The organism is Kribbella sp. NPDC020701 (genome assembly GCF_055562215.1).
In genome coordinates, this window is the sequence record NZ_JBVHFT010000012.1 from 187,283 (window position 1) to 242,174 (window position 54,892).

Genomic DNA, 54,892 nt, shown 5'->3' on the forward strand with positions numbered 1-54,892 from the left:
CCGGCAGGGCCTCGATCAGCGACGCACACCAATCGGGATCATCGACGGCGACCAACGCCCGGCCGGTGACCGCGGGCGCGTGCCGGGCGGGATCGAAGTACGCAATCGTATTGTCAACAATCTCCGGGGAGGAACCGGCGCGCAGGTAGTCGTTGAGCTCCTCGAGCGGGTAGTGACTGGACCTCAACCGCGCCTCCATCGCCCGGTAGAACAGCAACTCCGTCACCCGGACCGAGCTGAACCCAGGCCGCTGCGCCGCGGTCAGCACCGCCAGGTCGTCCCCACTCACGGCCACGCGCGCAGGATCCACCTCCGACAGGCTCATCAAGAACTCGGCCGCCCGCAAGCAGTCCGCCGCGATCCCGCGATAGATGTACGACGCCGGATCATCGATGCCCATCGTCAACAATCCCGGATACGCCGCCGAGAACCCTTCGTCGGCCAGCCGCTGACCACGGTGCATCAGGCCGAGTACGACGTACCGGCTGCGGTCGTTCGGATGAGGGACGTGGTTGACGCTCCCGTAGCGCGGCGTCTGCAGCAGCGCGGGAAACGGGCCGTCACCGGTGGGAATGCTGAGATGCCCGAACACCCGGTACGGCCCGGTGCTGGTGAGCCGGACGGTGTAGCTCGTCGCCTCGGCCGTGACCCGTTGCGGCACCAGGTCGAGCACGGGCCGACCAGGAATCGCGGCCAGCTCCTCGTCGACCGCCGCCCAGTAGTCAGCGAAGTTCATCGGCACCGTCCCGGCTTGAGGTGTTCGGCAAGGAAGTCCTCCACGATCCGCATCACTCCGGGCAGTCCGGCGTGATGTGCGCAGTTCGGGTACGTGTGCAACGTCTTCTCACACGTCAGCACCCGATGCAGCGCGAACCCGGTCTCCGGTGGACACACGTCGTCCTCGAGCCCGAGATACAGCAACGTCGGCGCCTGCACCTTCGGCGCGAAGTTGAGCCCGTCGTAGTACGCGACCGACTCCCGAACCCGGTCGGGCGGTTCGGGGCCGGTCGTGGTTCTTCGGTTCAGCGGATGGTGGAGGCCAGCTGTTGGTAGGTGGTGACGAGTTCGGACCAGCGGGACTCGGTGTTGGTGGATTCCTGGTGGGTGAGGTAGGCGGCGAGGTTCTCGGCGTGGATCTGCCAGCCGGCGCCGTAGTACTCGATCTTGTCGAGGGGCAGGCCGTGGATCTCGATGGTCAGGACGGTGTGCGGGCCGGCGGCGGTGAGTGTGGCTTCGATGGTTTGCTCGAAGGGTTGCGGGCCGTTGCCTCGTTGGGCGGACTCGTCCGACTCCCTAGTGGTGACCTGGAGTTGCCGCGGTGGTTCGCAGGTTTCGACGCGCCCGACGCTCTCCAGGTCGGCGGACTCGAGGTACACGGTGAAAGCCCCACCGGGGCGCAGGTCACCTTCGACCTTGCCGTACCACCGGGCCAGTCGCTCGGGGTCGGTGATCGACGACCACAGATCGTCGATGTCGGTGTCGTACCGGTCCTGGACGCGTACGACACCCGTACCGTCGGCCACTCCCAGGCGCCCCAGGACGCGACTGCCCGGACCCGCATTGCTCGTCATCTGTTACTCCCTCGCTTGCCTCTGGCGATCTCGGTGTGGAGGGCGTCCAGCCGCTGCTCCCAGAGACTGCGATAACGCCCCAGCCATTCGTCGAGCTCGGCGAACGGCTCGGACCGCAAGCTGTACACCCGCCGCTGCGCCTCCTGCCGACTCTCCACCAGCCCCGCCTCCCGCAACACCCGCAGATGCCGCGAAACCCCGGGCCGCGCAATCGGCAACAGCGCCGCCAACTCCCCCGCCGTGGCCGGCCCCGAAGCCAAGGCCTCTACCAAGGTCCGTCGCCCGTCATCAGCCAACGCCCGCAAAACAGCTTCCACCCCTCGAAGGTAACCACTGGTGTACGTAACCGTCAAGGTACATAAGCCGCAAACGGGGGCCTCGTCCGCGTGGTGGGGGCCTTGAACAGGGCATAACTTGTTCACGGCCCCGCCAAGACGTACGAGCCCCCGACTTCCGGACCATGCGGGCCAGGGCCAAGAGAACTGCCGCCACCGAAGGCGGGTGCTCAGCCGCCGGAGACGCCGATTTCTGCTTCGGCCAGGTCGGCGGTCAGGCCGTCGGTGTCGTCCAGCCAGCCTTGCGGGAGGACGATGTGGTCTCGGGGGCTGCCCTGGCGGCCTCGGGGGGCGCCGAGTTCGGCGACGGGGAAGGGGACGGTGGGGTCCAGTTGGGCCAGCAGTTCGTCGAGCTGGGCCAACGACTCGACCATGCCGAGGGCGGCGCGGAGTTCGCCGCCGGCTGGGAAACCCTTGAGGTACCAGGGGACGTGTTTGCGGAAGTCGCGGAGGCCGCGCGGCTCCCCCATCAGATCCGCCAGCAACTCCCCGTGGCGGCGCATGACGGTGGCTACCTCGCCGAGCGTCGGGAGGTTCAGGGTCTCACCGCCGGCGAAGGCGGCGGCCAGGTCGCGGAAGAGCCACGGGCGGCCGAGGCAGCCGCGGCCGACGATGACGCCGGCGCACCCTGTCTCGGCGACCATCCGGAGTGCGTCGCCGGCTTCCCAGATATCGCCGTTGCCGAGCACCGGGATGTCCACATGCTCCACGAGCGCGGCGATCGCGGACCAGTCCGCCTGACCCGAGTACGCCTGCGCCGCCGTACGCCCATGAAGCCCGATCGCCGCGGCGCCGGAGTCCGAAGCGATCCGGCCGGCGTCGAGATACGTCTGGTGATCCTGGTCGATCCCGATCCGCGTCTTCATCGTGACGGGTACGCCGTACGGCGTCGCCGAGTGCACCGCCGACCGCAGGATCGCGCCGAGCAGGTTGCGCTTCCACGGCAGGGCCGCGCCACCGCCCTTGCGCGTCACCTTCGGCACCGGGCACCCGAAGTTCAGATCGATATGTGCGACGCCGTACTCGTCGCAGAGAATCTGCACCGCACGCCCGATATACAGGGGATCCACGCCGTACAACTGCACCGAGCGGACCGTCTCACGCGAGTCGAACGTCAGCATGTCGAGCGACTTCTGGTCACCCTCGACGATCCCGCGCGACGTGATCATCTCGCACACGTACAGCCCGGCGCCCTGCTCGGCACACAGCCGCCGGTACGCCGCATTCGTGATACCGGCCATCGGCGCCAGCACCACGGGTGTGTCGATCGTGAGGTTGCCCAACTTCAGCATGCGACCGGGGTGGTGGGGTGGGGGAAGCATCTCAACCAGCCTTTGCCACCAGGACCTGGCCGTTGCCCGAAACCTGTGCCTTGTAAGGCTGTACGGCGTTCGCCGTCGTCGTCACGTCGCAGGCGATACCGGCGTCGGAATGCTTGACCACGGCAACATCATCCATCGTGCAGGTGACCTTCGCCGCGTCCGTCACCGTCCGCAGGACCGCATCGACCACCTTCGCCCGAACGATGGCGACCGATTCGGAGGTGAACTTGTACGACGCGCTGTACTGCTTCGCGTCGATCGTCAGCGTCCCGCCGTACGGCTTCCCGGCGTACGTGACCGTGCAAGTGAGCTCGTGCTTCCCGGGTGTCTCGGCGGTCTCGATGCCGGGGCACTTCACCGTCGTGGTGGCGGCCTTGCCGGCTGCGATCTGCGCCTGCTTGGCGATCGCGAACCGGATCCGGTCGGCCAGCGGCGCGTCGTTCTCCGGCGCGCCGGTCACCTTCGGCGTCGGCCACGGCTTCGACGGCGTCGGCAGTGGAGTCAAGGCGGGCGTCGAGGCGGTCGGGATCGGCGCACTCGAAGATGACGACGACCCGGTCGAAGGCGTGGAACCAGCCTCCGGCTTGCTGTCCGAGCAAGCAGACAGCAGGAACACCGCGAGTGCGGAGAGACCGAAAACGGCCAGCCCGAAGCGCAACCGCTGCCCCGACAGCACCATCGTCAGCAACCCACCAGGTGCTGGGCGAGGTAGCCGGTAACCTCGGTCAGCGCGACCCGCTCCTGCTTCATCGAGTCGCGCTCCCGGATCGTCACCGCCTGGTCGTCGAGGGTGTCGAAGTCGACGGTGATGCAGTACGGCGTACCGATCTCGTCCTGCCGACGGTACCGGCGGCCGATCGCGCCGGCGTCGTCGAAGTCGACGTTCCAGTTTTTCCGCAACTCGGTGGCCAGATCGCGAGCCTTCGGCGACAGGTCGGCGTTACGGGACAACGGCAGTACGGCGGCCTTGACCGGCGCGAGCCGCGGGTCGAAGCGCAGCACCGTCCGCTTGTCCACGCCGCCCTTGGCGTTCGGCGCCTCGTCCTCGGTGTAGGCGTCGAGCAGGAACGCGAGCACGTTGCGGGTCAGGCCGGCCGCCGGCTCGATCACGTACGGCGTCCAGCGCTCGCCCTTCTCCTGGTCGAAGTACGACAGGTCGGCGCCGGAGTGCTTGGAGTGCGTGGACAGGTCGAAGTCGGTCCGGTTCGCGATGCCCTCGAGCTCGTCGAACTCCTTGCCGCCGAAGTTGAACTTGTACTCGATGTCGACGGTGCGCTTCGAGTAGTGGCTCAGCTTCTCCTGCGGGTGCTCGTAGAAGCGCATGTTGTCCGGGTTCAGACCGAGGCCCGTGTACCAGTCCCAGCGAGTCTTCAGCCAGTACTCGTGCCACTCCTCGTCGCTGCCCGGCACGACGAAGAACTCCATCTCCATCTGCTCGAACTCGCGGGTCCGGAAGATGAAGTTGCCCGGGGTGATCTCGTTGCGGAAGCTCTTGCCGACCTGGGCGATGCCGAACGGCGGCTTCTTCCGGGCGGTCCCCATCACGTTCGCGAAGTTGATGAAGATGCCCTGCGCGGTCTCCGGGCGCAGATAGTGCAGGCCTTCCTCGGACTCGACCGGGCCGAGGTAGGTCTTCAGCAGGCCGTTGAACATCCGCGGCTCGGTGAAGGTGTTCTTGTTCCCGCAGTTCGGGCAGGCGATCTCGGCGAGTTTGACCTCGTCGGCGTCCTTGTTCTTCCGGCGGGCGTAGTCCTCGCGCAGGTGGTCGTCGCGGAACCGCTTGTGGCACGACTGGCACTCGGTCAGCGGGTCGACGAACTCGGACAGGTGGCCGGAGGCCTCCCAGACCTTGGTCGGCAGGATCACCGACGAGTCCAGGCCGACGATGTCGTCACGGCTTGTCACCATCGCCCGCCACCACTGGTTCCGGATGTTGTTCTTCAGCTCGACGCCGAGCGGCCCGTAGTCCCAGGCCGACTTGGTACCGCCGTAGATCTCGCCGCACGGGTAGACGAAGCCTCTCCGCTTACTGAGGCTGACGACGGCATCGACGGTTTCCACGGGCACTTTTAGACTCCAGAACAGGCAGTTGCAATACGGAAGGGTCCAGGCTATCGGTCCAGGGCGCTCGCCGCCGCATCAGTGCTACGGAAGCATCGCGGCGAGGTCTTCGTAGGCAGTCGGCTCGTCGATCGCCTGGGACAGCAGCGGCACGGCGGTCAGCTTCACGTCGTACGGCGACAACGCCCGACGGTAACTGCCGACGTTCTCCCACTCCAGGTTCAGCGCCAGCAACTCCGGGTCATCGACATTGCGCCCGACTTGCGCTGCGACGAACCCTTTCTGCTGCGCCAGGACGTCGACCGCGGCCTGCGCCCGGACGGCGAACTCCGCCTGCTCGGCCTCTGTCACCCGGAACCTGATCACCACGAACACGCGGCTCACCTTACGTGACGCACACGGACGCCGATCAGCACTTCCGCTCCGGCCGCCGCCGCCGCACAGTGGCGGTATGCCCGAGCCTGTGGTCGGCCGGACGTGGGAGCTCGCGGCCCTCGCCGGTCTGCTGGACGAGGTCGAGCGCGGACGTGGTCAGGGCGCGCTCCTGCTGGGTGACGCGGGCATCGGCAAGTCGACCACAGCGGCGTCCTTCGCGGACACGGCGCGCGACCGCGGTGTCCGAGTGGTGTGGGGGCGCTGCCCGGAGACCGAGACGATGCCGTACTGGCCGTGGCGGCAGGCATTCCGCGCTCTCGGCATCCCCACCGCTCTGCCGGCGGCCGCGGCGACCGGCCGCGTGGCCGTCTTCGCCGAAGTCGCCGACCAACTGGCGGCAGCCACCGCGCAACAACCGGCAGTGATCGTCCTCGAGGACGTTCACATCGCCGACGGGCCGACGCTGGCCCTGCTGCAGTTCGTGGTCGGCGTCCTGCCGGAGCTGAGCTGTCTGCTCCTGCTCAGTAGTCGCGACAACGCTGTGGACCTCACCGAGCCCGCTGCGGACGTACTGCGAGGCTTGCCGGTCTCCTTCGTCCGCCTTGCTCTGAGCGGATTGGACCGGGAGGCGACCGGCCAACTCGTCGAGCAGGTCCTCGGCAGCCGATCCGATGCCGGCTATGCCGACGCGGTGTACGCACGGACGGGCGGGAACCCGTTCTTCGTCCAGGAACTGACCCGGCTGCACGCGGCCCGCGGGACGGCGTCCCTGGAGACGCCGACCGGCGTGCGCCAGGTGCTCGAACGACGGCTGGCGCGCCTGAACCAGCACGCGTACGACGTCCTCGCGACGGCCTCGGTACTGGGTGAGGAGGCGGACATCCGCCTGATCGCCGCAGTCCGGGGCACGCCGACCGCGGACGTTCTCGCCCTGCTCGGTGAGGCTGTGGCGGCCCGGCTCGCCGAGGTCGACGGGGACCGGGTCCGGTTCGCGCATTCGCTCGTTCGTGAGGTCGTGTACTCCGGTCTCGGCGCGCTGCAACGGTCGAAACTGCACCTGCTGGCGGGACAGGCGCTCACCGGGCGCTGCTGCCCGACCGGGGTGCACAACGTGACGACCGGACTGCCACTGATCGACTCGTGTTGCCGCCCGGCGCTGGTCGAGGCGAACGCGGGCCAGGTCGCAGCGCACTACCGAGCCGCGATCGGTCATCCGGAGGCGGAGGAGCGTTCCCGGGAGTTCGCGCTGATCGCCGCGCGCGCCGCGATGCGCCGATCCGGATACGAACAGGCGGTGCGCTTCTACCGCTGGGCCGATGACACCGACCCCGCGGCGCGCCTCGAGCTCGGTGAGGCCCAGGTGTTGGCCGGGGCGCTGGCCGCCGGCCGGGACACGTTGCGCGCGGTGGCTCGGCAGGCCGTCGCGAGCGCGGATGCCGAGACCGTCGCGCGGGCCGTGCTGGCAATGGGTGGAGGACTCGGCGGGTTCGAGGTCGATCTGGCCGACACCGAGCAGATCCGGCTGCTGGAACAGGCGGCGCCGATGCTGGCGGATGGCGCGCTCAAGGCAGCTGCCTTCGCACGGCTCGCGCTCGGTCGCACCCGGACCGACCACGGCGACGGGCCGCGCGCGCTGGCGCAGGACGCGGTCGCGCTGGCGCGCGATGCGGGCGATCCACGCGCGGAGGTCGCGGCCCTGGCGGCCTGGTGCGATGTCTTCGCCGGACCCGACCAGGTCGCCGAACGCGTCGCGGCCGCCGAGCGGATGCTGGCGACGGCCGTCGCGACCGCCGACGTGGCGCTCGTCCTGCTGGCGCGCCGATCGCTGGTGGTGGCCCTTCTCGAACAGGGCCGGTTCGCCGATGCCGACGTACAAATAGCCGCGTTCGCACGAGCGGTGTCGCCGCTCCGGCTGCCGTTCTACAGCTGGCTGGTGCCGATCTGGCAGGGGATGCGGGCGCTGATGGCCGGTGCTCTCGACGACGCCTCTACCTGCATCGCGCGGGCCAGGGAACTCGCCGACGATGCCGACAGCGTCAACGCCGGACTGATGGTGTTCGCACTGCGGGCAGCGTATGCGCACGCGACTGGCACCGTCCCCCGCCTGCGCGAGTACATCGAGCAGGTGATGGCGCCGTACGCCGACCACCCGATGATCGACGGACCGGCCGCCTGCTATCTGGCCCGGGCCGGTGCCGTCGAACGAGCGCGTGGCATCGTTCGACGCCGCGTCCGCGGTGGCCTGGCGGCGATTCCGAAAGATGCCGAGTGGCTGGAGTCGGTCGCTCTGTTCGGCGAGGCGGGCCGCCTGCTCGGCGATGACGAAGCGGTGACCATCGCGTCCGAGGCACTGGCGCCGTACGCCGGGCTGTGGGTGATCGACGGCGTCGGCGGGGCGTGTCTGGGGCAGGTCGAGCTGTTCCTCGGCCGGTTCGCGGCGCGGCTCGGACGATCTGATGCGCGCAAGCTGCTCGAGACCGCGCTCGACGCACACCGTGCCGCCGGCGCCGAGACGCTGGTCGCCGAGACCGAGGAGGCGCTGGCCGAACTCGGCGCCGCCCGGGTCCGCAGGGTCGTGGACACCGGCGAACTGCGCCGCGACGGCGCTACCTGGGAAGTGAGCTGGCGCGGTGTCAGCGTGCACATCCCGGATTCCAAGGGCATCCGCGACATCGCGGTCCTGCTGGCGCAACCGAGTGTCCCGGTCAGTGTCCTGGATCTGTCCGGTCCTGGGCGGGTCGGCGGCGGCCTCGGCCCGGTGCTCGACGATCAGGCGCGCGCCGCGTATCGCGAGCGATTGCGTGGGCTGGAGGACGATCTCGCCGAGGCGGAGGCCGACCACGACCTGATCCGCGCCGAGAAGGCCCGGGCCGAACGGGACTTCCTGGCGCGCGAACTGGCGAGCGCGCTCGGACTCGGCGGCCGGGCCCGCACCGCCGGCGACCCGGTGGAGCGCAGCCGGAAGGCCGTCTCGATGCGCATCGGCACCGCGGTCAAGGCGATCGAACAGGTGCACCCGGCACTTGGGCGGCACTTGCGCGTATCGGTCCGGACCGGCCGCCAGTGCGTCTACGAGCCCGAGGACGAGGTCACCTGGCATTGCCAGACCACACCTGGCGCCTGAGTGGGTGAAAGCAAACCCACGAGAAAGGGCACTGCCATGACCACCATCGACACTGCACCTGCGGAAACCGTTCTCGGCCGCCTGTTCGGCGCGGCACTGGGTGCGGCCGAGCTGTTCACGATCTACCTCGGCGACGTGCACGGGCTGTACCGCGCGATCGGAGATGCCGGTCCACTCACGGCGACCGAGCTGTCCGACCAGACCGGCGTCGACCTGCGCTACCTGGTCGAATGGCTGCAGTCGCAGGCGATCAGCGGATTGCTCACCATCGACGGGACCGACGTGTGGAGCGACCGGTACGACCTGGCGCCGGGTGTTCGGGAGGCACTGCTGGAGCCGGCGAATCCGTTCTTCGCCGGCGGTCTCGCCGCGATCGCACCGGCTGTCGGCCGGGCGTTCCCAGTGCTGGTCGATGCCTTCAGGACCGGTTCGGGCGTGCCGTACGGCGCGTACGGCCCGGAGGCGGTCGAAGCCCAGGAGGCGCTGAACCGGCCGGCGTACGTCAACTCTCTGGTCGCCGAATGGGTGCCCGCCATCCCGGGCCTGCACGACCTGCTGACCCGAGGCGCACGGGTCGCGGACGTGGGCACCGGCGCCGGCTGGTCGGCGATCGAGCTGGCCAAGGCCTACCCGGCCGTGCGGGTGGACGGGTTCGACAACGACGAGGACTCGATCTCGCGAGCCCGTCGCAATGCGACCGAGCAGGGCGTCGCCGGCCAGGTGGACTTCGAGGTCCGCGACGGTACCGCGGTGTCCGCCAACGGCCCGTGCTACGACGTGGTGACGTTCTTCGAGTGCCTGCACGACCTCGCCCACCCGGTCGAGGCGCTGGCCGCCGCGCGGGACGGACTCGCGCCGGGCGGCTCGGTGATCGTCATGGACGAACGCGCCGACGACGCGCTGACCACGCCGGGCGACGAGGTGCAGCGCTTCCTGGCGGCGGCGAGCGTCATCTGGTGTACGCCGCAGGGCCGGGTCGAGGCCGACTCCGACGTCGTCGGCACGATGCTGCGGACCGGCCACCTGCGCCACCTCGCCGAGCACGCCGGGTTCTCGCGGGTCGACGTACTGCCGATCGAGCACCCGTTCTGGCGGTTCTACCAGCTCATCCCGTAAGGAGATGTCCGCGGAACTCATTGCACCTGGAACAATGGAGCAATGAGTTCCCAGGGCAGTCAGCCGGTGAGTCCGCTCCGGCAGCGGATCACGAAGTTCAGCTACCCGTACGTGGCGCGGCTGCACGGCATGCCGAAGCTCACCCTGCCCGGGATCACCCTGGTGCTCGCGCTGGCCGGCGTGTTCGCGCCCGTACCCGTCGCCATCCCCGCCCTGATCCTGCTGGCGTTGCTGCTGTCCTGGCTGGGCTTCCTGTCCTGGCCGGTCGTCACCACCGGACCCCGGCTGCTCCGGATCTTCTCGATCCTCGTCATCCTGTTGTTCGCAGTGTCCCGTATCGCAAACGGTTGATCACGAACGACCCAGGCTGTCGTACGCCGCGTCGACGGCGGCCGTCCGTAGCTCGGTGACCGGGACGTGGTCGATCATCACCGCACAGTCGGACAGGCCACCGATGGCCACCATGGCCCGGACCTGGTCGGACAGGGATGGGGACGCCCCGATCAGGAGCTCGGTCAGCTGCTGCCGCCACTCGATGAAGCGGACCGCGAGCTTGAGCTCCTGCAGCACGGACAGATCGCGGATCGCGAGCTGGATCAGAATCCGGTGCTTGTAGGCGAGATCGAAGTACGACCCGAGGAGCTCACGGGTCTCGACGGGCGCGGCTTCCTGCTGCTCGGCGGCGTACGCCTCGAAGTCCTCGATCATCGGCTGGACCAGGCTGTTCAGCAGGTCCTCGCGCGAAGCAAAGTGGTAGTAGAGCGCCGGCTTGGTCACGCCGAGGCGGTCGGCGATGTCGCGCAGGCTCGTCTGCTGCAGCCCTTGCTCGGTGAACAACTCGAGCGCGACCTGCTGGATCCGCGCCCGGGTGTCTCCGGTCCGTTGTCTCGGCATACCCGAAAGGTTAGCTGACCTTCCGGTAAGTAAGCCATTGACAACGTCGCGCCGGATTGCTTACCTTCCGTTAAGTAAGCGAATCGAAGGGGGTCGTCATGAAGGTCCTGATCTCGGGCGCGAGCGTGGCCGGTCCGGTGCTCGCCTACTGGTTGCACCGCTACGGTTTCGAGCCGACGATCGTCGAGCGCACGCCGGCGATGCGGCACGGTCTCGGCGGGCACGCCGTCGACCTGTTCGGCCCGGCCTCCGAGGTCGCGCGCCGGATGGGCCGCTGGGACGCGATCGAGGCGGCCCGGACCCGGATCGAGTCGATGACGATCGAGCGCTTCGGCAAGCGTCCGGTGCACATCGACCTGAGCCGCCTGTACGCCGGGATCGCCAGCAGCCACGTGGAGATCCTCCGCGGCGAGCTGACCACGATCCTGTACGACGCCACCCGCGACAGCACCGAGTACCTCTTCGGCGACTCGATCGCGAGCCTGAACGACGACGGTGCCGGTGTGGACGTGTCGTTCGAGTCCGGCGAGGAACGCCGGTTCGACCTGGTGATCGGTGCCGACGGCATGCATTCGAACGTCCGCCGGCTCGTCTTCGGCCCCGAGGAGTCGATGCGCCGGCCACTCGGCGGCTACCTCGCGGTGTACTCGATGCCGGCCGTCCTCGGTCTCGGCGACCGGATGCTCGGTCACCTGAGCGTCGACCGGCTGTGCGGCGCGTACGGCGTACACCAAACCGGCCAGGAGCGAGCGACCTTCCTGTTCCGGACGCCACACGAACTGCGCTACGACTACCGCGACAAGGATGAGCAGAAAGCCCTGCTGCGCAAGGAGTTCCGCGACTACGGCTGGAAGGTGCCACAGCTCCTCGAGCACCTGGACGCGGCCGATGATTTCTACTTCGACTCGATCTCGCAGATCACGCTCGACACCTGGCAGCGCGGCCGGATCGCACTCGTCGGCGACGCCGGCTTCTGCCCAGCTCCGGCTGTGGGTGGCGGCACCAGCCTGGCGGTGGTGACGGCGTACATCCTGGCCGGTGAACTCGCCGCGGCTCGCAGCGATCCGCCGTCCGGCCTGCGGAACTACGAGAGGGCGATACGCCGGCTGGTCGATCTGAGCCGGGGCATCGGACCGCAGGTGATGCGCTCGATCATCCCCAGTGGTCCCGGCGCAGTGCGGCTCATGCCGATCGCGGCTGCGGCCGTGCCGAAGCTGCCGATCCCGGTCCAGCGGTTCATCTGGTCGCAGAACGCCGCCGGCAAGGCGCTGACCTCAGTGCCACTCCCCGACTACTCAGACCTGACCAGAGCGCCCCGAGCGGTCTAGTCGATCCACTCCAGAGTCAGCGCGGTCTAGTCGACGGGCTCCAGCCCCAGAGCGGTCAGGCGATCTCCAAGCCAGCGCAGCTCTTTGGCGATTCGCTTGGCAGGCTGTGCGGAAGGGGTGATTTTCGGTTAGGCGTTGTGGATGTGTTCCGGTTCGGCGGTGACCAGGTCCCGTGAGCGGTCCGCGACGGCCATCGCGGCCAGGGCGGTGGTGAGCGGGACGGCCGCGATGATGCCGAGGCTGCCGACCAGGCCGCGGACGACTTCCATGGCGACCGTCTCGGTGGAGAGGACGATCCGGCCGGGAAGATCCTGGATCGCGAAGACGAGCAGGGTCGGCAACGCGGCGCCGGCGTACGCGAGGACGAGCGTGTTGACCACCGAAGCGACGTGGGTACGGCCGATCCGCAGACCTGCGCCCATCAGCTCACGCCGAGTCGCGGCCGGGTTCGCCGCGGACAACTCCCAGACGGCTGCCGCTTGCGTGACGGTGACATCGTCGAGCACACCCAGCGCACCGATCACCATGCCGGCCACCAGCAACCCGGTCAGGTCGATGGTCGGCGCGAGTTGCTTGGCCGCCGAGGCGCCCTCGGAGGCCAAGCCGCTCAGCTGACAGAACTTGGTGAAGAACCATCCGAGTACCACGGTCAGCCCGAGCGCCGCGATCGTTCCGGACAGCGCTATCGAACTCTCCGCATTGATCCCGTGCGTCAGGAACAGCGCTATCGCCATGATCACCGTGCCGCCGACCACCGCGACCACCAGTGCGTTCTCGCCGGTGAGGATCGCCGGCAGGATGAACTGCGTCAGCATCACCGCGGTCACCGCGAGCGCGATCAGCGCCGCGAAACCACGCCAGCGCGACAGCGCCACGACCGCGATCGCGAAGATCAGGGCCAGCACCAGCAACGGCTTGCTCCGGTCGTGATCGACGTACGAGTACCGGTCGGCGATGGTCGGCGCGTCCTGCACCCCGAGCATGACCGACTGACCGACCTTCACCGGGAGCGGGGTCGCGCCGGCCTGCGGGACCTCGATCGGCACCAGCTTTCCCTTGTCCGGGCCGCTGGTGAGCCTGACCGTCGCCTCGTCGCATTTGTTCTTCGGATCCGGGCACGCCTTGAGCGCGGTGACCTCGCCGCGGGCGGTGGCGGTCTGGTACGACGCGACCTTCAGATCACCGCCCGGCCACAGCACGATCATCGACACCACGGCGGCCGTGATCAGCGGGATCAGGATCGCGGCGACCACTATCCGGACGCGGCGGGCGACGATCGCATCCGAGTTCACCACCGAGGTGTCGACCACGTGGTCGCCGTGCCCGTGACCATGACCGTGCCCATGACCGCGCGGAATTTCCAGCCGGCGTCTGCGGTTGCTCCGGTGGTCGGCGCGGCGGTGCCCGGCAGAACGGCTGGCCATCGGTCAACTCCCTGTTTTGACAATCACTTCCAGTTAAATGAAAATGATTGTCATGAGATCTAGTGCTCGTGCTGTCGTCGCCGGCGCCACCGCCCTGGCCGCCCTCACCCTGGCTGGATGTAGCGGCTCGGCCGCCGGCGGCTCCGGTAGCGGCAAGCTCGACGTCGTGACTTCGTTCTACCCGCTCGAGTTCATCGCCCGCACAGTGGGGGGCGATGCCGTGAACGTCACCACCCTGACCGCCCCGGGCGTCGAGCCGCACGACCTCGAACTCACTCCCAAGCAGGTCGGTACGGTCGCCAGCGCGAAGCTGGTCGTCTATGAGAAGGGCCTGCAGCCGGCCGTCGACGAGGCCGTCGACCAGAACGCCAAGGACGCCGGCTTCGACGTCGCCCCGGCCGCCAAGCTCGAAGCCACCGGCGCCGACTTCGAGGAGCACGAGGAGCCCGGCGGTGCGGCCCCGGCCGCGCACACCGAGGACGCGCTCGACCCGCACTTCTGGCTCGACCCGGTCCGGTACGCCGACGTCGTGAAGGCGGTCGAGGAGAAGTTGGCTGCCACCGACAGCGCGAACGCCGAGGGCTACCACACCCGGGCCAACGCTCTCCTGGCCCAGGTCGGCAAGCTCGACACCGACTACAAGACCGGTCTGGCCGACTGCAAGCTGAAGACCTTCGTGACGAGTCATCAGGCCTTCGCGTACCTCGCGAAGCGATACGGTCTGACGATGGTCGGCATCGCCGGGTTCACCCCGGACGCCGAGCCGACCCCGGCCCGGATCAAGGAGGTCCAGGACATCGTGAAGGCCCAGCACGTGACCACGATCTTCTACGAGGAGCTGGTCAGCCCGAAGGTGGCCGAGACGATCGCGCGGGACGTCGGCGTGCAGACCGCCGTACTGAGCCCGATCGAAGGGCTGTCCGACGCCAACTCTCACGAGACCTACCTGACCCTGATGCAGGAGAACCTCCAGGAGCTCCGGAAGGCGAACAGCTGCTCGTGACAGCACAAGAAAGCACCGCGAAGGCCGTCCAGGTCGCCGATCTCTCGGTCGACCTGGGCGGTCGTCTCGTGCTCCGGGGCGTCGACCTGCAGATCCGCCAGGGTGAGGTGGTCGCCGTCCTCGGCACCAACGGCTCCGGCAAGTCCACGCTGATCCGGACCATCGTCGGTCTGCTGCCGGCCGCGCGCGGGCAGGTCCGCCTCTTCGGTACGCCGGTCCCCCGCTTCCGCGAGTGGCGCCGGGTGGGCTACGTACCGCAACGCATCACCGCGGCCGGCGGCGTACCCGCGACCGTGTACGAGGTGGTCTCGTCCGGGCTGCTGTCGAAGCGGCGGATGTTCACCCCGCTGGGAGTGGCCGGGAAGCAGGCAATCGAGCAGGCGCTCGAGATCGTCGACATGGCCGACCGGCGCAAGGACGGGGTGGCCGAGCTGTCCGGCGGGCAGCAGCAGCGGGTCCTGATCGCCCGGGCACTGGTGTCCGATCCGGAGCTGCTGATCCTCGACGAGCCGACCGCCGGCGTGGACCTGGCCAGCCAGCAGATCTTCGCCGACGCGATCCGCGAGCGGGTCGCCCGCGGCACCACAGTGGTGATGGTCAGCCACGACCTCGGCCCGATGGACGCGCTGATCGACCGCTCGGTCGTCCTCCGCCGCGGCCGCATCGTGTACGACGGCCCGCCGCACGCATCCCAGACCCACGCTCATGTCCACCACTCACACACTGGTGACGAACCCGGGTGGCTGACCTCATGACCATGTTCCAGTTGGAGTTCATGCAGCGGGCGTTGATCGCCGGCCTGCTGACCGGGCTGTCGGCTCCGGCTATCGGGACCTACCTGGTGCAGCGGCGGTTGTCGTTGATGGGTGATGGCATCGGGCACATCGCGATCACTGGTGTCGCATTGGGCCTGCTCACCGGGAGCGCGCCGGTGCTGACCGCGGTGCTCGTGTCCATCGCCGGTGCGACCGCGATCGAGCTGGTCCGTGCCCGCGGCAAGGCCAGTGGCGACGTAGCGCTAGCACTGCTCTTCTACGGCGGTATCGCGGGCGGTGTGCTGCTGATCGGCCTGGCCGGGCAAGGCGCAGCCACTCTGAACACCTATCTGTTCGGCTCACTGACCACGGTGTCGCCCAGCGACCTGTACGTCGTCGTCGGGCTGGCCGTCACGGTCCTGGTCGTGGCGATCGGGTTGGGACCGCAGTTGTTCGCGGTCTGCCAGGACGAGGAGTTCGCTCGTACGACGGGACTCCGGGTCCAGCTGCTCAACCTGGTGATCGCGGTGATGGCTGCCGTGACTGTGACTGTGGCGATGCGGACTGTCGGACTGCTGCTGGTCAGTGCACTCATGGTTGTCCCGGTGGCGACCGCACAGCAGTTGACGCGGTCCTTCCGCAGTACGTTCGTGACCGCATGCGTGATCGGTGTGCTCGCGTGCCTGGCCGGGATCGTCACGTCGTACAACGCCAATGTGGCTCCGGGCGCGACCATCGTCGTACTGGCGCTGGCCGGGTTCGTGGTGGCGGCGACGATCGGGACGCTGCTGCGGCGGCGGTCCGGGCGGGCGCTGCCGCTGGAGGACGAGGAGCCGGAGATCGGCGTACCGGCGCCGGAGCCGCATGTGGTGAGCGCCGGGCACCCGCACGCACACAATCAGCAGTGCGGTCACAAGAAGGTAGAGCACGGCGACCACGTCGACTATGTGCACGACGGTCACCTGCACGCGGCGCACGGTGATCACTGGGATGAGCATTGATTTGCTGACTTCTGAGACAATCGGTGTGACTTGAGGACAGGAGGAACGGTGGCCATCGGAACACGCTCGACCCGTCAGCGCGCGGCGGTCGCGTCCGCGCTCGACAACCTCGACGACTTCCGGACCGCCCAGGAGATCCACCAGGAGCTCCGAGGCGCGGGTGAGGCAGTCGGCCTGACCACCGTCTACCGGACCCTGCAGGCCCTCGCCGACTCCCGCGAGGTCGACGTCCTGCGCACCACCGACGGCGAGACGGCGTACCGGCGTTGCTCGAAGGGTCACCACCACCACCTGGTCTGCCGCAACTGCGGCCGCACCGTCGAGGTCGAGGGTCCGGCGGTCGAGCGCTGGGCCGACAAGGTCGCGGCCGAGCACGGGTACGCCGACGTCAGCCACACCCTGGAGATCTTCGGCACCTGCGGGGACTGCCAGCAGACCGCCTAGGTCAGGAGCCGCGGACCGCCACCATCAAGTGCTGGTACCGCCGGCGTCCGACCAGCCACCAGATGAACCGCACCGGAGCCGGCAGATCGGCCAGCATCCGGGCGGACTCGTCAGGGTCAGCGGTCGCGAGCAATTCACCCATCGCGGTGAACCGCTGATCCGGCTTGAACTTGCTGAAGGCAACCTTCCCGAGACGGTCCCACTCGGCCTGCGTGATGTGCGCCGCGATCAGCGGCACCACGTCACGCTCCTCCTCTCCCAGATGCTCGGCGAGCCGGGTGGAGATCGTCTCGAGGGCCGCGGCCAGCGACTCGGCCGCGTGGTCGAACGCACCGAGTACGCCACCTGGCCGGCCGGCACCCTCACCCGGGATCTCCTCGCCTGACTGTGGCCCAGGTCACCTTTGCCTTTGAGTGCGCTCGAAGGCGTACGGTCGAAGACATGAACACCACGGAGCTGCTCAAGCCGCCGGTCGATGTGCGGTTGCTGGGGCTGCTCGAGCTTCCGGACGACCTGCCGGAGCAGTTGTCGATCGCGGAGGCCGCCGCGATCACCGGGCTCACCGCCCACACCCTGCGGTACTACGAACGGATCGGGCTGGTCCAGGTCGGCCGGGACGACGCCGGTTACCGCAGCTACGACCGGCAGGCGATGGGCCGGATCATGTTCGTCACCCGGCTCCGCGCGTCCGACATGCCGATCGGCACGATCAGTCACTACCTGGACCTGGTTGCGCAAGGCGATCACACCGCCCCGCAGCGGCTCGCTCTGATGGAAGAGCACCGGGCCGGCATCCAGCGCCGGATGCGCGATCTGCAGGTCGCGCTTGCGGTGACCGACTACAAGATCAGCACGTACGGCGGCACTGCCGCTCCGTAAATCGGGTTCTGCTCGGCCCACGACCACTCATGGTCCGTCGGCGGCGGAGCCATGCCAAAACCCTCTGAGGAGATAGTCATGAAACTAGGTAGCGAAGGCGCCGAGGTCAGCCGACTCGGACTGGGCTGTATGGGAATGAGCTACGCGTACGGCGAGACCGACGACGCCGAGTCGGTCGCGACGCTGCACCGGGCGCTCGACCTCGGCATCACCTTCCTCGACACCGCCGACATGTACGGCTTCGGCGCCAACGAGGAACTCGTCGGCCGGGCGATCGCGGACCGCCGCGACGAGGTGTTCCTCGCCACCAAGTTCGGCATCATCAACGATCCGCGTGACGCCGCGGCGCGGAGCGTGAACGGATCGCCGTCGTACGTCCGGTCGGCGATCGACGGATCGCTGAACCGGCTCGGTCTCGACCACGTCGACCTGTACTACCAGCACCGAGCGGATCCCGCCGTACCGATCGAGGAGACCGTCGGCGCGATGGCCGAGCTGGTGGATGCCGGCAAGGTCCGGTACCTCGGGCTGTCGGAGTCGTCGGCGGACACCATCCGGCGGGCGCACGCGGTTCACCCGATCACGGCGGTGCAGACCGAGTGGTCGCTGTTCAGCCGGGACATCGAGGAGTCGGTGCTGCCGACGTGCCGGGAGCTCGGCATCGGGATCGTGCCGTACTCGCCGCTCGGCCGCGGCATGCTGACCGGCGCCCTGCCGCAGGACCTGGCCGCCGACGACTACCGCCGTACGCTCCCCCGCTTCGCCGACGAGAACCTCGATGCGAACCTGGCGCTGGTGGAGGAGATCCGCGCGGTCGCCGCACGGTACGACGCGACGCCCGGGCAGATCGCACTCGCCTGGGTGCTTGCTCAGGGCAACGACGTGGCGCCGATCCCAGGGACCAAGCGGCGTCGCTACCTCGAGGAGAACGCTCGCGCCCTATCAGTGGAGCTGTCGGAGGACGACATCCTTTCGCTGTCCAAGCTCACGCCGGTGGGCACGCGGTACCCGGACATGAACTGGGTCGCCGGGACCACCGCGGCGCAGGACTGATAAACTGACCGTAGTAAGCCTTCCGTACCGGATCTTCTTCCGGCGGGAGGCTTTTCTGCGTTCTCAGACCGTCTAAGGAGACCTATGTTCGTACGGCGAGCCGCTGCGGAGGATCGAGTCGTGCTGGAGCGGTTGTGGCTGATGTTCCGTCACGACATGTCCGAGTTCCAGGGGCAACTGCCGCGGCCGGACGGGAGCTACCGGACCGAGTGGCTGGAGAAGGTGCTCACCGGGGACCCGGACTGGGCCGGGTACCTGTTCTACAGCGGTGATAGCCCGGTCGGCTTCTGTTTCATGCGCGCGCTCACGCAACCGGTGCGGGTGCTGAACGCCTTCTTCATGGTGCGGCCGGTCCGGCGCAATGGGCTTGGATTGCGGGCGGTGCTGGAAGTGCTGGCCCATCACCCCGGACCGTGCGAGGTCGCGTTCCAGGAGAACAACCCGAAGGCCGTCCGGTTCTGGCACCGGGTCGCGACCGAGGTCTCCGGGGACGCCTGGACCTCGGAACGCCGTCCGATCGCCGGGAAGCCGGACGCGACCCCCGATGTGTGGATCTCCTTCAGAACACCACAACCGACCGCAGCACGTCTCCGTGATGCATCTTCGTGAACGCGGCCTCCACCTCGTCCAGGGCGATCGTCTCGGAGACGAAGCGGTCCAGCGGTAGCCGGCCCTGCAGGTGGAGGTCGATCAGGAGCGGGAAATCCCGGGTCGGCAGGCAATCGCCGTACCAGCTCGACTTCAGCGAACCGCCGCGGCCGAAGAAGTCCAGCAACGGCATCTCGAGCGTCATGTCCGGCGTCGGTACGCCGACCAGGACCACGGTGCCGGCCAGGTCCCGCGCGTAGAACGCCTGCTTCCACGTCTCCGGACGGCCGACCGCATCGATCACCACGTCCGCGCCGAACCCACCGGTCAGCTCCTGGACAGCGCTCACGACCCCGTCGTGGTCGAGGCCCTTGGAGTTGATCGTGTGGGTGGCGCCGAGCTCCTGCGCGGTCCGCAGTTTGCGCTCATCGATGTCGATGGCAATGACCTTGGCCGCCCCGGCGAGCCGCGCGCCGACGACTGCCGCCGTACCGACGCCGCCGGAGCCGATCACCGCGACGCTGTCACCGCGACCGACATTGCCGGTGTTGATGGCCGCGCCGAGGCCGGCCATCACGCCACAGCCGAGCAGACCGGCGACCTCGGCCTTCGCGGCCGGATCCACCTTGGTGCACTGGCCGGCCGCGACCAGCGTCTTGTCGGCGAACGCGCCGATGCCGAGGGCCGGGCTGAGCTCGGTGCCGTCGGCCAGCGTCATCTTCTGCTTGGCGTTGTGGGTGTTGAAGCAGTACCAGGGGCGGCCGCGCAGGCAGGCACGGCAGTTGCCGCAGACGGCCCGCCAGTTCAGGACGACGAAGTCGCCGGGCTCGATGTCGGTGACACCGGCTCCGACGCTCTCCACGATGCCGGCCGCCTCGTGGCCGAGCAGGAAGGGGAAGTCGTCGTTGATGCCGCCCTCGCGGTAATGCAGGTCCGTGTGGCAGACGCCGCACGCCTGGACCTTCACCACCGCTTCCCCCGGCCCGGGATCGGGGATGGTGATCTCCTCGATCGACACCGGTAGGCCTTTGCCCTTCGCCACCACACCACGCACCGTCTGAGCCATTCCCCGACGCTATCTGGCCTGGCCTTGACTCGCCACCGCCGTACCGAAGAACAGGACGTAGTCGTCTACGTACATCCCACCGCCCGCCTGAACACCCCCGGCCGAGACGTCCCCGAGCCGACCACCTCCTGTTCTTCGGTACACCTCTGTCCACCGGTCGGGGGACAGCGAGTCCACCGGGCGGTGCTCCCGGGGGACGCGGTCCGGACGGGAAAGTTGAGGCATGCAGACAGACGCAGTGAGGGTTCGGGGCCTGGTGAAGCGGTACCCGGACAAGGTCGCGGTCGACGGGGTCGACCTGGACATCCATCGGGGTGAGGTGTTCGCCCTGCTCGGGCCGAACGGGGCCGGCAAGACGACGACCACGGAGATCCTGGAGGGGTATCGCCGGGCCGACGCCGGAGAGGTCAGCGTGCTCGGCACCGACCCGGGTCAGGGCGACCGGGTGTGGCGCAGCCGGCTCGGGATCGTGCTGCAGACCTCGCGCGACGAGGCCGAGTCGACGGTGGCCGAGTTGGTCAACCACTACGCCGCCTACTACCCCGACCCGCGCGACCCGGACGAGGTGATCGCCGCCGTCGGACTGCAGGACAAGCGCAAGACCCGCCCGCGGAAGCTGTCCGGCGGTCAGCGCCGCCGGCTCGACGTGGCGCTCGGCGTCATCGGCAACCCGGAGCTTCTCTTCCTGGACGAGCCGACGACCGGGTTCGACCCCGAGGCGCGACGGCAGTTCTGGACGCTGATCGAGGACCTGCGCACCGAAGGCACCACGATCCTGCTCACCACCCACTACCTCGACGAGGCCGAGCACCTGGCCGACCGGGTCGGGGTGATCGCGGACGGGCGGATGATCGAGATCGGTACGCCGGAGACGCTCGGCGGGCGCGGAGCCCGGACCGCCCGGGTCACCTGGAGCGACGCCGACGGCCCGCACGAGCTGCGCACCGACCAGCCGACCACCGAGGTCGCCGCGCTGATGCAGCGCTTCGGCGGCGAAGTACCCGAGCTCGAAGTACGGCGTCCGAGCCTGGAAGACATCTACCTGGACCTGATCGGCAAGGCCACCGCCGCCGCCGACACCGAGACCGTCTCTGTTGCGATCGAAGCTGGAGCACTCTGATGGCCGACACCCTGACCACCAAGCCGTTGCCCTCGACGCTCTCGGTCGGCCTGGCGCGGACCAAGCTCGAGGTCCGCGAGTTCTTCCGGGAGCGGGAGGCGTTGATCTTCACCTTCTTCTTCCCGATCATCTTCCTCGGCATCTTCTCCGCCGTCTTCGGCAGTACCGACTTCAACGGCGTCAACGCCGCGACCTACTTCACGCCCGGGATGATCGCCTCCGGCATCTTCCTGAGCAGCTTCCAGTCGCTCGCGATCAGCATCTCGCTCGAGCGCGACGAAGGCCTGCTGAAGCGGCTGCGCGGTACGCCGATGCCACAACAGGCCTACTTCATCGGCAAGATCGGCCAGGTCCTGATCACCTCGATCCTGCAGATCGCGTTGCTGCTCGCGATCTCCGGACTGCTGCTCGGCGTCGACCTCCCGTCCGAGCCGGCCAAATGGGTCAACTTCGCCTGGATCTTCGTCCTCGGAACCGCGTCGGGAACGGTGCTCGGGATCGCGTTCAGCGTCGTACCGAAGTCCGGCAAGGCCGCGTCCGCGGTGATCACGCCGATCGTCCTGCTGCTGCAGTTCATGTCCGGTGTGTACTTCGTCTACAGCAGCCTGCCGGCCTGGATGCAGACGGTGGCGGAGTTCTTCCCGCTGAAGTGGCTGGCGCAGGGGATGCGGTCGGTGTTCCTGCCGGCCGCGCTCGAGGCGAACGAGCCGGGTGGCTCGTGGCAGCTCGGCCTCGGCGCGGTCGTCCTCACGGTCTGGCTGGTGGTCGGCCTGATCGTCGCCCAGCGCGTGTTCCGCTGGACCCGCCGGGACGCGGGCTGATGAACAACCCCTGCGGTACGACGCCGGCGCCGGTGGCCCGGCGTCGTACCCCTGCCCGGACCGGACCTCGGGTCTGGATCCTGGTGTGGAGGAAGATGGTTGCCGTGGAGACCTCTTCCGGAGCCGGCCAGCCGGTGTGGACCCGGACCCTCGTCGGGTGGCACATCGTGTTCTGGGTGCTACTGGCGATGACGCTCGTACTGTCGTTCTTCGGTGATCTCGACCGGACCCGGCAGGTCGCGTTTGTCGGGGCGGTCGTGGTGCTCGGGGCGGCGTACCAGTTCATCGGTCTGCCGGCGATCGCGTCGCGGCGGGCGCTTCCGGCGTACGCGTACCGGCTGGTGCTGATCGCGTGCCTGATGGTGATGGTCGGGCTGTATCCGCAGGCGGTGTTCCTGATGTTCATCGCGTCCGCGCAGATCTGGCTGCTGTGCGAGAGCGTGCGCGAGAGCGCGTGGCTCAGTCTGCTGCTGGTGATCGGTGTCGGCTCGGCTCAATTGTGGAGCGCCGGCTGGGGCTGGGACGGGCTCTGGGAGATCCTCCCGTGGATGCTGGTCAGCCTCGTGGTGAGCCTGCTGTTCGGGATCTGGATCGAGAAGGTGATCACGCAGAGCCAGCAACGGGCGGTGCTGATCGAGCAGTTGGAGTCGGCCCGGGACGAGCTCGCCGAGGCCCACCATAGCGCCGGCGTGATGGCCGAGCGGGAGCGGATGGCGCGGGAGATCCACGACACGCTCGCGCAGGGGATGACGAGCATCGTGATGCTGGCGCAGACCGCCGCGGTGGAGCTACGGCGCGGCGGGACGGACGGAGCCTCGGCCCGGCTGGCCGCGATCGAGGACACCGCCCGGGAGAACCTGGCCGAGGCCCGCGCACTGGTTGCCGCGTTCACCCCGGTTGCGTTGTCAGAGGCAACGTTGACGGAGGTGCTGCGGCGGCAGGGCGAGCGCTTCGCGGCCGAGACTGGCGTCAATGTGCAGGTGTCGTTGGACCTTCCGGATGAGGAGGTCGCCGCGCTGCCGCAGGCGCAGCAGGTGGTGTTGCTGCGGTCGGCGCAGGAGGCGCTGGCGAACGTACGGAAGCACGCTCGGGCGACTCAGGTGCGGATCACGCTGGGGCTGTCTGACGGTGGGGTGTGGATCGAGATCCGCGACGACGGGTCCGGGTTCACGCCGGCCGCGGTGTCGAGTGGGTTCGGGCTGAACGCGATGCGCGGGCGGGTCGAGGAGTCGGGTGGGTCGGTGCAGGTGGAGAGCTCGCCTGGTCACGGCACCCGGATTCAGGTGTTGGTTCCTGCTGGGGAGGATGTGTGATTCGGGTTCTGGTGGTCGACGACCATCCAGTGGTGCGGTCCGGGCTGATCGGGATGCTGGCGGTGACCGACGACATCTCGGTCGTCGGCGAGGCGGGCGACGGCGCGGAGGCTTTGGCGCAGGTCGAGTCGACGAAGCCTGACGTCGTACTGATGGACCTGCGGATGCCGGGGCGGGACGGGGTGTGGGCGACCGGATCGATCGTGGCCGGCTATCCGTCGACGCGCGTACTCGTGCTGACGACGTACGACACCGACACCGACATCCTGCACGCCGTCGAGGCGGGCGCGGCGGGGTATCTGCTGAAGGACACGCCTCATGCCGACTTGCTGGACGGGATCCGTTCGGCGGCCCGTGGCGAGACGGTCCTGGCTCCGCCTGTCGCGGCTCGGCTGATGTCGCGGTTGCGGACACCTTCGGCGCCGCCGGCTGCGCAGCCGTCACCGCGCGAACTGGAGGTCCTGGCCGCCGTGGCGCGGGGACTCAGCAACGCGGAGATCGGGCGGGAGCTGTACATCGGCGAGGCGACCGTGAAGACGCATCTCCAGCGTCTCTTCGCCAAGCTGGACGTCGACGACCGCACCCACGCGGTCACCGTCGCGATCGAACGCGGCCTGCTCCCGTCCCCCGGCCGCTGATCACCGATTGAGGCTGGCGTCCTGGGACGCCGGCTGATCACCGATTGAGGCTGGCGTCCTGGGACGGGCCGTCCAGGCGGTGACGAAGGTCCTGCTCCGCGGGACCACGGCCGACCTGCTGAGCCGCTTGCGGCGTGGGATTCGAGCCTGCCCGTAGCGCGTCGGCCAGCTCGGGATCCCGCTGCGTCGCCTGACTCTCGTTGGCCTGGTTGATGGCGTACTGGGCCGCCTCGCCCACCTGGGTCCGCTCGTCGTAGATCGTGTTCCCCGTGTCGCGCAGGCGGGTGCGGGCCTGTGTCACCGTGAACCTCAGCGACTCGCTGGTCTGCTCGACGGCCTTCGAGTGCCGGGACTCGCCGATCTGCACCTGACTGTTCTCGAACGCCGCCGCCGACCGCCGGGCCCCTCCGAGCCCCTCCACCGTCTCCCTGACTCCGGCGTCGGCGCGAGCGGTGACGACCTTGAGCTGGTCCAGCCGGGCACGCAGGCCGGTCGACTGCTGCGAACCGGCGTACTCGGGAAGCTGGTCGAGCGCGTCGAGGTGCTTCATGGCCTGATCGAGCCGGCCCCTGCTCTGGGCCAGCCTGTTGCGGATCTCCTCGAGTCCGCGCTGACTGTTGCCGATCCGCGACGACAGCTCACCCGCGGCGACCTGCGACGTCCCGAACGTCCGGCGAACCCGCATGTCGGCGTCGCTCCACTGGTCCATGGTCTGAGGGTCCCGGGTCCGCTGGGCGACCGCCCCGACCTGCTCCGCTGCGTGCTCCGCGGCACGGACGTTGCCGGCGCTCCCGGCGAGTCTCTGGACGTCCTCCAGGTGCCGACCGATGCCCTTGTCGACCTCTCCCAGGTCGTTGAGCACGTCGCGCATCGTCCTGTTCGTCTCGATCATCGCCTTCGCGATCAGATCGGTCCGTCCGGCGATCTCCGCCTCGTTCGCCATCAGTAGTCGTCCTTCGTCGTTCGCCCGGCTGCTGCATTGTCCGTGGCGGATCTTCCGATCAGGGTAGACGCGGGTGAGTCCAACGGCCGTTCCCGCGCCTAGCCTTCGGCAACAACCTCGTTCGGGATCGCGCCGCCGTACCGCCGGTCGCGCTGGGCGTAGAGCTCGATCGCGCGCCAGAGATCGCGGCGGTCGAAGTCGGGCCAGAGGGTGTCGAGGAAGACCATTTCGGCGTACGCGAGCTGCCAGACCAGGAAGTTCGACGTACGCTGCTCGCCCGACGACCGGACGAACAGGTCCACCTCGGGGATGTCCGGCGCATAGAGGTGCCGCGCGATCGTCTGCTCGTTGATGCGGTCCGGCTTTTGCTTGCCCGCGGCAACATCCCGCGCGATCGACTTCATCGCGTCGGCGATCTCCGCGCGACCGCCGTAGTTCACGCAGAACTGCAGGGTGATCGTGTCGTTGTCCTTGGTCCGCTCCTGCGCGTTCTCCAGCTCGTCGATCACGCTCTTCCACAACCGCGGCCGCCGCCCGGACCACACCACCCGGACCCCCATCGCATCCAGCTCGTCGCGCCGGCGGTGGATCACCTCGCGGTTGAACCCCATCAGGAACCGCACCTCTTCCGGCGAGCGCGCCCAGTTCTCCGTCGAGAACGCGTACGCCGAGATGTACTTCACCCCGATCTCGATCCCGCCCTTGATCACATCCAGCAGGCTCGCCTCACCCGCCTTGTGACCCTCGGTCCGGGCCAGCCCCCGCTGCTTGGCCCACCGCCCGTTCCCATCCATCACGATCGCCACATGCTTCGGAACCAATTCACCCGGGATAGCAGGCGGCCGAGCCCCGGACGGATGCGGCTCCGGCGCAACCACGACCTTCTCCCCCGACCGAACCAACCCACGATCTCGACGACGACCAAGAGGCGACATACCCAAATCCTCTCCCGACTACCCACCGTCACGACAACCCCACCCATGCAACTACCTGAAACCTGTGGATAACACCCCTGCCGAACACCCTCCGTATGACACCCTTACACCATCCGCACTCACGAAGGAGCCCTCACCGCATGACCCGCCGTCCGCTCACCACAGCCGTTGCCCTGCTAAGCGCCGTCACCGCGCTAACCGCATGCACCGGCTCCCCCGAAGCCGGCCGGCCCAACACCACCCCCACCTCCCCCACAGCCACTCCAATCCCCACCGCGCCCGCCACCCCCACCTGGACCCCCGAACAACAAGCCGCAATCACCGCCGCCAAAGCCCGCTACAGCGCCGCCAAGGCCGCAGTGGACAAAGCGATGTCGGCCCCTGCTCAGATTGATCGCCCCGCGTTGGAGAAGGCCGGGAATGGCGGCACCTGGATCCTGGCCGCACTCGAAGGCCTCCTCAACCTGCAGCATGACGGTTGGTACCAGACCGGGAACGTCAAGGTCACGAACACGGTGGTCTCTTCGGTCAAGCTGACGCTCGAACAGCCTGAGGTACGACTGGTGAGCTGCCTCGACAGTTCCGCCATCGTGATCCGGTTCCAGAAAGACGGGAAACCAGTGCCTCTGGGCCCGGGTAACGGCCGTCGGCACAAGTTCGCGTCTCGCCTCGTCTACGCACCGCCAGCCGCCGGTGGCACCAAGATGTGGTGGCTCATCGAGGACAAGGGCGTCGGCCCATGCTGAGGCACATCAGGTCGGCGACAATCGTCGCGATCTGCGCCCTCGCCTTCTCAGGTACGCACACCGCGTTCGCGGCTGACGGTGACCGACCACCCAAGCCGGGTCCGAACTACGTCTGGAAATGCATCACAGCGGACTACTGCGTTTGGGTGCTGAGCTCGTACACGGGTGATCCGCCGAAGACTCCTGCCAAAGGAAAGAAGCCGACGAAGACAGTCAAGCGGGTCTGCCAGCACCATGGCGCAGCGCAGGCCTGCATATCTGCTCTCGGCAACTGGTCGAACAGCCAGCAGTGCTACATGACCCGCGAGGATCCCCAGCCGCCGTTCACTGATCCTCGTTGGGAAGGGCACACCGACGGATCCATCTGGGCCTGCGTGCTGGAGCAGGGCTATGACGAGGGGACGCATCTCGTGAGCAAGTGGGTTTGGCTGCCAGGAGAGCCGGACACCGTGGTGACGGATCCGGTAACCCTGGCCCATCAAGCGATCGCGGAGATGCAACTTGCTGCACCGCTGGTGAAAACGGCACCTGGGGTTGGGCAGCTCGGACTCGTGAACATGCCTGTGTGGTTGTGGGTGGATAAGACGGAGAACACGTGGGGGCCGATCGTGCGGAGTGCGGAGGTGCCGGGGTTGTCGGTGACTGCGACCGCTCAGGTGAAGGCGGTCAACTGGTCTCTCGGCGACGGCACCACGATCAGGTGTGAGGGCGCTGGTACGCCGTACGACAAGTCGATGGGGATCAAGGACTCGCCTGACTGTGGGCATCGGTACAAGAAGACATCCAAGGCATTGCCGAAGTGCCTGTATCCGGTGACCGCGACCGCGCAATGGGACATCACGTGGCAGAGCACTCTGGGTGACACCGGGCAGATCTCGATGACGCAGCAGGCGGCCACCCAGTTGCGGATCGGGGAAGCTGTGCCGGTGCTGGTTGACCCGGACGGCGGCACGCAGCCCGCCGCGCCCGCCAAGGCGGCATGTTGATGCGGGTGGAGCGCGCGGAGCCGTGGGATGAGATTTCAGGCGATTACAATCCGAACGTGCCAGGGCCGACTTAGACACGGATCTACTTGCTGGACGCGGATGAGCGGCAGGTCTCGCCGGGTGGGCCGGCTGTAGTCGGACCTGACGGGACGCGCGAGGAGCTCCCGCCGCTGGTGTTCAAGGCGGTTCAGCACGTGATCGAGGCGATGCGGGCGGGAATGGCAGTCAAGATCTCACCGCTGCGGCCCGAACTACCGATCGACGAGGCAGCCGACGCGATCGCAATGGGCCGAGACGACTTCCGTTCGTACGTTGCCGATGGGGCCGTTCATTCCGGTCGACGGAGTACGTCGACTGGGTCCGCCTGGACGAAGTGATCGCGTGGGACAACAAGCGCCGTGAGGAGCTGCAGTCCAGTACTCGATCATGCTGTCAGTGGACTGCAGCAATCGCTCAATTCAGGCGAAGACATCGCGCAGGCCAGCCGGGTCGCCAATGGCGTGGGGCATCACATCGTGGCGGAACACCCAGTCGACGCGCCCCGCGGGATCTGCGCCGGCGTCGGCCTCAAGAGCGGCGGCTGCCTGCGGAAGGTCCTCAGGAGCTCCTCTTGGATGTTGTCGTTTGTGAGGAGCACGTCGGCACGCTAGCTCAGGTCGGAGTCCACTCATCGTGAGTGCACCGGACAGCGGGAGGATCGGTGCCTTGACCTTGCCGGCGCCAGCGATGCGCGGATGGCTCCTGTCGGGCGTGGCTTGGGGTAGATCTTTCTCAGCCCGTTGACAACGTTCAGCAATACTGCTGCGTGGTGATTAGTGTGAGCATGCACAGCGAACCGTCTGCCGTGGACCCCGCTTCCGTGGTGCCCACGGTGGTTGATGTGCTTGGCGATGCCCCCGTCCGCGTCGGGGCAGCGGGGCACGCGTGATCAGGAGTTCGTCGAGTTCGTGGTCGCGTCCGGTCGATATTTGTTACGCACTGCTGTGCTGCTGTGTGGTGACCCGGTCCGTGCGGAGGAGTTGGTCCAGGCCACTTACGAGCGCATGTATCGATCCTGGCGACGCGTGGCGCGCGACGGCGACCCGCAGGCGTACGCGCGTCGGGTGCTGGTCAACCTGCGGGTGGATGGGTGGCGGCGCACGCGTCGCGAGGTCGTCGTCGACCCGGGCGCGCTGCCCGAACAGGCCCGGCCTGACAACACGGGTGCCGTCGTCGCCCGTAACGCCGTGGTGCAGGCTCTGGCCCGGCTGCCGCTGGCGCAGCGGCGGGTCGTGGTGCTGCGACACCTGCTCGACCTCACCGAGACCGAGGTTGCCCACGAACTGGAGATCTCGGTCGGCACGGTTAAGTCCCACCACGCGCGCGGGATCGCCCGGCTGCGCGAGATCTTCGCGGAAGGGGATCTGCGATGAGCGTCCAGCTTCATGATGACGACGTCGTCGCCCGGCTGAGGACGGGCGCCCCGGGCTACCCGGATGCCGGTCCCGACGCCGCGCGTACCCTCGCCGCCGCCCGGCGAGCGCTGCGCCGCAGCCGGGGCCGGCGGGCACTTGGCAGCGTGGCCGCGGTCGTGGCCGCGGCCGTCGGTCTCACAGCGGCAGGCCCAATCGAGCTGCCCGGCGGCGGCACGTTCGTCATGCCTGGCGGGTACGACGTCCATTCGCTCATCAACCACGGCGAGCCGCCGGTGTTCCCGCGCCAAAGGCAACTTGACGACGTGGCGGACCTGGAGCGTCAGGTTCTGCCGGTGGCAGACGACTTGGGGCTCACCAGGTATATCGACGAGAAAGCGGCGTGGGGTCGTCCGGGGTGCCGCGTGTTCACCTGGTCGCACGGAGCGTTCTTGGACCGCGACTCGGGTTGTGCGAATCCCGACGACCCCGGGCTGCCGTTCGACCCTGAGAGCGAGGGTGCGTTCACACGGGTGTCCGACGCGATCGAGCACTCTGGCGTGAATGTGCACCGGATTGAGAAGGGCGGCTGGGGCCCCGGCACGTCGTTCCACCTCCGCGACAGCTCCTGGAGGTGGAACTGGTACTACTCCTACGTTCCCGGCACCCCAGCCGACGCCCCAGAAGAGGTGCGGACGGAGACAGGACTTGGCGTCAGGCTGCAGGTCCACGTCAGCGGTGACTGGTGGTTCACCGTGGAGCCCGACGACTGACATGGCGACGTAAGCCCGGCGGTCGTTGCGTCCATGGCCATTGGACAGAACGCGCAGTCAGACTGCGCGTTCTGTCGGATGATCGCGCATGAAGCCGTGGCCGGCAGGATCAGGCGCACCTCATCTCGACTGCTTGTTGTATTGCCTATAGGACCGATCCTGGCGAGGCTCGGTCCACGCGCTCGGCTCGTCGCCCTCTCAATGCCCTGCGGCCGGCCATCGACAACCCCGAGGATCACCCAACAGCGGTAGAACTTCGTACCCGCCGGATAGCCACTGACCGGATTCACCAACGACGACGGCGCCTCCTGCGGCGTCAGATAACACCCCGAAGCCGCATCAAAGAACCCATCCGCCGTCCGACACGGCACGGCCTGCCCCTCGAAAACACACTTGGCACCACCAGGCTTCTTCGCTCCGGGCGTCGTCTTTCCAGAGTTCGACGGCGGATCGCCTTCATCGCTCACTGAGATGCGGCACCGTCCCGTGACGCGGTCGCGATCGCAGTCAGGCGTCGTGATGGTGGGCGTCGGGGAGCCAGTGGCAACCTCACCCGACGCCGGCAATCCAGCGAGCATGCTGACGATCGCGATTCCGGCGGTCAGCATTGAGCGCCCTGATTCTTGCCGTTGATCACTTTCCAGGCACCGTCGATCAACTGGAGATCACGGTTGTCCAGCCAACGGGTTGGTGTGCCGGGCAACTTGACGTTTTTTGCCGCTGGAGTCAACCGCCTGCGTCTCTGACGTGTCGTAGCAGGCCTGAACAGAAGCCGAAGAGATCGTTCCCGCGGTCGGAGCGCCGAGCTTGACCGCCTTGGCCCAGATGAGCTTCGTGGTCCCGATCGTCTTGATCTTCCGGCCGCGATAGGTAGCCGCCTGATTCTGTGATGCCCCGAGCTCGACGCCTGCTGTCACCGCGGGAATCGCATTGACCTCGGTTCCTCCGCTCGCCGTCATCGCATCGATCACCTCGATGTAGCGCCGATAGGCGGCGACGGCAGCCGGGCCGGCTTGCTCAGGCTCGCTGGGTGGCGTGCTCGTGCTGCTTGTCGGCGCAGTCGACGGGGTGAATGGGGTTGGCGTTGGGGATGAATTGGTGCCGCAGGCCGAGAGGGAGGCGGCGGTCAGGGTGAGGACCGCTGCCGCGACGGCTCGGCTGGGCTTGGGTTCCTCCGCGTCGGACCGGTTACTGAGTGTGTAACTCTGCCATACCGGCGGTTCGCGGCGCGGGGGTTATCCACAGGTTGCACCTTCCTGCGGGTTTGTGTTGCCGAGTGCGTCGTTCCGGTTGTCGGAGTACGTCGGCTGGGCGCCGCGACGGGACCGGTTTGCACAGCGGGTGAGTTGGTCAGGCAATAGGTTGACGGCATGGATGTGTTGCCGAGCCAGTCTGAGATCCTTCTGCTGTCCGAGGAGGATCGGAAGCTGGTGCCTGCAGGCCCGGGACTTGTCGGCCCGGATGGAGTCAGGAACGACATCCCGCCGAAAGTGTTTGCGGCAATGCGGTTGTCGAGGATGCGATGCGTCAGGGGTTCGAGGTGCAGGTCGTTGCCCTGCGGTATGAGTTGCCGATCGACGAGGCAGCCGCGGCGGTGGGGATCGGCTCGGACGAACTGCGGTCCTATGCGGCCGAGGGTGCGATCCCGTTCCGGTCCAGCGAATACACCGACTGGGTGCGGCTGGCCGACGTACTCGCTCTTGATGAGCGGCTACGTGCGCAGCGCCGGGAGGCCCTCGATGCCATGCTCAGCGAGGCCGTGTACGACGATGACGACGACGCTCCGGCGGCCGTGAAGAGCATGCCGGACCACGAGCGCGGGAAGAGCGCCGAACAGGAGCAGTAGCCGGGCTTATCGGGTGCCCGAGTCCGTGGTGAGGTCTAGGTGGGGTAGGGAGCGGAGTTGGTGGTCTTGGTGGTAGGTGAAGAAGGCGGCTATTAGGCCGGTGGCTTCTCGGCGGGTTCTGGGGTCGGCGCGGAGGGCGGTGGGCCAGTCGCCGGTGAGGAGGGCGGCCAGGTGGGCGACTGTGGTGGGGGCGGGCATGGCTGAGGCGGGTGGGCGGCAGGTGGCGCAGACCATGCCGCCGGAGGCGGGGTTGAAGGCTCGATGGGGGCCTGGTTCGCCGCAGCGAGCGCAGTCGGCGAAGGAGGGGGCGTAGCCGGAGATCGCCAGGGAGCGGAGGAGGAAGGAGTCCAGGACCAGGGCGGGTTCGCGTTCGCCGGTGGACAGGACTCGGAGGGCGCCGGCCAGCAGGAGGTGCTGCTGGGTGGCGGGTTCCTTCTCCTCGACGACGAGGCGGTCGGCGGTTTCGAGCAGGACCGTACCGGCCGTGTACCGGGCGTAGTCGCCGACGATGCCCTCGCCGTACGCCGCGATCGACTCGGCCTGCGTGACGACGTCGAGGGTGCGGCCGGTGGCGAGCTGCAGGTCGACGTGGCTGAACGGCTCCAGCCGCGCGCCGAAGCGGGACGACGTACGGCGGACGCCCTTGGCGACGGCGCGGATCTTGCCGCGGCCGCGGGTCAGCAGGGTGGCGATCCGGTCGGCCTCACCCAGCTTCTGGGTGCGCAACACGATCGCCTGATCCCGGTAGAGCGGCACGAGGTCAGTGTCTCACCCGCGACCGACATACTCCTCGAGGCTGATCGGACGGCTGCCCGTGATGTCCTCGACCGCGGTCGACACGTGACTGAGCTCGCCGCTCGCGATCGCGGCGTACGACGTGACCCAGCCGGCGACCTCCCACGCGGGAGCGCCGTAGCACTCGCGGGAGCGGTACGCCTCGTCGAGGGTCTCGGGCTCGTAGCGGATCTTCCGCCCCCACGCCTCCGTGAGTACGGCGGCCGCCTCGGCCAGCGTGAAGGCGGCCGGACCGGTGAGGTCGTACGTCGCCCCGCTGTGCCCCGGGTCCACCAGCACCCGGGCCGCCACCGCCGCCACGTCGTCGCGCGCGACCGAGGCCGTACGCCCGTCGCCGGCCGGACCCCGGATCACGCCGTCCGCACCGGCGAACCCGGGCACGAAGTCGAGATAGAGGTTGTCCCGCAGGAAGGTGAAATCGACACCGGTGGACCGGATGTGCTGCTCGGTGTGCCAGTGGTCCCGGGCGAACGTGAACGTCGCCCCCGGCGCGGCACTCGCGAACGACGTGTACACGATCCGCGAGACCCCGGCCGCCACCGCCGCATCGACCGTTGCCTTGTGCAACGCGACCCGATCGGCCGATTCCGTTGCACTGAGCAACATCAACACCTCGACCCCGTCCAGGGCGTCCAGCAGCGCGTCATCTTCGCCGTACGACGCCTGCACCACCGAAGCACCGGGGAGCGACGGAGCCCGCCCGGGGTCCCGGACGACCAGCCGCTGCGGTACGCCGGATTCCGCCAGCCGGCGAGCGATCCGGGAACCGAGCTGACCAGTCGAACCGGTGACGCCGATCACTTCCCCACCAGGTCCATCCCACCCTGGGCGTATCGCTGCCCCGAGACCGCGTCGGCCGGGAACGCCTCGTCCAGCGCGGCCAGCTCCGCAGGTGTCAGCGATACGTCGGCCGCACCGAGGTTCTCGGCCAGATACTTGCGCCGCTTCGTCCCCGGGATCGGCGCAACATCATTGCCCTGCGCAAGCAACCACGCCAGCGCCAGCTGGCCGGGCGTGACACCCTTCGCGGCAGCCAACGACTGGACCTGGGCGACCAGGTCCAGGTTGCGCTGGAAGTTCTCCCCGGTGAACCGCGGCAGCCCGCGCCGCATGTCGTCCGGCTCGAAGTCGTCGGGCGACTTGAGCTGCCCAGTGAGGAATCCGCGGCCCAGCGGGCTGAACGGCACGAACCCGATCCCGAGCTCCCGCAGCGTCGGCAGTACGACGGTCTCCGGGTCGCGCGTCCACAGCGACCATTCACTCTGCACGGCGCTGATCGGATGCACCGCGTGCGCGACCCGGACCGTGTCGCCGTTCACCTCGGACAGACCCAGGTACCGCACCTTGCCTGCCTCGACCATAGAAGCCATCGCGCCGACGGTCTCCTCGATCGGCACCTGCGGGTCCCGGCGATGCAGGTACCACAGGTCGATGTGGTCCACGCCCAGCCGGCGCAGCGCGGCATCGATGGCCTCCCGCGCATACGAAGGCGATCCGTCGACGACCGACGGCACCGCAGTGGCACTCGCCGGCCGTTTGAAACCGAACTTGGTCGCGAGCACCACCTGGTCGCGGCGGCCGGCCAGGGCGCGGCCCACGAGTTCCTCGTTCGCGCCGTCGCCGTACACGTCGGCGGTGTCGATGAAGGTGCAGCCCGCGTCGATGGCCGCATGCAGGGTGGCGACGGACTCGGTCTCGTCCGAGGTCACGCCGTAGGACTGGGACATCCCCATGCAGCCGAGGCCGAGGCAGGAAACGGTCAGGTCACCGAGCTGGGATTCACGCATGCCCCGAACCTACCGCCGGGACCCGTTGCGCTGGGCAACACCCTCCGGATGATCACCGTCCGTGACACCGGCATTGCTGCCTAGACAACAACTCTGTGACATTTCGCCACGGCTCGCCACCGTGACCACACCATTCCGTATGTTCAGGCGGGGCGGCGACACACTGGGGGTGGCTGGACGGATGTTCGTACGACAGGCGCTGCGGTACCGGTGGTCCCAGGCGCTGGTGCTGGCCGGCATCAGCCTGCTGATCGGGACCTGCGCGGTGTTCGGGCCGTGGTTCGCCCGCGCCGTCCAGCAGACCGTGATGACCGAGACCCTGTCCGGGCAGCGCCTGTCGGCCGCGTGGCAGCTCGAGACCAGTCCGGCGCGGAGCTCCTCGACGAACCCCCAGCCCGAGGATCTGACGAAGTTGGTCCCCGCCGACATCGGGCCGCTCTTCACCAAGCCCGTGCTGGGCATTCACAGCGACGTCAACTGGCGCGACGCGCCGGAGCCGATCGTCAGCCGGCTGCTGTGGCGGGACGGGTACTGCGCCGAGATCGTCGTGGTCGCGGGCCGGTGCCCGAGCGGACCGAACGAAGTGATCGTCTCGACCGTCGACGAGAAGACCTGGGGTCTCGAGCCCGGCAAGACCCTCCCGGTGGTCCCGGAGACCTCGGACGTCGGCGGCACCCTCAAGGTCGTCGGCCTGTACCGCCCGAAGGACGGCGAGGCGGACTACTGGTTCGGTCGCCCACCCGTCGGTCACTCCCATCCCCCGATCGACAAGCAGCCGGGTGAGTCCGACTACCTGCTGACCGACCGTACGACGTTCGCCGGCAACACCTGGAGTCAGCACACGACCCTGGACACCAGGCCGGCGCCGGGAGTGGCAAGGCTCGACGACCTGGACCGCCTCGAAGCGGCATCGTCCGCGGTCAAGCTCAAAGCCACCGAACTCGGTGCGGAGAACACCTCAGGCCTGCAGGGCGTGCTCGAGCGGATCCGGAACGAGCGCGCACAGGCCGCCACGATCATCCCGCTGGTGATGGTGCAGGTCGCTCTGTTCGGACTGGTCGTCCTCGCCCTGGCCCTCGCTGTGGTGGTCGACCAGCGGCGGCCGGAGATCGCGGTCGCCCGCCTTCGCGGATCCACTGCCCGCCGGACCGGCCGATCGTTGTCCGTGGAGCTCGGCCCGCCAGTGCTCGTGGGAACACTCGCCGGCGCACCGGTCGGCTTCGCGCTCCTACTGATCGTCCGGGCGACTTGGCTGCACCATGGCTCCCCTATCGAGCTCCCTTGGACCGTCCCGGTTGCGCTGCTCGCGGTTGCGGTCGTCGCCCTCGGTGTCGTGGTGCTCCAGGTGCGCGGCGTCGTACGGCAGCAGATCTCCGCGCTGCTGCGACGGGTGGCGCCACACCGTCGTGGCCGGACGCTCGGCATGGTCGACCTGGCGATCATCGTGCTCGCTATCGCGGGGCTCGTCTCCGGGTTGACCGGTTCGGGCCGGGGTCCGCTGCCTGTGCTCGCGCCGGCGCTGCTGGCCCTCGCCGTCGGGCTCACCTTCGCCCACCTGCTCCTCCCGATCGCGGGCCTCATCAGCCGGCGAGCCTTGCGCCGGGGACGCCTGGGCCTGGCATTAGGAGCGCTGCAGATCTCCCGCAGGCCCGCCGTCACGCGCATCGTCGCAGCGGTCGCGGTGGCCGCCGCGTTGGTCGTGTTGGCCGGCCAGGCCGCATCGGTCGGCGAACACAACCGAGAGTCCCGGGCCGGCTACGAGACCGGCGCCGAGGGGGTGCTGCGGGTGAATGCCGGCTACCTGAGCAAGTTCACCCAGGCGATCGACAAGATCGACCCGGACCGCCACTGGCTCACGCCGGTCGTAGTCACGCGCCCACCGTCGCCCGACTCGCTGCAGACGATGATGATCGAGCCAGACAGCTTCCAGCGGATCGCGTACCGCGGCGACCGGCTCACCGACGCCGAAGGGTTCCGCAGGCTGGCGGCGCCGAACGTCCCGCCGATCGAGTTCCGCAGTACGCAGCTGACGATCACCGCCTCGACCGGAACGATGACGCCGGTACAGCCGAAAACAGTCAACAACGGCCAGCAGTCGGTGCCGCAACCCGCCGCGAAATCCGTCCGCGTGGTCGCGAACGTCATCAACCTGAGCACCGGCGCACGCAACCTCCTCACCTTCCCGCGACTGCCGCTGGGTCGGCAGGCTGAGTTGCAGGCCAAGATCGACTGCCGGGACGGATGCCAACTCCTCCGGCTCGGGATCAGCCGCGACCTCGACGACCAGGCGGGCATCCGCGGCGACGTACAGATCGAGAAGCTGTCCAGCGACGACCATCCGTCCGTCGCGCTCGGTCAGCCCGAGGACTGGCAGCCCGTCAAGCAACCCGACTCCAGCCAGGACTCGATCGAACCGGTGTCCGGCGGTGCACTCACGCTGGCGGTGACGAACCTGGGCGGCGACCAACTCCTGCAGTACGCGTCCGTGCCGCCGGTGACCCCCGCGCTGGTGACGCCGGACTACCGGTACGACGCCTCGGCAACGACGCCCGGCTTCGACGGCGCACCGATCGCGCTGACCAAGCTCGACCGGCTCGACGGACCGGTCAACCGGTTCCCGCTCCGCACCGCGGTCGTCGACCTCGAGACGGTACGGCGCCTCGCCGGGACCGTGGACGAAGCCTCGACGGAGTTCGAGCTGTGGCTGAACGCCGACGGTTTGGCGAAGGTCGACACGATCGTCGATCAGCTCCGCGCGGACGGGTTCGCACCAGAGCTGATCGATCGCCGGACCGACCGGATCGCGTCGTACGGGCGGTCGGCGAGTGCGCTCGCGTTGCAGCTGACCCCTGTGGTCGGGATAGCCGGGTGGGCGCTGGCGATCGTCGTACTGCTGCTCACAGTGGTGACATCGTGGCGGTCGCGGGCTCAGGACTACGCGAGCCTGCGGATCACCGGCGTATCGGCCAGCACCACTGGGCGAGCCGCTCGGTGGGAGCAGACCGGTCCGGTGGCACTGGCTGTGCTGCTGGGCTCGGTGTGTGGTGTGGTCGGGGCGCAGATCGCGTTACCACTGATACCGCTGTTCGCTGACACCGGTGGGCCGATACCGCTGGAGCTCAATACCAACTGGCCGGTCGCACTGCTGCTCTGGCTCGCAGGTACGGCGGTACTCACGACAGTGACGCTCTTGCTGGGGACCGGGGTCAACAGGCGCGCCGGGTTCGCCCGCATCCGGGAGGACCTCACATGACAGGACTGGCCATCAGTACGACGGGACTCGTGAACATCTACCGTGCGCACGGCCATGACGTCGCCGCGCTGTCCGGCATCGGGATCACAGTCCGCCCCGGCGAGTTGGTCGGGCTGCTCGGCCCATCTGGTGCCGGGAAGTCGACACTGCTGCAGTTGTGCGGCGGTCTACTGACTCCGAGCGCGGGGCGGTTGCAGATCGGTGAGCACAACGTCGCCACCATGACCGAGGCCGAGCTCGACCGTATGCGAGCCGGTGACGTCGGCATCGTGCTGCAGGGCGCCGGACGGAACCTGATCCCTTACCTGACGCCAGTGGACAACATCCGCTACGCACAACAAGCCGCACCGCGTGGCCGCGAGCTTCCTACGCCCGCAGCGATCCTCGAGCTCGTCGGCCTCCCCCAGCACGCGAACACCCCGCTGACGTTGCTGACACCTGGACAGGTGCAGCTGTGTGCGGTGGCGGTCGGGATCGCGACGTTCCCGGGGTTGCTGCTGGCCGATGAGCCGACCAGTCAGTTGGATCACCACGCAAGGGACGAAGTACTCGCGGCGATCCGCACGATCAACGCCGAGACCGGGATGACCGTGCTGCTGATCACCCACGACCCCGAGGTGGCGGCGACGTTGCCGCGGACGATCACGATCCGGGACGGACGGATCGCCTCGGAAGGACGGTCGGGTGAGGAGTACGCCGTAGTCGCGACCGACGGCTCGTTGCCGCTGCCGCCCCACGTGGCCGAACTGCTGCCGGCCGGCACACTCGTCCAGGTCACCACGGAAGACGGCGAGATCCGGCTCACCCCGGTCGACCAGGAGGGAACGCGGTGATCGACGTCAGCCAAGTCACTGTCACGTACGGCGAGACGACTGCCGTGGCGGATGTGTCGTTCAGGGTGCCGCCGGGGTTCGTACTCGCGGTCAGCGGGCCATCCGGCGCCGGGAAGAGTTCGTTGCTGTGGGCAATCGCCGGCGCCGTGCCGCTGACGACCGGCCAGGTCGAGGTCGACGGACTCGTCATCACCGATCGGCCGTCGGCGGCCGCGCACGGCGTCGTACTGATCCCGCAAGGCAACGGACTCGCGCGCGTACTCACTGCCCGGGAGAACCTCTCGATCCCGCTGCTCGCCGAGCGCAAGCCGGCGGATGAGCTCGACCGGGCGGTCGAAGCGGCACTCACCCAGGTCGGCCTGGAGGAGAGCGGAGACCATCTCGTCGAGGAACTCTCCGGTGGTGAACAGCAACGCGTGGCCGTTGCCCGCGGCATCGCCCAGCAGGGCCGGGTGATCCTGGCCGACGAGTCCACCAGCGAACTCGACAGCACCAACCGCGAGCGCGTCCTGGAACTGCTCCGCGCCGAGGCCGACCGCGGCGCCGCCGTCGTCATCGCCACCCACGACCCCAACGTCGCGGACAGCGCCGACGGCCACGCGCTAATGGACGAAGGCCGGCTCAGCTGGGTACGACGACTGTAGCGCCACGTCGGGACCGACCAGCACCGGATCGAGCTGGATCCTGGTCACGCCGAGCGGTGCGAGCATCTCCCGCAGCGTCTCCTCGGTGAGTCGCATCCACTCCTGCCGAGGACCCGTTGCCGCCCGCAACTGTGCCAAAGTGCTGAACGCGATGCCGACCCGTCGTCCGTCGGGCAGTCGCCCAGTCTGCAGCGCCGCCGCCGCACCAGTCGATCGAACGGGAACCAACCAGTCAGCGCAATGTCGAGGCTTCACACTTCGACGTTAAGCCGCCGGATCCCCGCAATCCTCTGTCCTCACAGAACTCCCACATCTTTCTCACAGGCCCAACTGGGTGGGTGTGGTGGGCGGCCCGCTCACCAGCAACCGCTGCACCAGCTCGGGCAGGGCGCGCGGAGCGAAGTCGCCTTCGTGGGCCTGGAGCTCCTCGAGCGTCCACCAGGCGTGGCCGTGGACGTTCTCGGCCTGGAGCTCGGCCTCGGTGAGCTCGGCGGCGGGTGTGAAGGCGTCGACCCGGACCAGGAAGTAGTCGTTGAGTACGCCGTCGTACCCGGTGGCGTGGCCCTCGGCAACGACCTCCTGGTGCCACAGGTGCGGTGGGTCGTCCGGGGTGTCGAGACCGATCTCCTCGCGGAGCTCACGGCGAAGGCCCTCGACAACCGACTCCCCTGCCTCGATGCCGCCGCCGGGCGTCGCCCACAGGGGGCCGGAGGAGAACTCGAACCGGACCAGCAAGATGCGGTCGTCGGCGTCGAGGACGACGCCGCGAGCGGCTGGGCGCAAGTGCGGGAAGGTCAGCTCCAGCTCGCGATGCTCCTCGATGGCGCGGAAGCCGAAGCGGGCGTTGACCTTGCGCATCGGCGCGTTCGACAGCGCGGTCCACGTGTGCAGGAAGCGCTGGGTGGTCCGGTGCTTGGCCAACTGGGCGAGGTTGGCGAGCTTCAGGTGCGTGCCCAGGTGGTGACCGCGATGCTCACGCAGCACCAGCGTGTCGTCCTGCTGGGCGTGCTCGGCGTCAGCGCGCGGCAGGTACAGCAACGTGTACCCGGCCGGCTCTCCCGACAGCGTGTGCACCATCGTCACGAGGGCCAGGTAGTTCCGGTCGATCCGCTGCTCACTCGCCTGCAGCTTCTCGACCGTCCACGGCACGACCTCCCGCGTCATGCCGCCCGTCGGTACGTCGTGGTCCATCGCCGTGTGCAGGTCGGCGTACGCCTGCTGATATTCCGGCGGGCACACCCCCGCCCACGACGTGAGCACGTAGCCGTCGAGTGACCCGGCGGACTCCTGCAACTCGGACAGCCGGAACTCGTCGTACGGCAGCGGTACGACGAGATGCTCCTCGACATGCTCGACGGTGAAACCGAGGTGCTCCGCGAAGGCGGCGCCCGGCCACGGATCCGACGGGACCCCGAGTTCGGTCTGGAAGATGGTCCGCCCGAGCTGCGCCGCCCGGGTGACTGCCCACTGCCACAGCGCCGTACCGATCCCCCGCCGCCGATGCTGGGGAGGTACGTCGATCTCGACCTCGACCGTGTCCAGGTTGTCGGTCAGGCGGTACGCGAACAGCATCGTGCCGAGCACGCGATCGTCCTCGAACGCGCCGACCGCGAGCCGTTGCTTCAACGGTCCCGGATGGCGCAGCGAATACCCCAGGGCCCCCCGGCCGACCACGAGGGCGGCCTCCCGCCCCGCGACCGCACCGGCCCGGAGGGCGTCGTACCACTCGTCGAACAGGGCCAGGTCGGCCGGGTCGATCTCGCGAACGCTGATCACCCGGCCGACCCAACCAAACAAACGGGTCAGACCGCCAGTCAATAACTCAGACCGGCGCGACCTTGCCCTGGTACATGTACATGATCACGAAGTTGTCCGCGTACGGAGCGTTCTTCAGGATCGGGTCGTCGTCGGCCGGGAACTTGGCCACCCGGGTGCCCTCGAGCGCCGGGTTGTTACCGTAGCGCTCCCAGAGCGGCATGATCGGGAGCAGCTCGTTGAAGGCCAGCGCCGCGGCGGTGACGTTCTTCTTCTGCTCGTCGAGGTTCAGGCCCTGCGCGGACTTGTCGACGATGGCCTGCAGGTCGATCGGACCCGCGGAGGTCGTCTGCTTGAGCGGGAAGTTCATTCCCTTGCCGCCGGAGTTCGCCGCCGTCACGTAGTTGAACGTGTAGAGGTCCTGGACGAACGAGAAGTACGGGTGCGGGTGCGACGACGCGCCCCAGCTCTGGATCGCCATGTCGAACTTGCCGGCCAGGACGTCCGGGCTCAGCTGGGTGAAGGTGATGCCGCGCTTGGTGATGTTGAACCCGAACTTGTTCAGCTGGTCGGCCGCGTTGGTGGCGGCCGGGTTCCAGTCGGCGAACTCGGTCGGGAACTTGAGGTCGTACGCCGCCGGCTTGCCGTTCGGCAACGTCCACTTCCCGCCGGAGTTCTTCCAGCCCGCCGCCTGCAGCAGCTGGGTGGCCTTGGCCTCGTCCTTCTCGTAGGCCTGCAGCTTCTTCTGGTCGGCGTCGGAGATCCAGTCCGGTACGGCGATGTCGGAGAAACCGGCCATGAACTTGCAGGCCTTGCCGGAGTCGCCGAGCGCGACGGTGCCGTTCTCGTTGCGGTCGATGATGTAGGCGATCGCCTGCCGCACCCGGACGTCGGAGAACTCCGGGTGGGTGGTGAAGTTGTACACCAGGGCCGGACCCGAGTACACCGGCGGACGGAGGATCCGGAAGCCGGTGTTCAGGAACGTCTTCTCGCTGGCCACCGCGAAGCCGTGGGTGGCGTAGTCGACGTCCTTGTTCATCACCGTCGGGGTGATGTCGGAGGTCTCACCGTTGTACAGCAGGACCTTGCTGAAGCCGATCTTGTCGGCGAACAGGCCCTTGTCGTTCTTGACCAGGCTCATCTGGGAGTTGGTCATGGTCTTCGAGTCGTAGTTGAACGGACCAGACACGACCGGGTTCTCCGGGCGGAACTTCTGGAAGTCGCCGTTCAGCGCCTTGCCTTCGGCACTGTCCAGGCTGGTCTTGGCCTTGCGCATCGTCTCGGCCTTGGTGGCCCACTCACCGTAGACCGAGTCCGGCAGGATCGGCGCCCGGAGGATGTAACGCTCGAGCACCGTCGACGGCGTGCCGATGGTGAACAGGACAGTGGTGTCGTCCTGGGCCTTCACGTCGGACAGGAACGTCCACGACTGCTGGCGCATCAGCCAGTGCAGGTTGAACGTGGACACGACGTCCTTGGCGGTGATCGGCGAACCGTCGCTCCAGGTCAGGCCGGACCGGAGCTTCATCGTGTAGGTGTTCGCCGCCTCGTCCAGCTTGCTGGACTCGGCCATCATGTATTCCCACTTCTTGTCCGCCCAGTAGTACAGACCGCCGCTCGGGTAGATCAGATCGAGGTACGGGCTCTGCTGCTGGATGCCGTCGGTGACGCCGGCGGCCAGGTTGAAGTGACCCTTGGGCGGCAACTGATAGGGGTACGCGCCGTGGAACTCCTTGTTGGCGGACTTGCTCGCGTTGTTGCCCGCTTCGTCCGGATTGCTCGGCGAACACGCCTCCAGCGACCCGATGCCGGCGATGCCGACGCCGGCGATGCCGAACAGCTGGAGCACGTGCCGGCGAGAGACCGCGTTGGTCCGGTCGCTCGCGCCGGATTCGTTGGTGCCGGTGGGACTCATCCTTCGTCCTTTCCTGAACTGACCGCACGCCCGCGTGGTCAGGCACTACTACCACTGGTTGTTACTAACCGTCCTCGCGTTTCTCCCGGCGCCTGGTCAGGACGACCCCGGCGACGACGATCAGGCCCAAGAGCAGGCCCAAACACAAGGTGAACAGGGTGATCACGAACTCCGGCGTCCCCGGCGTCAGCGTGAGGAGCAGAACCCCGCTGGCCAGGATCAGGAACACCGCCCAACCGAGAGCCACTCGGCCCATCTCGGGTGGCATCAGCCGGCGGCCGGTTCATCCAGCCGGACCTGGTCGGCGCCGTCGCGGGCCACCACGTGGCACGCGGCCGACTGACCAGGACGTACTTCGAGCAGACCGGGCACCTCGCCGTCACAAAGGCCGCCCTCGAACCGGCCGCAGCGCGGATGGAACGCACACCCGGGTGGCAGATGCGCCAGACTCGGGATCTCCAGGCTGCGCAGCGATCCGGCGCCCTTGGTCTTGGTCAGGTCGGGATCGGGCTCCGGGATCGCCTCGATCAGCGCCCGGGTATAGGGATGCGTGGGCGCGTTGATGATCTGCCGGGTCGGCCCGAACTCGACGATCCGGCCCAGGTACATCACCGCGGTCTTCCCGTTCCAGCCGAAGTACTTCGCGATCGCCAGGTCGTGGGTGATGAACAGGAACCCGACGCCGAGGTCGTCGCGCAGCCGTCCGAGCATCGCCAGGACGCTGATCCGGATCGACACGTCGAGCATCGAGGTCGACTCGTCGGCGATGATCAGCTTCGGGTCCAGCGTCAGTGCCCGGGCGACCGACGCCCGCTGCCGCTGACCGCCGGACAACTGGTGCGGGTACTTCTGCAGGTAGTTCTCCGGTGGTGTCAGGTCGACCTTCGTCAGCAGCTCGGCCGCTCGCGCGACGGCGGCCTTCGTGCCTTTGACCACCCCGTGCTTGAGCAGCGGCGCGGTCAGCGTCTGCTGAATGGTCCGGGTCGGGTTCAGCGAGGCGTACGGATCCTGGTGGACGTACTGGACGCTGCGCCGGAAGGTGCCGAACTCCTGCCGCTTCAACGACCAGATGTCGGTGCCTTCGAAGGCCACCTTGCCGTCGGTCGGCCGGGTCAGACCGGCCGCCATCCGCGCGGCCGTGGTCTTGCCCGAGCCGCTCTCGCCGACCAGGCAGAGCACCTCGCCGGAATTGACGGACAGATCGACATCGTTGACGGCCCGGATCGGACCGGCCTTGGTGTCGAACACCTGGCTGACCCCCGCAAGCGTCATCAGCGGCTTGCGCCCCTCGGCCGTACCCGCCGGAACCGTCTCTGTCGTGGTCATCGGGCCTCCCGGCCTGGACTGAGGAGCGCAGGGAGCGCAGCGACTGGAGCGACGAGGGAAGGCCGGGAGCCGAGGCCCGATGACCCCGCCGGCGCCGAAGGCCCGGCCAAAAGCACAGTCATGAGGCCGTCCCAAGGTCGTCGCCGCGCACCCGTCGTTCGAGGTGCACGTCTTTGGAATGGATGCAGGCGACTTCGTGGGCGTCGCCGGGCTGGTCGGTCACCGGGATGAGCGGGGGATCCTCCGCCTTGCACTCGTCGGTGGCGAACTTGCAGCGCGGGTGGAACGTGCAGCCCTTCGGCAACGCGGCCAGACTCGGCGGACCGCCCGGGATCGACTCGAGGTCCGGCAGGTCGCCGACGATCGGCGGCACGGCGTTGATCAGGGCGAGCGTGTACGGATGCCGCGGCCGGTAGAACAGGTCCCGGACACCACCGGTCTCGACGAGCCGACCGGCGTACATGGTGGCGACCCGGTCGGCCAGCTCCGCGGCCAGCGACAGGTCGTGGGAGATGAAGATCATCGAGAAGCCGAGCCGTTCGCGGATCTCGTGCAGCACGTCGACGATCGAGCGCTGGGTGAGGATGTCCAGGGCCGTGGTCGGCTCGTCCAGGATCAGGACCTCCGGGTCGAGCAGCAGGCTCATCGCGATCAGCACCCGCTGCCGCATGCCGCCGGACAGTTCGTGCGGGTAGCTGTCCATCACCCGGGCCGGCTCCAGCCGGACCAGGCGGAGCAGCTCCCCGGCCCGGTCCTCGACCTCCTGCCTGGTGGCCTTGGTGTGGGCCCGCATCGTGTCGTACATGTGCCCGCGGATCTTCAGCAACGGGTTGAAGGCGTTCATCGCGCCCTGGAAGACCATCGCCGCGTCCCGCCAGCGGAACTCCCGCAGGTCGCTGCCATTGAGGCCGAGGATGTCGATCTCGGCACCGTCGCCGCGGTTGAACGTCACCTTGCCGCTGGCGTGGCCCAGCCGCGGCAGGAGCCGCAGCAGACCGAGCCCGAAGGTCGTTTTGCCGCACCCGCTCTCCCCCACCAGCGCGAGGCTCTCGCCGGGGTACAGGTCGAGGTCGACGCCGCGGACGGCCTGCACCGTGGCGCCGGCGCCGGTCCGGTACTCGACCTTGAAGTCGCGGATGGACAGCAGTGGCTTGCCCTGGCCGCCGCGCACCGCGCGGGCCGCGCCTGAAGTTGTCGCCGTCACCATGCTCACCGGTCCCGGAGACGCGGGTTGAGGATTTCTTCGAGAGATCTCGTCATCATCACCAATCCGAGGAGCAGGAGAACGATCGCCGCGATCGGGCTCAGGATGAACGCCAGGCTCGAGTCGTTGAAGATGGCGCCGGCGATCCAGGCGCGGTTGAGCATGATGCCCCAGTTCGATCCGGTCAACGGCGCCAGGCCCAGCAGGTACAGGCCGACCAGCGCGTAGATCGCGTTGCTGACGGCGATCATGAAGTTCATCAGGATGAAGCTGGCCATGTTCGGCAGGATCTCGACGAAGATCACCCGGATCGTGCCGAGGTCGAGCAGCCGGGCCGCCTCGACGAACTCACGTTCCTTCAGCGAGAGCACCAGGGACCGGATCGCCCGGGTCAGCACCGGCCAGGCCAGGCCGCCGACCAGGATGGCGAGCAGGATCGGCGAGTCGAGCTTGAACAACGCGCCGAGCACCGCGAGCAGGACGATCGTCGGGATGGTGAGCGCGACATCGGCGGCGGTGACCACCAGCGAGTCGACCCATCCGCCGAGGTAGGCGGCCAGCGACCCGAGGACGATCGCGATGACCGTCGAGATCGCCGCGGCCAGGAATCCGATGAAGATGACGGACCGGCCGCCGTCGATCATCTGGATCAGCACGTCCTTGCCCTCGTTGTCGGTGCCGAGCAGGTGCCCGGGCGATCCGGCAGGCAGCATGATCGACTTCACGTCCGGCACAAGGTCCGGGGTGAAGAAAGGCCCGATCGCGGTGATCAGCACCAGCAGCGCCACGATGATGAAGCCGATGAAGCCGGCCGGGCTCCGGCGTAGCCCGCGGAGGATGCCGGACATCCGGCCGACGCTCGTCGTCCCGACTACCTCGTTGGGGCCGGGGATCGCCACATCTGTCATGTCGGACATCTCGTCACCCCTTCGCCTTGGCGCCGACGCGGATCCGCGGATCCAGCCGGCTGTAGAGGATGTCGGCGACGAGGTTGGCCGCCACCACGGAGATCGTGAGGACCAGGAAGATCCCCTGCAGGACCGGGTAGTCGCGGCCCGAGAGCGCGTTGTAGAGGCTGAAGCCGATGCCCTGGTAGCCGAAGATCCGCTCCACGAAGATCGACCCGCCGACGACGAAGCCGAGCGACACGGCGAGCGCGCTGAACAACGGCAGGACGGCGTTGCGCCCCACGTACCCGGTTCGGATCCGCCCCGACGACAGGCCGCGGGCCCGGGCGACGGTCACGTAGTCCTCGCCCAGGGTCTCCACGGTCGAGGACTTCATCACCAGTGCCCACGACCCGACCGTGGTCAGGGTGTAGGCGAGGATCGGCAGCGTCGCGTGGTACAGCGCGTCGCTGAGGAAATTCAGGGTGAAGGCGGGCTCGACACCCGGGGAGTACGAGCCGCGGGCCAGGGTCAGGTTGAACCACTGCAGTTTCACGCCGAGGAAGACCACGATCAGGATCGCGAGGATGTAGTTCGGGATCGCGTGCAGCAGCGCCCCGAGCGAGGTCAGCACGTGGTCGATCCAGCTCTCCCGGCGATAGGCCATCAGCATGCCGGCCAGGATGCCGACGACGAAGGCGATGACCGTGGCGATGCCCACGGAGAACAGCGTCCAGGGCAAGTAGGTCCTGATCACCTCGGCCACCGTGGTGCCGGGTGACAGCAACGAGTTCCCGAAGTCACCGTGCAGCATGTTGACCATGTACGTGGCGTACTGCTGGATCAACGGCTGGTCCGGATCGAGCGAGAACAGGCTGCGCGCCTGCGCGGCCGCGTCGGCGTACGAGACACCGGTCTGCGCGATCTGGGTCGCGATGAACGTGTCGACCGGGTTGCCCGGCAGCAGCCGGACCAGGAAGAACGTCATCGTCGCGACGATGTAGACGGTCAAGATCGCCTTGGCGAGTCTTCGGACCAGCCAGGCGTTGAAGAAGCGTCGCACCGCCGTCGGTCTCGGCTCTTCGGCCGGACCTTCGATCAGTTCTGACGCGGTTGTCTCGACCGCACCGCTCACTGCTCACCTCCACGCGACTACCAGGGAAAGTCGGTGGCGCAGACCCTCAGACAGCGGACTTAGTAATGCTGTCTTGCAAGGATCTGCGCATAGTGACGACAGTGTGCGCAACCCCGGTCATCGAGTCAACGTCTTGAGGCAACGTTGAGACAACGTTGCGAACTGTGACGCAACGGTATCGGGGCGTGTTGATATCGCCCGCCTCCGACACGGGGAGACGGGCAATATCTGACGGCTCAGCGAGTGGCGCGGTTGATTGCGGACACGACCGCTTTCAGTGAGGCGGTGAGAATGTTGGCGTCCCGGCCGACACCCCAGAACACCTCGTCTCCGACCTCGCACTCGACGTACGCCGCCGCGAGGGCGTCGCCGCCCGCGGAGAGCGCGTGCTCGTGGTAGTCCAGCACGCGGACGTCGTACTTGAGCGGCTTGATGGCGTCGACGAACGCGGAGACCGGACCGTTGCCCTCGCCAACCAACTCGTGCGGCACACCGTGCGAGTACACCTGGACGCGGAGCTGGTCGCCCTGGCCCTCACCCGAGGTCGAGTTGACGGTCAGCAGCGACAACTTGCCCGGCGCCAGGTACTCTGCCGCGAAGATGTCCCACATCTGCTGCGGGCCGACCTCGCCACCCTCGGCGTCGGTGTGCTGCTGGATCACGCGACTGAACTCGATCTGCAGCCGGCGCGGCAGGTCGAGCCGGTGCTCGGACTTCATGATGTACGCGACGCCGCCCTTGCCGGACTGCGAGTTCACCCGGATGACCGCCTCGTACGACCGGCCGACGTCCTTCGGGTCGATCGGCAGGTACGGCGCCTCCCAGGCGATCTCGGAGACCGGCTTGCCTTCGGCCGCGGCCTGCTTGTCCAGCGCCTCCAGGCCCTTCTTGATGGCGTCCTGGTGCGATCCGGAGAACGCGGTGTAGACCAGGTCACCGGCGTACGGCTGCCGCTCGGGGACACGCATCTGGGTGCAGTACTCGACCGTACGGCGGATCTCGTCGATGTCGGCGAAGTCGATCTGCGGGTCGATACCCTGGCTGAACAGGTTCATCCCCAGCGTGACCAGGTCGACGTTGCCGGTCCGCTCACCGTGTCCGAACAGGCAGCCCTCGACCCGGTCCGCACCGGCCATCAGGGCCAGCTCGGTGGCGGCCACCGCCGTACCGCGGTCGTTGTGCGGGTGCAGGCTGATCGTGCTGTGCTCACGCCGGGTCAGGTTGCGGCCGAACCACTCGATCTGGTCGGCGTACACGTTCGGGGTGGACATCTCGACGGTGGCGGGCAGGTTCAGGATGATCTCCCGGCCCTCGGCGGGCTGCCAGACATCCGAGACCGCCTCACACACCTCCAGAGCGAACTCCAGCTCGGTGCCGGTGAAGATCTCCGGGCTGTACTGGTAGCCGAACTCACAGTCGCCCAGGATCTCGTCGGCGTACTTCATCACCGTCTCCGTGCCCCGTACGGCGATGGTGCGGCACTCGGCCTTGTCCACGTTGAAGACGACCCGGCGGAACAGCGGCGCGGTCGCGTTGTACAGGTGGATGGTCGCCTTCGGGGAGCCCTGCAGCGACTGCACGGTCCGCTCGATCAGCTCCTCACGGGCCTGCGTCAGCACCGAGATCGTCACGTCGTCGGGGATGACGTCGTCCTCGATCAGGCTGCGGACGAAGTCGAAGTCGTACTGGCTCGCGCTCGGGAAGCCGACCTCGATCTCCTTGTAGCCCATCTTCACCAGCAGGTCGAACATCCGCCGCTTGCGGGCCGGCGACATCGGCTCGACCAAGGCCTGGTTGCCGTCGCGGAGGTCGGTGGACAGCCAGCGCGGGGTGCGGTCGACGGACTTCGCGGGCCAGGTGCGGTCCGGCAGGTCGATCGGCGGGAACGCGCGGTAGCGCTGGATCGGCAGGCTGGTCGGCTGCTGGACAGGCTTGGGCTGGTTCTTGGGTGCCACGGGGGTTCTCCTCGGAGGATGTGCTGCAGTCGCTGGGGGTCGTGAGGACGACCGGCGTACGACGAAACTCCGCGGCGAGGGAACCGGCCTTGTCAGGCCTCGCCGCGGCAGCGAAGGAGGAGAAGCTGGTGCCGCATGATGCCAGCGAGTTTATGCACAACCCACCTCGCCCGTCGAACCGGGGGTCTCGACGGCCGAGACACAGAGGGTGACAGCTCCGACCGGCCGCGCTTGGTAGACAACGTCTACGGCGATCCTGTAGACACTGTCTACGTGATCGCTCTGGGGCTGCTGACGGCGTCCGCGTGCTGCCATGCCGTGTGGAACCTGCTGATGAAGAGGTCCGGTCAGGGCGGTCCGGCGTTCGTCTGGCTCTGCGGTCTCGTGACGCTGCCGGTGTCGCTCGTTCTGCTCACCCGCGGCGTCGCGACGACGTGGTGGCCGGCGTTGATCAGCATGGTCCTGCACACGACGTACGCCATCACTCTGCAGAAGGCGTACGGCGCTGGGGAGTTCTCCACGGTCTATCCGATCAGCCGCGGAACGGCCCCGGTACTGGTGACGGTGGCGGCGATTCCATGGCTGGGCGGTTCTGGGCCTCGCGTTGTCGCTGGGGCGGTCTTGGTGCTGGGCGGCGTACTGATGATGGATCGGCTGCGCTCCCGGACCTTGGGCCGCGGGGTTGCGCTCGGGCTGGCCGTTGCGGCGTGCAGCGCGGCTTACACACTGTGGGACGGGTTCGCGATCACGTCGCTCGGCGTCGACGTCCTGACCTATCTCGCCGTGGCCAACGTCGCGCAGGTCGTCCTGTTGTCGACAATCCTTCGATCGGACGATCTGCGGGGCGTCCTCGGCCAGTGGCGGCGTGCTGCGCCGATCGCCGTCCTGACGCCGGCCAGCTACGGCCTTGTCCTGCTGGCGTTGTCGGTTGCTTCGGTCGGCACGGTGGCGATCGGCCGGACTCTGAACGTCGTGCTCGGCGCGCTGCTCGGCGCGGTCGTCCTGCACGAACGACTCAGCCTTGCTCGCCTCGCCGGCCTCATCACCATCATCGCCGGCGTGCTCCTGACTTGTGTTCAAGGGCGCTTGAAATTTTAAGCTTCAGTCATGACTGATTCCCTCGCCGACCGGATCGGCAGCCACGGGCTCGGTGTCCTGGTCACGATCAAGCGAGACGGCCGGCCGCAGCTGTCGAACGTGACCTATGTCTACGACGGCACCCGGATCCGCGTCTCCCTCACCGACGATCGCGCCAAGACGAAGAACCTCCGCCGCGACCCGCGCGCCAGCCTGTACGTCGGCGGACCGCGCGGCCGCTCGTACATCGTCCTGGAAGGCAAAGCCGAACTCAGTCCGGTCGCCGCCGATCCGTACGACGAGGTCGTCGAGGATCTCGTGGACTACTACCGGACCGCGTCCGGCGAGCACCCGGACTGGGACGAGTACCGCGCGGTGATGGTCCGCGACAAACGACTGATGTTCTCGATGACCGTCGACCACGCCTACGGCATGCCAGCACCAGACTGAACGAGGACGCCCGCCCGGGCGGCATCGCGGTAGCGCTTGGGCGCCATTCCGTTGACCCGCTTGAACGCGGTGCTGAAGGCGCTGTCCGACGTGTAGCCGAGCGAGTGCGCCAGCGCCGAGAGCGGTTCATCGCTCTCGCGCAGCGCCCGCTGGGCGAGCTGCATCCGCCAGTTGAGCAGGTACGTCAGCGGCGGCTCGCCGGCGACCGCCTTGAAGCGTTCGGCGAAGGTGGTCCGCGACATTGACGCGGTCCGGGCCAGGTCGTCGAGCTGCCAGGCCCGGCCGGGATCCGCGTGCATCGAGCGGACCGCGGGCGCGATGCGGTCGTCGCCGAGCGCCCGCAGCCAGCCGGCCGGCAGCGTCTGCGCCTCGGTCAGATAGGTCCGCAGCACCTGGACGAAGACCAGCTCGACAAGGTTGCCTGAGGCAAGCTCTGAACCGACGCGGCCGTCGGCCACCTCGTGCGCGAGCCGGTCCAGCAGCCAGCGCAGTACGACGGCCTCCTCGCTGTCCGCACGGACGTGCAGCAGCGGCGGCAGCGCGTCCAGCAGCAACTCCCGGCCGACCTCGTTCAGGTCGATGTGGCCGCCCAGATTGACCACCTCGCGACCCTCGCCGATCTGCACCATCGGCGCCCGGTCCGCCGGGAACAGCTCGGTCGCGTCAACTGGCTCGAGCTCGAGGTCGCTGGTCAGCACGAATCCGCGCGTACCGTCGAAGACGGCCAGCTCACCAGGCGTCAGCCGGACCGGCGGGTGCTCATCCAGGACCAGCCAGCACTCGCCCTCCACGATCGCGATGAGCTTCAGCCGGTTCGGCTTCGGGAAGCGCAGCGACCACTGGCCGCCGGCGACGAACCCACCTGACACCACGCAGCGCGCGTCGATCAGCCGCAGAACATCGGACAACGGATCAGCGGCCACATCCGTACTATCGCGCAAGAAATCCGGACTCACAAATATTCTGCGTCCGGATCCGCGTTCCTAGGCTGATGCCATGACCACTCCCCAAGAACCCATCGACTCCGGCTTCGACGCGGCCTCCACGGCCGCGGACGTCGTCCGGGGCCTTGACCTGACCGGCTTGACCGCGATCGTCACCGGCGGCTATTCCGGCCTCGGACTCGAGACCGTCCGGGTGCTGCGGCTCGCCGGAGCCGAGGTGATCGTCCCGGCTCGCGACGTGGACCGCGCCGACAAGGCCGTGGCCGCACTGGACGGCGTCCGGGTCGCCCCGATGGACCTGCTCGACCAGGACTCCATCGACGCCTTCGCGGACAGCTTCCTCGCCGACGGCAAGCCGCTGCACATCCTGGTGAACAGCGCCGGAATCATGGCGAACCCGTTCACACTGGATGCCCGCGGGTACGAATCGCAGTTCGCCACCAACCACCTCGGACACTTCCAGCTCACCACCCGGCTGCTGCCGGCGCTGCGTCAGGCCCAGGGCGCTCGCGTCGTCTCCGTGTCGTCGCGCGGGCACCGGTACTCCGACGTGCACTTCGACGACCTGCATTTCGCGCATCGCGAGTACCAGCCGCTGGCGGCGTACGGGCAGTCGAAGACGGCGAACATCCTGTTCGCGCTCGCACTCGACGAGCGCGAGCAGGACAACGGCGTACGGGCGTTCTCGCTGCACCCCGGCACGATCGTCACCAACCTGGCGCGGTATACCAACCCCGAGACGCTTCGCTCGATCGGCGTCCTGGACGCGGATGGCGAGCCGGTGATCGACCCGTCGCGAGGGCTGAAGACCATCGAGCAGGGCGCATCGACCAGCGTCTGGTGTGCGACCAGCCCGCGGCTCGACGGACTCGGCGGCGTGTACTGCGAGAACACCGACATCGCCCCGATCCGCAGTGACGAGGCGGAGCTCGGCGACCTGGAGTTGTCCGAGGGTACGCACGGTGTCAGGCCGTATGCGATCGACGCCGACGCGGCCCGCCGGTTGTGGACGGTCAGCGAGGAACTTCTCCACCGCCGATAAATTGGTCGCGGTTAGTGTCCATCTGTTGGACGCTGTGGGCGTGGAGATCAAGAGACTGTCACCCGACGACGAGGTCGGGTGCGCGGACGCCGTAGCGCTGATCAGTGCCGCGACCAAGCTGGACTGCCCGGACGCGAACGTACCGACGCCTCGCGGCTACGCGGCCAAGTTGAAGCATGGCTGGGACGGCGACCCGGGCGAGGCCTATCTGGCCCGGGACGAGGACGGCGTGGCCGTCGGACTGCTCGGCCTGCACGCCCCGACGTACGACAACACCCATCTGTCGTGGGTCGACCTGCAGGTGCATCCCGACCACCGGGGGCGCGGGATCGGCACCGAACTGCTCGCGTACGGCGAGCGGCTGGCGCGCGAGCTCGGGCGGACCTCCGTCGGCACGGACAACTGGGACCTGCCGAAGGCGAACGCGTTCGCGCTACGGCACGGGTTCGAGCAGAAGGCGGTCGAGGTCAACCGGCGGCAGGACATCGCCGGGCTCGACTGGGCGCTCGTCCAGCGGCTGTACGACGAGGCGGTTCAGGCATCGACGGCGTACGAGCTGCTGCGGGTGCGAGGGCCGGTCGCCGACGAGTTGCTCGACGGCCTGGTTGCCCTGACCGCGTCGATCAACGATGCGCCGAAGGACGATCTGGACATCGAGGACGACGTGTTCAGCCCGGAGCGGATCCGCGCGTACGAGGCCGCCCAGGAGGCCGGCGACCAGACCGTCTACCGGGTGATCGCCCGCGAGCGCTCCACCGGCGAGCTGGCCGGCCACTCGGTCGTCGCGGTCGAGCGCGACCGACCGCACCTCGCCGACCAGCACGACACCGCGGTCGATCGCAAGCACCGCGGCCACCGCCTCGGCGCGCTGGTCAAGACCGACATGCTGCTGTGGCTGCGCGACCAGGAACCGGCGATCACCCAACTCGACACCTGGAACGCCGAGTCAAACACCCACATGATCGGCATCAACGAACAACTCAACTACCACATAGTCGCCCGAGCAATCGCCTACCAAAAGCCGCTGTAGGCAGTTCATCCCACGCGTGGGTAGGTCTACACCACCTCGACGAGGGTGACCTTCATTGTGTTGGAGAGGTCGAAGCCGAGGGCTTTGTAGAGGCGGATGGCGGGGGTATTGGTGCCGCCGGTGTGGAGGAACGGGGTGCGGCCGGTTGTGGTGATCTGGGCGGCGACCGCGCGGATGACGCGGGTGGCGAGGCCCTGGCCTTGGTACGACGGGTGGGTGCAGACGGCGCTGATCTCGGTGTAGTCGGGGAGGTTGAAGCGGGTGCCGGCCATCGCGATCAGGTCGCCGTCGCGGCGGATGCCGAGGTAGGTGCCGAGCTCGATGGTGCGGGAGCGGAACGGCCCTGGGTCGGTCAGGGCGACGAGGGCCAGCATGTCGGGTACGTCGTCTGGGCCGAGGACTACCGTCTCGGGGTCCTCGGCGGCCAGCGACTCGGGTGCGACGAACTGCACCAAGTCGAACTGGCGGTCGAGTTTGAAGGTCTCGGGAAGCGGCAGGTCGGGACGCATGAGGGCTGCCGTCGTACCAGGACCGAGCAGCTCGGCCGCGTCTGCCCAGTCCTGGCTGGTTGGGTTGTCGGGTAGGCCGAGGAAGGGCGCGACCGCGGTTGGGTAGCGGCGGGCGTTGCCGCGGGTCTCGGCGAAGGTGGCGTGCGGGCCGGTGAGAGCGGCGTACACGGGGTTGGTGAGCACCGGGTGGTCCCCCAAGGTCAGCTGGTCAGAACCCCAGTTTGCGGAGGTGCTTGGCGTCTGTCTGCCAGTTTTTGGCGATCTTCACGTGCAGGTCGAGGTAGACCGGCGTACCCAGCAGCGCCTCGATCTGGCGGCGGGCGGCCGCGCCGACCTCGCGCAGCCGGGCACCCTTGTGCCCGATCACGATGCCCTTCTGGCTGTCCCGCTCGAGGAAGATGTTCGCGTACACGTCCAGCAGCGGCTTGTCCTCGGGACGATCCTCGCGCAGGCCCATCTCGTCGATGGTGACCGCGATCGAGTGCGGCAGTTCGTCCCGG

At 68.1% G+C, this 54,892-nt stretch carries 59 protein-coding genes (2 of these 59 cut by a window edge); 29 read left to right on the forward strand and 30 right to left on the reverse strand.

The window, feature by feature from the left end; all coding sequences use genetic code 11:
* The 8 genes from ACZ3HV_RS27780 to ACZ3HV_RS27815 form a co-directional block, all read right to left on the reverse strand.
* A protein-coding gene (locus tag ACZ3HV_RS27780) for an acetylxylan esterase (protein ID WP_465688184.1) crosses the window boundary here: on the reverse strand, positions 1–736 show its 5' portion. 113 nt of this gene lie to the left of the window's left edge; only the first 736 of its 849 coding nucleotides appear in the window; the start codon lies at positions 734–736; its stop codon lies off the left edge, out of view.
* Positions 733–1,095 (reverse strand): acetylxylan esterase, encoded by a 363-nt coding sequence (locus ACZ3HV_RS27785; protein ID WP_465688357.1) that lies wholly within the window; start codon positions 1,093–1,095, stop codon positions 733–735. Before ACZ3HV_RS27785 ends, ACZ3HV_RS27780 begins: the two co-directional genes overlap by 4 nt.
* Positions 1,023–1,571: an SRPBCC domain-containing protein gene (locus ACZ3HV_RS27790; protein ID WP_465688186.1), complete on the reverse strand. Its 549-nt coding sequence runs from the start codon at positions 1,569–1,571 to the stop codon at positions 1,023–1,025. Before ACZ3HV_RS27790 ends, ACZ3HV_RS27785 begins: the two co-directional genes overlap by 73 nt.
* Positions 1,568–1,888 (reverse strand): ArsR/SmtB family transcription factor, encoded by a 321-nt coding sequence (locus ACZ3HV_RS27795; protein ID WP_360376654.1) that lies wholly within the window; start codon positions 1,886–1,888, stop codon positions 1,568–1,570. Before ACZ3HV_RS27795 ends, ACZ3HV_RS27790 begins: the two co-directional genes overlap by 4 nt.
* A gap of 188 nt (positions 1,889–2,076) precedes the next feature.
* Positions 2,077–3,198 carry a tRNA dihydrouridine synthase DusB gene (gene dusB, locus ACZ3HV_RS27800; RefSeq protein WP_465688188.1) on the reverse strand — a complete coding sequence of 374 codons (1,122 nt, stop codon included), beginning with the start codon at positions 3,196–3,198 and terminating at the stop codon, positions 2,077–2,079.
* A gap of 31 nt (positions 3,199–3,229) precedes the next feature.
* Complete coding sequence (locus tag ACZ3HV_RS27805) at positions 3,230–3,907, reverse strand: hypothetical protein (RefSeq protein ID WP_465688190.1); 678 nt, start codon at positions 3,905–3,907, stop codon at positions 3,230–3,232.
* A 2-nt stretch (positions 3,908–3,909) separates the two neighbouring features.
* Complete coding sequence (locus tag ACZ3HV_RS27810; protein ID WP_360376648.1) at positions 3,910–5,295, reverse strand: glycine--tRNA ligase; 1,386 nt, start codon at positions 5,293–5,295, stop codon at positions 3,910–3,912.
* Positions 5,296–5,373: 78 nt separating this feature from the next.
* On the reverse strand, positions 5,374–5,664 hold the full coding sequence (locus ACZ3HV_RS27815) for an antibiotic biosynthesis monooxygenase family protein (protein WP_465688192.1): 291 nt from the start codon (positions 5,662–5,664) through the stop codon (positions 5,374–5,376).
* A gap of 76 nt (positions 5,665–5,740) precedes the next feature.
* On the opposite strand from ACZ3HV_RS27815, the gene ACZ3HV_RS27820 reads away from it, so the two are divergent.
* Genes ACZ3HV_RS27820 through ACZ3HV_RS27830 form a run of 3 tightly spaced genes read left to right on the forward strand, consistent with a single transcriptional unit; the run spans position 5,741 to position 10,255 of the window.
* On the forward strand, positions 5,741–8,788 hold the full coding sequence (locus tag ACZ3HV_RS27820) for an ATP-binding protein (RefSeq protein ID WP_465688194.1): 3,048 nt from the start codon (positions 5,741–5,743) through the stop codon (positions 8,786–8,788).
* A 36-nt stretch (positions 8,789–8,824) separates the two neighbouring features.
* Positions 8,825–9,904 carry a class I SAM-dependent methyltransferase gene (locus ACZ3HV_RS27825; protein ID WP_465688196.1) on the forward strand — a complete coding sequence of 360 codons (1,080 nt, stop codon included), beginning with the start codon at positions 8,825–8,827 and terminating at the stop codon, positions 9,902–9,904.
* Between the two features lie 42 nt (positions 9,905–9,946).
* Positions 9,947–10,255, forward strand: coding sequence for a DUF6703 family protein (locus ACZ3HV_RS27830; RefSeq protein ID WP_465688198.1), 309 nt, complete (start codon positions 9,947–9,949; stop codon positions 10,253–10,255).
* On the opposite strand, the gene ACZ3HV_RS27835 is transcribed toward ACZ3HV_RS27830, so the two are convergent.
* Positions 10,256–10,798 (reverse strand): TetR/AcrR family transcriptional regulator, encoded by a 543-nt coding sequence (locus tag ACZ3HV_RS27835; RefSeq protein ID WP_465688200.1) that lies wholly within the window; start codon positions 10,796–10,798, stop codon positions 10,256–10,258.
* 98 nt (positions 10,799–10,896) lie between these two features.
* Here ACZ3HV_RS27835 and ACZ3HV_RS27840 point away from each other — a divergent pair, with 98 nt between their 5' ends.
* Positions 10,897–12,126: an FAD-dependent monooxygenase gene (locus ACZ3HV_RS27840; RefSeq protein ID WP_465688202.1), complete on the forward strand. Its 1,230-nt coding sequence runs from the start codon at positions 10,897–10,899 to the stop codon at positions 12,124–12,126.
* Positions 12,127–12,254: 128 nt separating this feature from the next.
* Here ACZ3HV_RS27840 and ACZ3HV_RS27845 read toward each other — a convergent pair whose 3' ends face one another.
* On the reverse strand, positions 12,255–13,550 hold the full coding sequence (locus ACZ3HV_RS27845; protein WP_465688204.1) for a YibE/F family protein: 1,296 nt from the start codon (positions 13,548–13,550) through the stop codon (positions 12,255–12,257).
* A 52-nt stretch (positions 13,551–13,602) separates the two neighbouring features.
* Between ACZ3HV_RS27845 and ACZ3HV_RS27850 the strand changes: the two genes are divergently transcribed.
* Genes ACZ3HV_RS27850 through ACZ3HV_RS27865 form a run of 4 tightly spaced genes read left to right on the forward strand, consistent with a single transcriptional unit; the run spans position 13,603 to position 16,753 of the window.
* Positions 13,603–14,553, forward strand: coding sequence for a metal ABC transporter substrate-binding protein (locus ACZ3HV_RS27850; RefSeq protein WP_465688206.1), 951 nt, complete (start codon positions 13,603–13,605; stop codon positions 14,551–14,553).
* A complete protein-coding gene (locus ACZ3HV_RS27855) occupies positions 14,550–15,308 on the forward strand; it encodes a metal ABC transporter ATP-binding protein (protein ID WP_465688208.1) in 759 nt (252 codons plus the stop codon). Before ACZ3HV_RS27850 ends, ACZ3HV_RS27855 begins: the two co-directional genes overlap by 4 nt.
* Positions 15,305–16,309 carry a metal ABC transporter permease gene (locus ACZ3HV_RS27860; RefSeq protein WP_465688359.1) on the forward strand — a complete coding sequence of 335 codons (1,005 nt, stop codon included), beginning with the start codon at positions 15,305–15,307 and terminating at the stop codon, positions 16,307–16,309. The genes ACZ3HV_RS27855 and ACZ3HV_RS27860 overlap by 4 nt, the downstream gene beginning before the upstream one ends.
* Positions 16,310–16,357: 48 nt before the next feature.
* Positions 16,358–16,753: a Fur family transcriptional regulator gene (locus ACZ3HV_RS27865; RefSeq protein WP_465688210.1), complete on the forward strand. Its 396-nt coding sequence runs from the start codon at positions 16,358–16,360 to the stop codon at positions 16,751–16,753.
* 1 nt (position 16,754) lies between these two features.
* Here the strand turns inward: ACZ3HV_RS27865 and ACZ3HV_RS27870 are convergent, their stop codons facing one another.
* Complete coding sequence (locus tag ACZ3HV_RS27870) at positions 16,755–16,994, reverse strand: hypothetical protein (protein WP_465688212.1); 240 nt, start codon at positions 16,992–16,994, stop codon at positions 16,755–16,757.
* Positions 16,995–17,015: 21 nt separating this feature from the next.
* Between ACZ3HV_RS27870 and ACZ3HV_RS27875 the strand changes: the two genes are divergently transcribed.
* From ACZ3HV_RS27875 to ACZ3HV_RS27890, 4 genes are all read left to right on the forward strand, one after another.
* Complete coding sequence (locus ACZ3HV_RS27875) at positions 17,016–17,138, forward strand: hypothetical protein (protein ID WP_465688214.1); 123 nt, start codon at positions 17,016–17,018, stop codon at positions 17,136–17,138.
* Between the two features lie 56 nt (positions 17,139–17,194).
* The gene (locus ACZ3HV_RS27880) at positions 17,195–17,632 is read left to right on the forward strand and encodes a MerR family transcriptional regulator (RefSeq protein ID WP_360379976.1); all 438 of its coding nucleotides are present in this window, start codon (positions 17,195–17,197) and stop codon (positions 17,630–17,632) included.
* Between the two features lie 78 nt (positions 17,633–17,710).
* Positions 17,711–18,685 (forward strand): aldo/keto reductase, encoded by a 975-nt coding sequence (locus tag ACZ3HV_RS27885; RefSeq protein ID WP_465688216.1) that lies wholly within the window; start codon positions 17,711–17,713, stop codon positions 18,683–18,685.
* A gap of 84 nt (positions 18,686–18,769) precedes the next feature.
* Complete coding sequence (locus tag ACZ3HV_RS27890; protein ID WP_465688218.1) at positions 18,770–19,294, forward strand: GNAT family N-acetyltransferase; 525 nt, start codon at positions 18,770–18,772, stop codon at positions 19,292–19,294.
* Here the strand turns inward: ACZ3HV_RS27890 and ACZ3HV_RS27895 are convergent.
* Entirely contained in the window at positions 19,245–20,339 is a 1,095-nt protein-coding gene (locus ACZ3HV_RS27895; RefSeq protein WP_465688220.1) for an S-(hydroxymethyl)mycothiol dehydrogenase, read from the reverse strand. The two genes, ACZ3HV_RS27890 and ACZ3HV_RS27895, sit on opposite strands and share 50 nt — an antisense overlap.
* A gap of 223 nt (positions 20,340–20,562) precedes the next feature.
* Here ACZ3HV_RS27895 and ACZ3HV_RS27900 point away from each other — a divergent pair, with 223 nt between their 5' ends.
* The 4 genes from ACZ3HV_RS27900 to ACZ3HV_RS27915 all read left to right on the forward strand — a co-directional run bounded on the left by ACZ3HV_RS27900 (position 20,563) and on the right by ACZ3HV_RS27915 (position 24,231).
* Positions 20,563–21,459 (forward strand): ABC transporter ATP-binding protein, encoded by an 897-nt coding sequence (locus ACZ3HV_RS27900; RefSeq protein WP_465688222.1) that lies wholly within the window; start codon positions 20,563–20,565, stop codon positions 21,457–21,459.
* Positions 21,459–22,280 carry an ABC transporter permease gene (locus ACZ3HV_RS27905; RefSeq protein ID WP_465688224.1) on the forward strand — a complete coding sequence of 274 codons (822 nt, stop codon included), beginning with the start codon at positions 21,459–21,461 and terminating at the stop codon, positions 22,278–22,280. Before ACZ3HV_RS27900 ends, ACZ3HV_RS27905 begins: the two co-directional genes overlap by 1 nt.
* Before the next feature lie 104 nt (positions 22,281–22,384).
* Positions 22,385–23,593, forward strand: coding sequence for a sensor histidine kinase (locus tag ACZ3HV_RS27910; RefSeq protein ID WP_465688226.1), 1,209 nt, complete (start codon positions 22,385–22,387; stop codon positions 23,591–23,593).
* Positions 23,590–24,231 (forward strand): response regulator, encoded by a 642-nt coding sequence (locus ACZ3HV_RS27915; RefSeq protein WP_465688228.1) that lies wholly within the window; start codon positions 23,590–23,592, stop codon positions 24,229–24,231. Before ACZ3HV_RS27910 ends, ACZ3HV_RS27915 begins: the two co-directional genes overlap by 4 nt.
* A gap of 37 nt (positions 24,232–24,268) precedes the next feature.
* On the opposite strand, the gene ACZ3HV_RS27920 is transcribed toward ACZ3HV_RS27915, so the two are convergent.
* Both ACZ3HV_RS27920 and ACZ3HV_RS27925 read right to left on the reverse strand, forming a co-directional pair.
* Positions 24,269–25,174 carry a hypothetical protein gene (locus tag ACZ3HV_RS27920; protein WP_465688230.1) on the reverse strand — a complete coding sequence of 302 codons (906 nt, stop codon included), beginning with the start codon at positions 25,172–25,174 and terminating at the stop codon, positions 24,269–24,271.
* 98 nt (positions 25,175–25,272) lie between these two features.
* Complete coding sequence (locus tag ACZ3HV_RS27925; protein WP_465688232.1) at positions 25,273–26,052, reverse strand: isoprenyl transferase; 780 nt, start codon at positions 26,050–26,052, stop codon at positions 25,273–25,275.
* Positions 26,053–26,249: 197 nt separating this feature from the next.
* Here ACZ3HV_RS27925 and ACZ3HV_RS27930 point away from each other — a divergent pair, with 197 nt between their 5' ends.
* The 5 genes from ACZ3HV_RS27930 (at position 26,250) to ACZ3HV_RS27950 (ending at position 30,005) form a co-directional block, all read left to right on the forward strand.
* Positions 26,250–26,855: a hypothetical protein gene (locus tag ACZ3HV_RS27930; protein WP_465688234.1), complete on the forward strand. Its 606-nt coding sequence runs from the start codon at positions 26,250–26,252 to the stop codon at positions 26,853–26,855.
* Positions 26,849–27,841 (forward strand): hypothetical protein, encoded by a 993-nt coding sequence (locus tag ACZ3HV_RS27935; RefSeq protein ID WP_465688236.1) that lies wholly within the window; start codon positions 26,849–26,851, stop codon positions 27,839–27,841. Before ACZ3HV_RS27930 ends, ACZ3HV_RS27935 begins: the two co-directional genes overlap by 7 nt.
* 86 nt (positions 27,842–27,927) lie before the next feature.
* Positions 27,928–28,218 carry a hypothetical protein gene (locus ACZ3HV_RS27940; protein ID WP_465688238.1) on the forward strand — a complete coding sequence of 97 codons (291 nt, stop codon included), beginning with the start codon at positions 27,928–27,930 and terminating at the stop codon, positions 28,216–28,218.
* 513 nt (positions 28,219–28,731) lie between these two features.
* Positions 28,732–29,253 carry a SigE family RNA polymerase sigma factor gene (locus tag ACZ3HV_RS27945; RefSeq protein ID WP_465688240.1) on the forward strand — a complete coding sequence of 174 codons (522 nt, stop codon included), beginning with the start codon at positions 28,732–28,734 and terminating at the stop codon, positions 29,251–29,253.
* Complete coding sequence (locus ACZ3HV_RS27950) at positions 29,250–30,005, forward strand: hypothetical protein (RefSeq protein WP_465688242.1); 756 nt, start codon at positions 29,250–29,252, stop codon at positions 30,003–30,005. Before ACZ3HV_RS27945 ends, ACZ3HV_RS27950 begins: the two co-directional genes overlap by 4 nt.
* Positions 30,006–30,670: 665 nt before the next feature.
* On the opposite strand, the gene ACZ3HV_RS27955 is transcribed toward ACZ3HV_RS27950, so the two are convergent.
* Positions 30,671–30,976: a hypothetical protein gene (locus ACZ3HV_RS27955; protein ID WP_465688244.1), complete on the reverse strand. Its 306-nt coding sequence runs from the start codon at positions 30,974–30,976 to the stop codon at positions 30,671–30,673.
* Between the two features lie 551 nt (positions 30,977–31,527).
* Between ACZ3HV_RS27955 and ACZ3HV_RS27960 the strand changes: the two genes are divergently transcribed.
* The gene (locus ACZ3HV_RS27960; RefSeq protein ID WP_465688246.1) at positions 31,528–31,851 is read left to right on the forward strand and encodes a hypothetical protein; all 324 of its coding nucleotides are present in this window, start codon (positions 31,528–31,530) and stop codon (positions 31,849–31,851) included.
* Positions 31,852–31,857: 6 nt separating this feature from the next.
* On the opposite strand, the gene recO is transcribed toward ACZ3HV_RS27960, so the two are convergent.
* The 3 genes from recO to ACZ3HV_RS27975 are packed head-to-tail and all read right to left on the reverse strand — an operon-like array spanning position 31,858 to position 34,433.
* Positions 31,858–32,607, reverse strand: coding sequence for a DNA repair protein RecO (recO, locus tag ACZ3HV_RS27965; protein WP_465688247.1), 750 nt, complete (start codon positions 32,605–32,607; stop codon positions 31,858–31,860).
* A gap of 12 nt (positions 32,608–32,619) precedes the next feature.
* Positions 32,620–33,447: an SDR family oxidoreductase gene (locus ACZ3HV_RS27970; RefSeq protein ID WP_465688249.1), complete on the reverse strand. Its 828-nt coding sequence runs from the start codon at positions 33,445–33,447 to the stop codon at positions 32,620–32,622.
* Entirely contained in the window at positions 33,444–34,433 is a 990-nt protein-coding gene (locus ACZ3HV_RS27975; RefSeq protein ID WP_465688251.1) for an aldo/keto reductase, read from the reverse strand. The genes ACZ3HV_RS27970 and ACZ3HV_RS27975 overlap by 4 nt, the downstream gene beginning before the upstream one ends.
* A gap of 181 nt (positions 34,434–34,614) precedes the next feature.
* Between ACZ3HV_RS27975 and ACZ3HV_RS27980 the strand changes: the two genes are divergently transcribed.
* The 3 genes from ACZ3HV_RS27980 to ACZ3HV_RS27990 are packed head-to-tail and all read left to right on the forward strand — an operon-like array spanning position 34,615 to position 39,163.
* Positions 34,615–37,686, forward strand: coding sequence for an FtsX-like permease family protein (locus ACZ3HV_RS27980; RefSeq protein WP_465688253.1), 3,072 nt, complete (start codon positions 34,615–34,617; stop codon positions 37,684–37,686).
* Positions 37,683–38,519: an ABC transporter ATP-binding protein gene (locus ACZ3HV_RS27985; protein WP_465688255.1), complete on the forward strand. Its 837-nt coding sequence runs from the start codon at positions 37,683–37,685 to the stop codon at positions 38,517–38,519. Before ACZ3HV_RS27980 ends, ACZ3HV_RS27985 begins: the two co-directional genes overlap by 4 nt.
* Positions 38,516–39,163, forward strand: coding sequence for an ABC transporter ATP-binding protein (locus ACZ3HV_RS27990; protein ID WP_465688257.1), 648 nt, complete (start codon positions 38,516–38,518; stop codon positions 39,161–39,163). The genes ACZ3HV_RS27985 and ACZ3HV_RS27990 overlap by 4 nt, the downstream gene beginning before the upstream one ends.
* On the opposite strand, the gene ACZ3HV_RS27995 is transcribed toward ACZ3HV_RS27990, so the two are convergent.
* The 9 genes from ACZ3HV_RS27995 to leuA all read right to left on the reverse strand — a co-directional run bounded on the left by ACZ3HV_RS27995 (position 39,122) and on the right by leuA (position 49,340).
* The gene (locus tag ACZ3HV_RS27995) at positions 39,122–39,391 is read right to left on the reverse strand and encodes an SAV_915 family protein (RefSeq protein ID WP_465688259.1); all 270 of its coding nucleotides are present in this window, start codon (positions 39,389–39,391) and stop codon (positions 39,122–39,124) included. The genes ACZ3HV_RS27990 and ACZ3HV_RS27995 overlap by 42 nt on opposite strands.
* Positions 39,392–39,481: 90 nt before the next feature.
* Positions 39,482–40,939, reverse strand: coding sequence for a GNAT family N-acetyltransferase (locus ACZ3HV_RS28000; RefSeq protein WP_465688261.1), 1,458 nt, complete (start codon positions 40,937–40,939; stop codon positions 39,482–39,484).
* Between the two features lie 46 nt (positions 40,940–40,985).
* Positions 40,986–42,833: an ABC transporter substrate-binding protein gene (locus ACZ3HV_RS28005; RefSeq protein WP_465688263.1), complete on the reverse strand. Its 1,848-nt coding sequence runs from the start codon at positions 42,831–42,833 to the stop codon at positions 40,986–40,988.
* Between the two features lie 64 nt (positions 42,834–42,897).
* On the reverse strand, positions 42,898–43,080 hold the full coding sequence (locus ACZ3HV_RS28010; RefSeq protein ID WP_465688265.1) for a hypothetical protein: 183 nt from the start codon (positions 43,078–43,080) through the stop codon (positions 42,898–42,900).
* Positions 43,081–43,100: 20 nt separating this feature from the next.
* The gene (locus tag ACZ3HV_RS28015) at positions 43,101–44,159 is read right to left on the reverse strand and encodes an ABC transporter ATP-binding protein (RefSeq protein WP_465688267.1); all 1,059 of its coding nucleotides are present in this window, start codon (positions 44,157–44,159) and stop codon (positions 43,101–43,103) included.
* A 118-nt stretch (positions 44,160–44,277) separates the two neighbouring features.
* Complete coding sequence (locus ACZ3HV_RS28020) at positions 44,278–45,366, reverse strand: ABC transporter ATP-binding protein (RefSeq protein WP_465688269.1); 1,089 nt, start codon at positions 45,364–45,366, stop codon at positions 44,278–44,280.
* A gap of 2 nt (positions 45,367–45,368) precedes the next feature.
* On the reverse strand, positions 45,369–46,280 hold the full coding sequence (locus ACZ3HV_RS28025; protein WP_465688271.1) for an ABC transporter permease: 912 nt from the start codon (positions 46,278–46,280) through the stop codon (positions 45,369–45,371).
* A gap of 4 nt (positions 46,281–46,284) precedes the next feature.
* On the reverse strand, positions 46,285–47,385 hold the full coding sequence (locus ACZ3HV_RS28030; RefSeq protein ID WP_465688273.1) for an ABC transporter permease: 1,101 nt from the start codon (positions 47,383–47,385) through the stop codon (positions 46,285–46,287).
* A 236-nt stretch (positions 47,386–47,621) separates the two neighbouring features.
* Positions 47,622–49,340, reverse strand: coding sequence for a 2-isopropylmalate synthase (gene leuA / locus ACZ3HV_RS28035; RefSeq protein WP_360367460.1), 1,719 nt, complete (start codon positions 49,338–49,340; stop codon positions 47,622–47,624).
* A gap of 273 nt (positions 49,341–49,613) precedes the next feature.
* Here leuA and ACZ3HV_RS28040 point away from each other — a divergent pair, with 273 nt between their 5' ends.
* On the forward strand, positions 49,614–50,438 hold the full coding sequence (locus ACZ3HV_RS28040) for an EamA family transporter (protein ID WP_465688275.1): 825 nt from the start codon (positions 49,614–49,616) through the stop codon (positions 50,436–50,438).
* Positions 50,439–50,447: 9 nt separating this feature from the next.
* Positions 50,448–50,867, forward strand: coding sequence for a PPOX class F420-dependent oxidoreductase (locus ACZ3HV_RS28045; RefSeq protein WP_465688277.1), 420 nt, complete (start codon positions 50,448–50,450; stop codon positions 50,865–50,867).
* On the opposite strand, the gene ACZ3HV_RS28050 is transcribed toward ACZ3HV_RS28045, so the two are convergent.
* Positions 50,843–51,790 (reverse strand): AraC family transcriptional regulator, encoded by a 948-nt coding sequence (locus tag ACZ3HV_RS28050; RefSeq protein WP_465688279.1) that lies wholly within the window; start codon positions 51,788–51,790, stop codon positions 50,843–50,845. The two genes, ACZ3HV_RS28045 and ACZ3HV_RS28050, sit on opposite strands and share 25 nt — an antisense overlap.
* Before the next feature lie 73 nt (positions 51,791–51,863).
* On the opposite strand from ACZ3HV_RS28050, the gene ACZ3HV_RS28055 reads away from it, so the two are divergent.
* Positions 51,864–52,853 carry an oxidoreductase gene (locus tag ACZ3HV_RS28055; protein ID WP_465688281.1) on the forward strand — a complete coding sequence of 330 codons (990 nt, stop codon included), beginning with the start codon at positions 51,864–51,866 and terminating at the stop codon, positions 52,851–52,853.
* 40 nt (positions 52,854–52,893) lie between these two features.
* A complete protein-coding gene (locus tag ACZ3HV_RS28060) occupies positions 52,894–53,883 on the forward strand; it encodes a GNAT family N-acetyltransferase (RefSeq protein WP_465688283.1) in 990 nt (329 codons plus the stop codon).
* A gap of 26 nt (positions 53,884–53,909) precedes the next feature.
* On the opposite strand, the gene ACZ3HV_RS28065 is transcribed toward ACZ3HV_RS28060, so the two are convergent.
* Together ACZ3HV_RS28065 and era are read right to left on the reverse strand one after the other, a co-directional pair.
* Positions 53,910–54,575, reverse strand: coding sequence for a GNAT family N-acetyltransferase (locus ACZ3HV_RS28065; protein ID WP_465688285.1), 666 nt, complete (start codon positions 54,573–54,575; stop codon positions 53,910–53,912).
* Between the two features lie 25 nt (positions 54,576–54,600).
* Positions 54,601–54,892, reverse strand: the 3' portion of a protein-coding gene (gene era / locus ACZ3HV_RS28070) for a GTPase Era (protein ID WP_465688287.1). Its footprint extends 638 nt past the window's final position; 292 of the gene's 930 nt are visible here — the last part of the coding sequence; its start codon lies off the right edge, out of view — the gene reads right to left on this strand; it ends in the stop codon at positions 54,601–54,603.

What these genes read in the sequence shown, in the direction of transcription:
- ACZ3HV_RS27790 (WP_465688186.1), bottom strand. Translation starts at nt 1,571, where the DNA reads ATGACGAGCAATGCGGGTCCGGGCAGTCGCGTCCTGGGGCGCCTGGGA.
- dusB (WP_465688188.1), bottom strand. Translation starts at nt 3,198, where the DNA reads ATGCTGAAGTTGGGCAACCTCACGATCGACACACCCGTGGTGCTGGCG.
- ACZ3HV_RS27805 (WP_465688190.1), bottom strand. Translation starts at nt 3,907, where the DNA reads ATGGTGCTGTCGGGGCAGCGGTTGCGCTTCGGGCTGGCCGTTTTCGGT.
- ACZ3HV_RS27820 (WP_465688194.1), top strand. Translation starts at nt 5,741, where the DNA reads ATGCCCGAGCCTGTGGTCGGCCGGACGTGGGAGCTCGCGGCCCTCGCC.
- ACZ3HV_RS27825 (WP_465688196.1), top strand. Translation starts at nt 8,825, where the DNA reads ATGACCACCATCGACACTGCACCTGCGGAAACCGTTCTCGGCCGCCTG.
- ACZ3HV_RS27830 (WP_465688198.1), top strand. Translation starts at nt 9,947, where the DNA reads ATGAGTTCCCAGGGCAGTCAGCCGGTGAGTCCGCTCCGGCAGCGGATC.
- ACZ3HV_RS27835 (WP_465688200.1), bottom strand. Translation starts at nt 10,798, where the DNA reads ATGCCGAGACAACGGACCGGAGACACCCGGGCGCGGATCCAGCAGGTC.
- ACZ3HV_RS27840 (WP_465688202.1), top strand. Translation starts at nt 10,897, where the DNA reads ATGAAGGTCCTGATCTCGGGCGCGAGCGTGGCCGGTCCGGTGCTCGCC.
- ACZ3HV_RS27845 (WP_465688204.1), bottom strand. Translation starts at nt 13,550, where the DNA reads ATGGCCAGCCGTTCTGCCGGGCACCGCCGCGCCGACCACCGGAGCAAC.
- ACZ3HV_RS27850 (WP_465688206.1), top strand. Translation starts at nt 13,603, where the DNA reads ATGAGATCTAGTGCTCGTGCTGTCGTCGCCGGCGCCACCGCCCTGGCC.
- ACZ3HV_RS27860 (WP_465688359.1), top strand. Translation starts at nt 15,305, where the DNA reads ATGACCATGTTCCAGTTGGAGTTCATGCAGCGGGCGTTGATCGCCGGC.
- ACZ3HV_RS27875 (WP_465688214.1), top strand. Translation starts at nt 17,016, where the DNA reads ATGCTCGGCGAGCCGGGTGGAGATCGTCTCGAGGGCCGCGGCCAGCGA.
- ACZ3HV_RS27880 (WP_360379976.1), top strand. Translation starts at nt 17,195, where the DNA reads ATGAACACCACGGAGCTGCTCAAGCCGCCGGTCGATGTGCGGTTGCTG.
- ACZ3HV_RS27885 (WP_465688216.1), top strand. Translation starts at nt 17,711, where the DNA reads ATGAAACTAGGTAGCGAAGGCGCCGAGGTCAGCCGACTCGGACTGGGC.
- ACZ3HV_RS27890 (WP_465688218.1), top strand. Translation starts at nt 18,770, where the DNA reads ATGTTCGTACGGCGAGCCGCTGCGGAGGATCGAGTCGTGCTGGAGCGG.
- ACZ3HV_RS27895 (WP_465688220.1), bottom strand. Translation starts at nt 20,339, where the DNA reads ATGGCTCAGACGGTGCGTGGTGTGGTGGCGAAGGGCAAAGGCCTACCG.
- ACZ3HV_RS27900 (WP_465688222.1), top strand. Translation starts at nt 20,563, where the DNA reads ATGCAGACAGACGCAGTGAGGGTTCGGGGCCTGGTGAAGCGGTACCCG.
- ACZ3HV_RS27905 (WP_465688224.1), top strand. Translation starts at nt 21,459, where the DNA reads ATGGCCGACACCCTGACCACCAAGCCGTTGCCCTCGACGCTCTCGGTC.
- ACZ3HV_RS27920 (WP_465688230.1), bottom strand. Translation starts at nt 25,174, where the DNA reads ATGGCGAACGAGGCGGAGATCGCCGGACGGACCGATCTGATCGCGAAG.
- ACZ3HV_RS27930 (WP_465688234.1), top strand. Translation starts at nt 26,250, where the DNA reads ATGACCCGCCGTCCGCTCACCACAGCCGTTGCCCTGCTAAGCGCCGTC.
- ACZ3HV_RS27935 (WP_465688236.1), top strand. Translation starts at nt 26,849, where the DNA reads ATGCTGAGGCACATCAGGTCGGCGACAATCGTCGCGATCTGCGCCCTC.
- ACZ3HV_RS27945 (WP_465688240.1), top strand. Translation starts at nt 28,732, where the DNA reads ATGCCCCCGTCCGCGTCGGGGCAGCGGGGCACGCGTGATCAGGAGTTC.
- ACZ3HV_RS27950 (WP_465688242.1), top strand. Translation starts at nt 29,250, where the DNA reads ATGAGCGTCCAGCTTCATGATGACGACGTCGTCGCCCGGCTGAGGACG.
- ACZ3HV_RS27960 (WP_465688246.1), top strand. Translation starts at nt 31,528, where the DNA reads ATGCGTCAGGGGTTCGAGGTGCAGGTCGTTGCCCTGCGGTATGAGTTG.
- ACZ3HV_RS27975 (WP_465688251.1), bottom strand. Translation starts at nt 34,433, where the DNA reads ATGCGTGAATCCCAGCTCGGTGACCTGACCGTTTCCTGCCTCGGCCTC.
- ACZ3HV_RS27980 (WP_465688253.1), top strand. Translation starts at nt 34,615, where the DNA reads ATGTTCGTACGACAGGCGCTGCGGTACCGGTGGTCCCAGGCGCTGGTG.
- ACZ3HV_RS27985 (WP_465688255.1), top strand. Translation starts at nt 37,683, where the DNA reads ATGACAGGACTGGCCATCAGTACGACGGGACTCGTGAACATCTACCGT.
- ACZ3HV_RS28005 (WP_465688263.1), bottom strand. Translation starts at nt 42,833, where the DNA reads ATGAGTCCCACCGGCACCAACGAATCCGGCGCGAGCGACCGGACCAAC.
- ACZ3HV_RS28015 (WP_465688267.1), bottom strand. Translation starts at nt 44,159, where the DNA reads ATGACCACGACAGAGACGGTTCCGGCGGGTACGGCCGAGGGGCGCAAG.
- ACZ3HV_RS28020 (WP_465688269.1), bottom strand. Translation starts at nt 45,366, where the DNA reads ATGGTGACGGCGACAACTTCAGGCGCGGCCCGCGCGGTGCGCGGCGGC.
- ACZ3HV_RS28025 (WP_465688271.1), bottom strand. Translation starts at nt 46,280, where the DNA reads ATGTCCGACATGACAGATGTGGCGATCCCCGGCCCCAACGAGGTAGTC.
- ACZ3HV_RS28045 (WP_465688277.1), top strand. Translation starts at nt 50,448, where the DNA reads ATGACTGATTCCCTCGCCGACCGGATCGGCAGCCACGGGCTCGGTGTC.
- ACZ3HV_RS28055 (WP_465688281.1), top strand. Translation starts at nt 51,864, where the DNA reads ATGACCACTCCCCAAGAACCCATCGACTCCGGCTTCGACGCGGCCTCC.